Here is a 51,791-nt window from a genome sequence, read left to right as displayed (position 1 = left end):
GGTCCGACAACCGCTCACTCGCAGGCGACTTGACCTGCCCCACTCTCGCCACACCACAACCAACGAGACAGGCACCCCAAAGTCACTGGCATTGCGGCTAACCCCTCCGCGCCAGGGCGGCCGTCAGCTCCGCCGTCGAGGGCGGGTTGGCGCCGGGGCGGGAGACCGTCAGCGCAGCGGCCGTCACCGCCTGGGTGAGGCAGCCGGCGAGGTCGGCGCCGGCGGCGCGGGCGTGCAGGAAAGCCGCCGTGAAGGAGTCCCCGGCGCCGACGGTGTCGGCGACCGGCACCGGAACGGCCGCGGCCCGCGCATGGCCGCCCTCGGCGGTGTGCGCGAACGCGCCGTCGGCGCCCAGGGTCACCGCGACCACGGCCGGGCCGAGGGCGAGCCAGCGGCGCGCGACCGCCTCCGCGTCCTCGCCGGGGTAGAGCCAGGCCAGGTCCTCGTCGCTCGCCTTGACCACGTCGCTCAGCGCCACGCAGCGCTCGACCCGCCGCACGGCCTGCGCCCGCTCGCCCATCAGCGCGGGGCGCACGTTCGGGTCGTAACTGATCTGCGCCCGGCCGCGCCACCGCTCGACCAGCGCCAGCACCGCCGCCGCGCCCGGGTCGGTGACCGCCCCGATCGAGCCGAGGTGGATCGCGCCCGGCGCTTCGGCGAGTTCCATCGGCGGCAACGTCCAGCCGATGTCGAAGGTGTAGCGCGCCCGCCCCTGCCCGTCGAGTCGCACCACGGCCGAGGGGGTCCGCGCCACCCCGGCGGCCCGGACCACCACCCCCGCCGACTCCAGGTGCGCCCGGATCAGCCGGCCGTTGGCGTCGTCCCCGAGCTGGGTGAGCAGGGTGGCCGGCCGGCCCAACCGGGCCAGGCCGTAGGCGACGTTCGCGGGGCTGCCGCCGGGGTGGACGGTGTCCGGGGCGCCATCCGTGCGGACGATGTCGGCGACGCACTCGCCGATCACCAGAACGTGCGAATCGGGGCTGGTCACGGCGGCTCCTGGCATCCGGTACGCGGGCGTCGTCTCGGCCGCCAGCCTACGGGGTGCACCCGGGCATGAAGGACGGCCGCCGGACCTGGCCAGGTTCTCCGACGGCCGTGGCCTCGTCCGTCAGGGGGCGAAGCACTTCGAACGTTAGTCAGCGCGTGGCGGCCCCGCCATCGCTGTAGGCCGTCCGGGGGATGGCCTCGTGTCGAGAGCCGTCCGGGCGGCGGCGGGCGAGCGCCCCGGTCCGCTAGGGTCCGTGCCCGGTGCGTCGCGCACGGACCGCCGCCCGGCCCCCGCTCCTCACCGGGGCTCCCGAAGCCACGACTCCCGAAGTGCGGTGATCGCCTTGCCCAGGCCCCGTGTCGGTCTCGTCCTCCCACTCGTGCTCAGTGCGGCGCTGCTGTCCGCCGGCACCCCCCGGGCCGCCGCCGCGGACGGCCTCGGCGACCCGGTCTTCCCCTCGCTCGGCAACAGCGGGTACGACGCGCTCGCCTACGACCTGTCGTTCGACTACCGGGCCGCCAGCCGCACCGTCGACGCGACAGCGGTGATCACCGCCCGGCCGTCCCGCACCCTGGCGCGCCTGGAGCTGGACGCGCTGGGCCTGACCGTGCGCGCCGTCCGGGTCGACGGGCGCCCGGCGGGGTTCGCCGCCCACGACGAGAAGCTGACGATCACCCCGGCGCGGGCCCTGCACCGCGGCACCACCGCGCGGTTGACCGTCGAGTACACCGCCGACCCGCGCGCCAGGCTCCCGCACACCGGCTGGGTCCCGACCCCGGACGGCTTCGCGGTGGCCGGCCAGCCGGACAGCGCGCACACCGTCTTCCCGTGCAACGACCACCCCAGCGACAAGGCCAGGTTCGCCATCGCCGTCACCGCGCCCGACGGCCTGCTGGGCGTCGCCAACGGGGAGTTGGCGCAGACCGAACGGCTCGGCGACGGCCGGACCACCCGGCGCTACGTCTCCCGCGAGCCGATGGCCACCGAGCTGGTGCAGGTCTCCGTCGGGAACTACACCGTCCGCGAGCGCACCGGCCCGCACGGCCTGCCGCTGCGCGACGTCGTCCCGACCGCCCGGGCCGCCGACCTCGAACCCGCCCTGGCGCTCACCGCCGACCAGCTGACCTGGGCCGAGCAGCACCTCGGGCCGTTCCCCTTCGAGACCTACGGCCTCCTGCCGGCCGACACCGACGACCCGGCCGCGTTCGGCTTCACCGGCCTGGAGACCCAGACCCTCACCCTGTACAAGCCGAACTTCCTGCGCCAGCCCGAGTCCGCGATCGGCTCGCACCAGATGCACGAGCTGGTGCACTCCTGGTTCGGCGACAGCGTCTCCCCCGCCAGCTGGGCGGACCTGTGGCTCAACGAGGGACACGCCGACTACTACGCCCTGGTCTACCGCTACGAGCGCGGCTGGCCGGACGCCTGGGGCCACACCACCCTGGTCGACCGGATGCGGGCCCTCTACGGCCTCGGCGACCAGTGGCGGCACGACTCCGGACCGGTCGCCGCTCCCAGCGCCGCCAAGCTCTTCGACAGCCAGCGCTACACCGGCGGCGCGCTGGTGCTGTTCGCGCTGCGCGAGCGGGTCGGCGCCGAGACCTTCGACCGGATCGAGCGCACCTTCCTGCGCGAACACCGGTACGGCACCGCCACCACCCGGGACTACCTGCGCACCGCCTCCGCGGCCTCCGGCCAGGACCTCTCCGGCTTCCTCACCGACTGGCTGTACGGGCTGCGCACCCCGCCGATGCCCGGCCACCCCGACTGGACGGTCACCCCGGTGACCTCGGACCCGGCGGCAGCCGCCCGCGGTGTCCCCACCGAGGCGCCGCGCGGTTCCGGAACGCTCTGACCCGCCGTCACCCGGTCGGCCCGATCCGTGGTCCGCCGCCCCCTGCGTCCCACCCGTACGCCCCTGGCGCGCCGCGTCGTGCGCCCGGACGCCCCGTGAGCGCCTCTGGCCGGACGGGCCCGACACGGCCATCGTGGTGCCCACGGCCCGCCCGCCGCCCGGCCGAGTCCCGGCCGGCTCGCGGGCCGTCCAACCTCCCCGCGCCGGCCGGCCGAAAATCCCCGCGCCCGGAAGACAACCCGAAACACCGTCCGGCACGTTCATCAGCTGTGAGTAGGACACCACGATCGCGGCCCAGCAGGCCGCCACGGCTGACAGGGACGGCACGGACACCATGGCGGGGACGGCGGGATGAGGGATGGCACACCGGACTTCGAGGAGTTCGTCTCCGCCTGCGGCCCGAAGATGTTGCGGGTGGCCTGGCTGTTGACCGGCGACCCGCACCAGGCGGAGGATCTGCTGCAGACCGCGCTCGCCAAGGTCTGGCCCAAATGGGACCGGATCTCCATCGACCGGCCCGAGGCCTACCTGCGGAAGGTACTGGTCAACTGCAACGTCTCCTGGTGGCGCCGCCGCTGGACCGGCGAACTGCCGCACGGCGAACTGCCGGAGCCGCCGCCGGCGAGCGCGGACCCGTACGAAGGGGTGGTGCTCGGAGAGGTGGTCGCCCAGGCCGTCCGCGCCCTGCCGCCGCGCCAACGGGCCGTGGTGGTGCTGCGCTTCTTCGAGGACCTCAGCGTCGAGGAGACCGCCGAGGTCCTGGGCTGCAGCACCGGCACGGTCAAGAGCCAGACGCACCGCGCGCTCGCCGCGCTGCGCGGCCGGCTGCCGGCCCGGGAACTGCTGCTGGCGGGGGGACCTCGTGATCGGTACTGACCTGCTGGACCCGGACGACCCGAGGCCGGACGGCGGTGAGGGCGAGGAATTGCGGATCCTGCTCCACCAGGCCGTACCGGAGCTCGCCACGCCCGAGGACCGGATGGAACGGGTGCGCGCCCGCGCCATCGGCACCCGGCGCCGACGGCGGGCCGCCGGGCTCGGGGCCGGACTGACCGCCGGGCTGGTCGCCGCGGCGCTCGCCGCCGCGCCCGCGATCGCGCCCACGCCGGAGCACGGGGTGGCGGCGGGGCCGGGGACGGCTGCGGGACCGGGGGTGACCGGACCTGCCGAAACAGTGCCGGGCGGGGAACCGCCCGCTCCGACTGCCGGCGCCAGCCCGGCACCGACCACGGTGCCGATGCCCGGATCGCAGGTCCACTTCTCGTCGTACCCGAGCCTGGTGCTCGACCTGCCGAGGGGCTGGTACAGCCAGAGCATCTTCAACGGCGACCCCCGGAACGGCATCGGCTACCTGGCCACCGGGCCGATCAGTCCCGCGCCCCCCTGCCGGACGGCGGGCATCGCCTGCCCGTCGGACAGTCTGCTGCCCGTCGGCGGCGCCCTCCTCACCCTCCGGCTGGTGGACCAACCGGACCTGGTCGGGAAGTTCACCACCGAATCAGCCCTGACCTCCGACGTCACGCTCGACAAGGAATGCCTCACGCTCGGCGGCACCCGCGAGCTCATCGGCCATCGGGCCGTCGCCCGGACCGGCACGCTGGTGCTGATCCAGCTGACGGCCTGCCTGCGGGAGCCGTCGTACCTGACGATCCAGCAGGTACAGCAGGTGCTGGACTCGATCCGGACCGCCGAGGGGAGCACTCCCTCGGCGGCCACGACCCGCTGAGGACCGCCCGGGCCGAGACACGGCGGTGCGGGCCCGGCGACCGTGCCGGGCCCGCACCGGGTGGGTCAGTACCGCAGGACGGCCGCGATGTGGCCGCGGGCGCCGAGTTCGCCGGTGGGGACGAACTGCACCTTGGCGCCGGTGTCGAGGGCGCGCTCCACGATCTCGTCGACCATGTCCTCGCGGACGTCGGGCTCACCGGCCGCCGCCGGGACGAGGTGGTTGTCGGTCACCCGGACGGGCTGCCAGTAGTCCTCCTCCACCGCGACCACCGCGGCCCGGCCCTCGGCGACGGTCTGCCAGACCTCGTCGATCCCGGCGGCCAGGCCCTTCACGCCCTGGGCCTGGTCGAGGCGCTCGTGCAACTCGGTGACGGCCTTGCTGCCCTGCTCGGCGACCGTGGACCGGACGGCCTCGGCCACCGCGGCGGCGGCGGCGTGGCCGAGGCCGCCGTGCGAGACCTGGGCGGTGGCCCGCTTGGCGGCGGTGCCGACCTCGTCGAGCAGGGAGATCGCGGCGGCCTCGCCGAGCACGTACAGCGGGCGGTTGTCGGCCTCCAGCACGGCGGCCAGTGCGGTGTCGGCCGAACGCAGGAAGCGGCGGGTCTCCTCGTCGCGGAAGGTGCTCGGTACGTCCCCGATCCGCTCCTTGCGCTCGACGTCCCAGTCCGGCGGGACCTGGTCGAGCGGGAAGGCGGCACCCGTGTGCTCGGCCAGGTGCGGCCCGCTGCCGCTGAACAGGGCGACCCGGTCGGCGGCGACGGTCAGCACCCAGTAGGGCGCACCGGCGGTGTAGGCGGAGACCAGGTTGCGGGTCAGGAAGGTTTCGGACAGCACGACCCGGGAGGGCACCGGGCGCGGCAGGGACCACACCTGGTGCTCGCCGGGGGCGGCGAAGATCACCAGACCGTCCTCGGCGTGCACGAGGTCGACCTCGGTGAGCGCGCGGTCCAGCTGCTCGACGACGTCCAGCCGGTCGGCCCGGCTGACCGCCTCGTCGGCGTGCAGCCGGTTCTTCGCCTCGGCGACGAGGTTGCGCAGGCGGACCGGGTCCTGGGTGTTGTCGGGCTCGCTGCGGTGGGTGGGCAGCAGAACGGAGACGGCCGGGTAGCGCCGGGGGCGGCGCAGCTCGGCGAGGACGGCTGGAGTGAGTTCGGCTGCGTGCATCGGGTGCCCTTCGTGTCGCGGTGGGGGGTCCTGGTCGATGAGACCGACGTCGATGAGACCGAAAGTGTGGTGATTCAACCGATTTGCCGGAATCATTCCCGACCCCTCCCCATCCCACCGCCGTCCCACGCCTCCCGCCACCGGAAAAGGCCCGGGGCCCGACCGCCCGTCCGACGCCCGCGGCCCCGGCCGCACGGCCACGGACGAGGGAATCCACCACCGTCCTCGTAACCCGCCCGGCGGATCGTCGTTGGACCCGCCATGAAGAAGCGCAGCATGCTCGCCGTCGCCTCGCTCGCCGTGGGTTTCGTGGCCTCGCTCACCGCGCCGAGTGCGCACGCCAGTGCCGTCGGGGGGCAGGACGGACTGTCCGGGTCGCTGACCAGTGCGCCGGACGCGTTGCCGGGGGAGGTCGGGGACGCGGGCGGCGTGCTCGGGGAGGCGACCGGGTACGTGACGGGCTCGGCCGACGGACTGGTCGGTGTCACCCCCGCGTAGCTCGCGGCAGCGCTGCGGTGCCGCGGTGCCGCGTCAGGACAGCGGGGCGCCGAGGTCCTGGGTCCAGTAGGTGCCGGCGGGGCCGGTGGCCAGGCCGACACCGACGTCCTTGAAACCGCAATCCAGCATGTTGGTCTGGTGGATGCCGCCGTCCATCCAGTGGGCGACCACCGCGGCGGGGGACGTCGGACCCCGGTCGAGGTTCTCGCCCCACTGGGACCAGCGGTAGCCGACGGCCGTCAGCCGGGCGTCGGTGCGGACGCCGTCCGGGTTGACGTGGTCGAAGAAGCCACGCGCGACCATGTCGTCGGCGTGCTTCTGGGCGGCCGCGTGCAGCCGGGGGTCGATCCGCAGGGGGGCGCAGCCCACCTTGCCGCGTTCGGCGTTGACGAGGTCGACGAGTTGGCGCTCCGAGGTGGGCGGCGGCGGGGCCACCGACCGGGTGGCGGTGGGTGACGGCGTGGCCGTCGGCGTGTCGCTGGGGGTCGGCGTGGGCGTGGCCGCCAGGGTGACCGGGGCGGCGGCCGGGGTCGCGGGGGGCACCGGGGCGGCGGGAGCGGCGGCCGGGGTGGTGGGTTCGGGGGTCGCCTCCCTCGGGGTGTCGGTGGGGTGCGACCAGACCAGGGCGAGGGTGGTGACGGTCACCACCGCCACCGCACCGCTCGCCAGGACGGCCTTGCGCGCGGCCGTCCCGGCCCAGCCCGCATGGGTGCTCGCGGCGGTCGGGGCGGCGGTGGCGGCGGTGGCCGCGGTGTGCTGGAAGTGCAGCAGCGCGGGCGAGCCGAGCGGGATCGGCACCAGGGCGAGGCCGGCCAGCAGTCCTTCGGCGGGGAAGAGGTCGCGGCCGAGGCGGTCGCAGGTGGCGCAGCCGCGGATGTGGCGGGCGATGCGCTTGCGCCACACGGAGTTGGGGGTGCCGTCGAAACCGGTGGTGACGTCGGCGAGTTCGGGGCAGCGGGGGTAGGCGCCGAGGGCGCGGACGACGATCCGGCCGGCTTCGAGCTGCTTCTTCATCCGCTGCACGCGGACGGCGGTGTGCTGCGGGGTCAGGTCGAGGGCGTCGGCCAGTTCGGCGCGGGTGAGTTCGCCGCTGGCCTCCAGCCACCAGAGGGCGAGGAGTTCGCGGTCGTCGGGGTCGAGCCAGCGGGTGGCCTCGGCGACTTCCCGGCGCTGGCCGGAGAGGCCGAGGCGCAGGACGGTGAGGTCGGTGAAGTCGGCCCTGGGGTCGGCGAGTTCCCAGGTCTCGTCGAGGCCGCCGACGGTGGGCTGCTGCTGGCCGGCGGCGTGGCGGCGACGGATCTGGTTCATCGTGATGGCGACCAGCCAGGAGCGGAAGGACTCCGGCTCGCGCAGCCCGTCCAGGCCGTCCAGGGCGCGGATCATGGTCTCCTGGGCGACGTCGTCGACGTCGGCGTGACCGTCCAGGGCGCGCCCGGCGACGTTGTAGACGAGCGGCAGCCAGGCGGCGACCAGCGCCTCCTGGGCCTGCCGGTCGCCCGCCTGGGCCGCGCGTACCAGGGTGGTCCCGGTCCTGTTCTGCACGTCAGCGTTCATGGTCCGCACTCCGTCTTGCCGTGTTCCGTTCGCCGCTGCCTCCTCGGAGACCTGTGGTGAGTGATCAGATAACAACAATTTGCGCGGAATCGGAAAACGGACCCTGCCGGAGGACCGGTCAGGCCGGGGCGGCGAAGACCTGGGTCCACCAGGGGCCGCCGGAACCGGTCCGCACACCGACCCCGAGCTGCTTGAACGCGCAGTTCAGGATGTTCGCACGGTGGCCGGGGCTGTTCATCCAGGAATCCATCACCGCGGCCGGGTCCTTCTGGCCGCGGGCGATGTTCTCGCCCCAGGTGCTCCAGCGGTAGCCGGTCACCTCGATGCGGTGGTCGGCGTGGTCGCCGTCGGGGCTGGCGTGGTCGAAGTAGTTGCGGTCCGCCATGTCGTCGCTGTGCGACTGGGCGGCGCCGGCCAGCCGGGGCTCGGCGCTGACCGGGCCGCAGCCGGCCTTGGCGCGTTCGACGTTGACCAGGTCGACGACCTGCTGGGCGGAGGAGGGCGCGGCGCCGCCGCCGACCGGGGTGGGCGCCGAGACGTTCGTGGGGGCGGGGGCGCCGGTGCGCTGCGCGGCGGCCGGGGTGCCGGTGGGCCTGGCGGGAGCGGGAGCGGTCACGGGCGTGCTCGGGCTCGGCTTCCCGGTGGCCGTCGGGGTCGGCGTCGGGGTCGCCGGGGTCGCCGGAGCCGTCGGGGACGCCGGGGCGGCGGGGGTGGTCGCGGCGGCAGTGGTCGGGGCCGGTGCCGGGTCGGTGGTGGCCGGGGTGGCCGGCGGCGCGGCGGCGTCGGGGGCCGCTCCCCCGGCGCCGGGGACCTGGATGCCGTCGTGGGTGCCGGCCTCGGCGGCTATCAGGGCGGCGTCCGCCGCCAGCGCCTGGCCGGTGGTGTCCCGGTCGGCCTGCTTGCCGCCGTAGGCCGCGTAGCCGGCGCCGACCAGGGCGGCGAGCAGTCCGGTGCCGGCCACGGCGGCGGCGACGGCGGCGACCGGGCCGACCGGACCGCGCCGGCGGCCCCGGCGGCCCCGGCCTCCGGGGCGTTCCGTGTGCCGCTGGGCGGCCCGGCGCGCGGCGCGGCCGCCGGGCCGGCCGGAGGCTCCGCTCCGTGCACCGCTCTCGGCACCGATCGCCGGGAGGATGGTCGTCCTGTCGTCGCTGTTCACGTGCCCACGCTTTCTGTCCGGGTCGGCGGGTCGGGTGCCGACACCTGGGAGACCGCCCGGCGGCGCGCCGATAACAGAAAGTCCGAACGAATGTCCGGCGGCAGGGTCGCGGGCCCGGCCGCGGCCGTACCCGGGGCCCGTACCCGGGGCCCGCCCTCAGGCCGCCCGAAGGCGGGTCACGGGGTGTCCGGGGCCATGTCGTAGGTGACGAACATGGTCCGGGTGGCGACCTGGTCGTACTTGCTGCGGGCGCGGTGGTTGTCGTCGGCGGTGATCCAGCGGACGGTGTTCCAGCCGCGCTCGGCGGCGATCGCCCGCAGCCGGGCCAGCAACTGGTCCACCGCGCCGCCGCCGCGCACCTCGGGCGCGACGAACAGGTCGTCGAGGAATCCTCCGACCGCGCCGTGCAAGGGGCGGGAGAACGGGCGGTAGTGGGCGAGTCCGACCGGCGTGCCGTCGCCGTCGCGGACCAGCAGGCACTCCAGTTCGTGGTCCGGGTCGTGGAGCCAGGACCAGACCAGTTCGGCCTTCTCCTCCGGCATCGGCAGCCGGTAGAACGCGCAGTAGCCGCGGAAGAGTTCGCGCCAGGCCGGGTAGTCGGCGCGCTCCGGCGCGCCGACGCTCCAGCGGGTCGTGCTGGTCAACTCGGTCTCCCTCGATCGGGCGGGCCCCGGGGTCGCCGGGCCGCGGTGTGGCGCCAGCATGACGGGCCGTCGGCTCCGCGCCGAGCTCCACCACGGCCAAGACCGGCCGCCCGCGCACTCCACTCCGGCGTGGTAGGGGCGCACCGCCCGCCGTGCGCCGGCCGGCCGGGTGGCCGATCCTGGACGCCCGGCCACGCATCACCCGAGGAGCGCCATGCGGCTGCGGCACCTGGCCCAGACGTCCCGCGCCGTCGCCGCCGAGCCCGGACGGCGGGCCAAGACGGCGCTGCTCGCGGACTGCCTGCGCGCACTGGGACCGGCCGAGGCCCCGGCGGCCGTGGGCCTGCTGTCGGGCGAGTCGCAGCGGCTGCGCACCGGCGTCGGCCCGGCGGGCCTGCGTGACCTGCCGCCGCCCGCCGCCGAGGCCTCGCTCGGCGTCCGGGAGACCGAACGGGAGCTGGAGCGGATCGCCGGGGTGCACGGGCCCGGCGCGCAGGCCGAGCGGCGGCGGCGGCTGGCCGGGCTGTTCGCCCGGGCGACCGAGGTCGAGCAGGCGTTCCTGCGCGCGGTGCTGGTCGGCGAGCTGCGCCAGGGCGCGCTGGACGCGCTGGTCGGCGACGCCGTCGCCCAGGCGGCCGGGGTGCCCGCGGCGGCGGTGCGCCGGGCGCTGATGTTCCGCGGCTCCGCCCGGGCGGTGGCGGAGGCGGCGCTGACCGACGGGGCGCCCGCGCTGGCCGCGTTCCGGCTGGAGGTGGGCCGGGCGGTGCGGCCGATGCTGGCCGCCTCCGCGCCCGACGTGGCCTCGGCGCTGGAACGCACCGGCCCGGCCGCGCTGGAGTGGAAGCTGGACGGCGTCCGGGTGCAGGTGCACCGGGACGGCGCGGAGGTCGCGGTGTTCACCCGCGGCCTGGACGACATCACCGCGCGCGTCCCCGAGGTGGCCGAGGCGGCGCTCGCGCTGCCGCTGCGCTCGGCGGTGCTGGACGGCGAGGCGATCGCGCTCGGGCCCGACGGGCGGCCGCGCCCGTTCCAGGAGACCGCCGCGCGCGCCGCCTCCCGGCGGGATCCGGAGCGGCTGCGCACCGAAGTCCCGCTCAGCGCCTTCTTCTTCGACCTGCTGCACCGGGACGGCGAGGACCTGGTGGACCACCCCGGCCGGGAACGGTGGGCGGCGCTGGACGAGGCGGTGCCGGAGGGCCTGCGGGTGCCCCGCACCGAGACCGGGGACGGCGAGCGGGCACTGGCGTTCTTCCGCGAGACCCTGGCCCGCGGTCACGAGGGCGTCCTGGTCAAGGACCCGGCGGTCGGGTACGCGGCCGGGCGGCGCGGCGCCGGCTGGATCAAGGTGAAGCCCCGGCACACCCTGGACCTGGTGGTGCTGGCCGCCGAGTGGGGCAGCGGCCGGCGGCGCGGGTTCCTCAGCAATCTGCACCTGGGCGCCCGGGCGGCGGGCGAGCCCGGGCTGGGCCCGTGGGTGATGCTCGGCAAGACCTTCAAGGGCCTCACCGACGAGACGCTCGCCTGGCAGACCGCCGAACTCCTCGCCCGCGAGAGCGGCCGGGACGACTGGACGGTGCGGGTCCGGCCGGAACTGGTCGTCGAGATCGCCTTCGACGGTCTCCAGCGCAGCCCCCGCTACCCGGCGGGGCTGGCCCTGCGGTTCGCCCGGGTGGTGCGCTACCGGCCGGACAAGGGCGCGGCCGAGGCCGACACCGTCGCCACCGTCCGGGAGATTGCCGCCGCCGAGGGGCTGTGAGCCGTCCTTTGGCGGAGTAACGTCAATTTCAAACCCCCTTCGCGGCGGCACTGGACCGGCTCCGAACCGAATCGGCCATTCTGGACGATCCCCGCATCGCCCCTCCGTGGACGCGAGGGTGGCGGTTAGGTTGGCAATGACAACGAGAGGCGGCCGCCGGACGCCCGGGGCCGCACTGGCGAGAGGTGCTCGACCATGAAGGTGAGCGTCGACCGGGACCGCTGCTGCAGCTCCGGGATGTGCGTCCTGAACGCTCCGGAGATCTTCGACCAGGACGAGCAGGACAGTCTGGTGGTCCTCCGTCAGACCGAGTTCAAGCCCCCGCAGTTCGCCGTGCTGAGGCTCGCGGCCGAGCTCTGCCCGGGCGGCGCGATCACCGTCACCGAGGAGGACTCCGCCGAGGACGTCGGCTGACGCCCCCACCGGCTCCCGGCGGTCCCCCGCCCGCCCCGACCCCGGCCACCGTGACGACCGCCGCTCCCGGCCGCCGTCGCGCGAACCGTCGGCCCCGGCGCCACCCCACCCACCCGAGGACATTGCGACGCAAGGAGACCCCACCTTGACGAGCACACCCACCGCCCGGACCTTCCCGATGCCCGCCCCGCGCGACGCGGGCTGTCCGTTCAGCCCGCCGCCCGCCTACACCGAGGCCGCCGCGACGGCGCCCATCACCCGCGCCGCCCTGCCCGGCGGCGAGTCCTGCTGGCTGGCCACCGGCTACGCCGAGGTCCGCACCATCCTGTCCGACCGCCGGTTCAGCGCGGACGCCCGCCACCCGGGGTTCCCGATGCTGGTGCCCGGCCGTCGGGAGGCCCTCCTCGCCAACCCGAGCTTCCTGCGGCTCGACGACCCCGAGCACGCCCGGCAGCGCCGGATGGTCACCGGCGACTTCCTGGTCAAGCGGGTCGAGGCGATGCGACCCGGCATCCAGCAGATCGTCGACGAGGCGCTCGACCGGATGACCGACGGCCGGACCGAGGCCGACCTGGTCGCCGACTTCGCGCTGCCCGTCCCCTCGCTGGTGATCTGCCTGCTGCTCGGCGTCCCGTACGAGGACCGGGACCGCTTCCAGGGCCTCAGCCGGACCCTGCTCAACAAGCACAGCTCGGCCGAGGAGGTCCAGGCCGCCTCGGACGAACTGCGCGAGTACCTGGGCGGCCTGGCCGCCCGCAAGCGGGAGGAGCCGGGCGACGACATACTCAGCCGGCTCGCCGTCCGGGACGACCTCACGCCGGACGAGGTCGCCACGACCGGCATCCTGCTGCTGATAGCCGGGCACGAGACGACCGCGAACATGATCTCGCTCTCCACCGCCCTGCTCCTCGACCAGCCCGAGCAGATCGCCAGGCTGGCCGACCCGGCCGCGCTGCCCGGCGCCGTCGAGGAACTGCTGCGCCACCTCACGATCGTGGACCACGGACTGCCCCGGGTCGCATTGGAGGACGTCGAACTGGGCGGCACCGTGATCAGGGCCGGGGAGGGCGTGATCGCGCTGATCTCCACCGCCAACCAGGACGAGGAGATGTTCGGCGGCGCCGACCTGCGGCCGACCGACCAGCTCGACCTCGGCCGGGACGCCCGGCGGCACATGGCCTTCGGCTTCGGCGTGCACCAGTGCCTCGGGCAGCCGCTCGCCCGCGCCGAGCTCCAGATCGCCCTGGCCACCCTGTTCCGGCGGCTGCCCGGCCTGCGGCCGGCGGCCACCGGGGAGGGCCGGAAGTTCCGCTCGGAGGCGTTCATCTACGGAATGCGGTCGCTGCCCGTCACCTGGTGACGGCCGTCGGACGGAGGGCGGGGCCGACCGGCGGCCGGACAGGGTCCAGGGCGTGTTTCATCATTCGCGTCGGATCAGCGCGCGGCGGTGGGCGCCCGGCTGGGCGTGCCGGCGGAGCGCCCTCGTACTGGGCCGTACTTGGGTGCTTCGCCGGTGCGTCCAGCCGGGATGCCCGGCGTCGCGCGCGCGGCGGGAATGATGAAACACGCCCTAGGCCGTTCGGCTGGCCCCGGGGCCGGGGCGGGGGCAGGCTGGGGGGTGAGAGACAGACCCGGCCCTGCCGCACCCCGGCTCGGAGCGCGCCCGGACCGGCCGAGGAGACGGAGCCCGCCATGACCGACATGAGCGAACGGGCCGAGATGAGCACGGACCGTGACGAGGACGTCCGCGCCGCGGATCCCGAAGAGGGCATCACCTCGATGCAGAACCTGCACGCGCAGGACACCTCCCAGGCGGAGGGCGAGCCCACCCTGGAGGAGTCCGGTCCGGACCGCTGAACAGCTGTGAGCACCCGACCGCCCGGTGGGACCGGGCGGTCTTCGCGACCGCAGGTGTCGCTGCCCCGACAGCGACTCACCGGCGGGGGAGGATAGGCGCATGACCGAACACGATCAAAACGGCAGGCAGGCCCGACCGCCCGTCGACCCGCGCACGTCGTGGGCGACCTGGACCACGCAGTCGATCATCAGTGGCCCCGGCGGGGTCACCACCACCGAGATCGGTCCCATCTCCGGGGACCTCACCGTGCACACCACCTGGGTGGACGGCGAGGCCCGGCTCACCGTCCAGTACACCGGCGCGCTGGACTGGTACACGGTGACCGGCAGCCCCGTCCCGGCGACCGACGAGACCACCGCCCGGGCGATACACCAGGCGATGGTGAACGGCGTCAAGGCCGGCCGGGGCGCGGCCGCCCCGGCTCCGCCGGACAGGGCCTAGAACATCAGTCCCCCGGGACGACCTCGCCCCGTACCGCCGGCGCCGCGGCGGCCCAGTAGGCGCGGTCGACCGGGGGACGCGCACGCAGGTCCGCGCGGACCTCGCCGGCCAGCCGGCGGGTGTCGCGCCGGTTGACGGTGGCACCGATGCCGGCGCCGACCAGCAGCGGGGTGAGCGACGGCAGGCGGCGCAGCGAGCTGCGGGTGAGCCGGCGGCTGAGCTGCTGGCGCACCTCCGCCCCGAGCGCCAGGGCGGCGAACCCGGCCGGCCGGGACAGCAGCCTCGCGTCGATGCCCCGGCGGTTGGCCCAGGCGGCCAGGTAGGCCCCGGCCCGCTGGGTGACACTGCCCGGCGCCCGGGCGCCGTAGACCTCGTGCAGTTCGGCGATCAGCTTGATCTCCACGGCCGCGACGGCGAGCGTCTCGGCCGCGATCTCCACCGGCATCGCGGGCGGCACCGGCAGCATCGCCGCCGCGCCCACGCCGGCGCCGAGCGCGCCGGAGGCCCGGGCCGCGCCGGTGACCAGCAGGTCGGCCAGCGCCTCGGGGTCGGCCGCACCGGGGTGCTGGGCGCGCAGCGTGGCGAGGTCGCGCACCGGGATCCGCGGCGCGGCCTGCACCAGCTGCTCGGTGAGGGCGCGACCGCCGAACGCGGCCCCCTTGGCGGCGACCCGGCCGCCCCGGCCGAGCAGGTGGGCCACGTTCGCCACCAAGGCCCGGCCGCGGCCGCGGCCGGCCCGGTACTCGGCGATCCGCCACTCGCCCTCGGGCTGCTCGGCCTGCTCGACCAGTTCGGCGAGCTCGCCGGCCAGGCCGGCGTCGGGCACGGGGGCGGGGGTGGGAGCGGGCTCGGGAACAGGCCTGGAACGTCCGGGTTTACGGAAGACTGCCATAGATGTCCGGTACCCCCTCCGCTCCCGGGGTACGCCCTACCCGGTGATCTCGACCCCGCGCCAGAACGCCACCCGGCCGCGGATCTCCTCGGCCTCCGGCTTCGGGTCGGCGTAGTACCAGGCCGCGTCGGGGTTGGTCCGCCCGTCCACTTCCAGCGTGTGGTAACCGGCGGTGCCCTTCCAGCCGCAGACGGTGGTGGTGTCGGACGGACGCAGGAACTCGGTCCGGACGGATTCGACCGGAAAGTAGTGGTTGCCCTCGACGACGACGGTCTCGTCGCTCTCGGCGACGACGGTGCCCTGCCAGCGCGCTGTGGTCATGCGGCCGATTCTGCCCCAGGGGCGGACGGCACCCGGGTGGTTCGCGGAAATCGTCGGTGGACGCCGGACGGTCAGGGCATCAGCCGGGGCGGCGGTCAGGGCAGCGGCTCGGCGTGGACCGGCAGGTGCGGGGACTGGTGGCCCCCGCTGGCGAGCATCCGGACCTCGCCGGCGTCGCTGATCTCGGCGCGGACGATGCCGCTGGCGTCCTCGTACACCGGGTGTCCGCCCGGGCCCGTCGCGCTGGTGCGGACGACCACGACGACGTCCTGCGGGGCCTGGGTGCCGGGGGTGCCGGGGAAGGTGAGCACGTAACGGTTCGCGGGGGTCATCTCCATCTCCTGTCCCGATTGTCCCGATCTCCTGGTCCCGATGCGCGGCCGCGGTCGGCGGACCCCGCCGGACGGCGGTCGGCCTACGCGGTGGCCTCGGCGGCCCGGGCGGGCGCGCCGCGGACCTCCAGCTCGGTGAGCAGCCGGGCGGTGGCCTCGGCGACCGCGTCCACGGCCCGGTCGAAGGCCTCGCGGTTGTGCGCCGCCGGGGCGCGGAACCCGGACACCTTGCGGACGTACTGGAGCGCGGCGGCGCGGAAGTCGTCCTCATCGGCGTCGAGCGTCACCGGCGGGCGCAACGTCTTGATGTTGCGGCACATGCACCCAGTCTCGCGCGTGGACGCCGTACTGGCGACCCCCTCCCGTCACACGCACCTCACGGCGGCGTCATCCGGCCGGATTAGGATGCCGGACGAACGAATCCCCCCGTCCCGCCGCGCTTCCCCGTCCGCGGGCGTCACCCCGGAGTCACCCCCTTGCCTCTCGCGCTGCTCGCGCTGGCCGTCACCGCGTTCGCCATCGGCACCACCGAATTCGCCGCCATGGGGCTGCTCCCCCAGGTCGCCGACGATCTGCACGTCTCCATCCCGCAGGCCGGCTGGCTGATCTCCGCGTACGCGCTGGGCGTGGTCATCGGCGCCCCGCTGCTCACCGCGCTGGCCTCCGGCCGGCCCCGCAAGGCGGTGCTGGTGGCGCTCGCCGGGCTGTTCGCCACCGGCAACCTGCTGTGCGCGCTGGCACCGGACTTCTGGACGCTGGCCGCCGCCCGGCTGATCACCGGACTGCCGCACGGCGCGTTCTTCGGGGCCGGCGCGGTGGCCGCGGCCGAACTGGTGGCCCCCCACCGCCGGGCCCGGGCGGTGGCCGTGATGTTCTCCGGGCTGACCATCGCCAACATCGTCGGCGTGCCGGCCGCCACACTGCTCGGCCAGCACCTGGGCTGGCGGGCGACCATGCTGGTGGTCGTCCTGATCGCCGCCGCCGGGACGCTCGCCATCGCCCGGCTGGTGCCGTCGCTGCCCTCCCCCGGGCAGGCCGGGCTCCGGCACGAGCTGCGGGCCTTCCGCGACGGGCAGCTGTGGCTGGCGCTGGCCACCGTGGTGTTCGGCTGCGGCGGCTTCTTCGCCTGCTACAGCTACATCGCGCCGCTGCTCACCGAGGTCTCCGGGTACGCCACCGGCTCGGTGACGCTGGTGCTGGCGCTGTTCGGGGTGGGGATGACGATCGGCAACGTGATCGGCGGGTTCGCGGCCGACCGGGCGCTGCGCCCGACGGTCTGCGCCGCCTTCGTGCTGCTGGCCGCCACCCTGGCGCTGTTCGCGGTGACCTCGCACGCACGCTGGTCGGCCGCCGTCACGGTGGTGCTGATCGGGCTGTTCGGCTTCGCGATCGTGCCGGCGGTGCAGACGCTGGTCCTGCAGAAGGCGCGCAGCGCGCCGACGCTGGCCTCGGCGACGGTGCAGGGCGCGTTCAACCTGGCCAATGCGCAGGGCGCCTACTTCGGCGGGCTGGCCCTGGACGCCGGGTTCGGCTGGACGGCGCCGACGCTGGTGGGCGCCGTCCTGGCCGCCTCGGGCGCGCTGATCGCGGTGCTCGCCTGGGCGGCCGACCGGCGCCGGCCCGTGCCCGCCGCACCGGAGCCGGCCGCGACGGCACCGGCCGCGGCGGCACCGGTCGGCGTCCAGGGTTAGGCCTGCGGCTGGGCGAGGGGTTCGAGCTCGCGGTGGGCGGCGGCCAGCAGCAGGTAGCCCTCCCCGTTGGCCTTGATGCCGGCCTTCTCGTCCTCGGTCAGCTCGCGGCGGACCTTGGCCGGGACCCCGGCGACCAGCGAGCCGGGCGGCACCCGCATGCCCTGCGGCACCACCGCGCCCGCCGCGACCAGCGAACCGGCGCCGATCCGGGCGCCGTTGAGCACGGTGGCGTTCATCCCGACCAGGGTGTCGTCCTCGACCACGCAGCCGTGCAGCACCGCGTTGTGCCCGACCGAGATCCGCTCGCCGACCACCAGCGGGAAGCCCGGGTCGGCGTGCAGGGTGCAGTTGTCCTGGATGTTGCTGTCCCGGCCCACGGTGATGGACTCGGCGTCGCCGCGCAGCACCGCCCCGTACCAGACGCCCGCGCCGGGACCGATCGTCACGTCCCCGACCACGACGGCGTTCGGCGCGAGGAAGGCGCCCGGGTCGACGGTGGGCGCCTTGCCCCCGACTGCGGCGATCAGCGGCTCTGCCATGTCTCGTCCTCCTGGTGACGGTCGGCCGTTCCTGTCGCCGGACAGCGTAGGGGGCCGTCCGATCCGCGGCACCCGCCCTACCCCTGCCCGCCGCACACGCCGGCGTTCACCGCCCGCTGCCAGGCGGCGAGGGCCGCGGCCGGATCCGGTGTGTCGTAGAAGGTCGTGCTGTTGGCGAACTGGCGCTTCCCGTCGAGCGAGCCGAGCATCATCGTGCTGTAGCCGGGGATCCCGCCGGCGTGGCCCCAGAACGCACCGCACGGGGTGTCCACCCGCTGGAGGCCGAGCCCGTACGCCTGGCCCCCGCCGTGGGCGGTGGTCTTCTGCATCTCGGCGAGTTCGGCGGGGCGCAGCAGCCGGCCGCCGAGCAGGGCGCGGATGAACGTCGTCAGGTCCGCGGTGGTGGAGATGCCCGCGCCGGAGGGGCCGGCCATGGAGGGGTTGAGCGCGGTGACGTCGGCCGGGCCGCTGTCGAGCTTGAGGTAGGCGTGGGCGTGCGGGCCGGGGATGTCCGGGGAGTAGAGCGGCATCGAGGTGCCCGTCAGGCCGAGCGGGCGGATGATCCGGCGTTCCACCTCCTCGTTCCAGCCATGGCCGGTGAGGCGTTCGATGATCAGCGCGACCAGGGCGTAGTTGGTGTTGGAGTACTGCCAGTCCTGGCCGGGGCGGAAGGCGGGCGGGTACTTGTCGGCGAGGTCCACCTGGTCCTGCGGGCTGTAGGACGTGTAGCGGCCGGTGTCGAGCCAGTTCTGGTCGTAGGAGTTGAAGGCCGGGTCCTGGGTGTAGTCGGCGACGCCGCTGGTGTGGTTGAGGAGTTCGCGGACGGTGATGTCCGCGCTGTTCGGCACCGCGCCGGGCAGCAGGCTCTCCAGGCGGTCGTCCAGTCCCAATCGTCCCTCGCCGACGAGTTGGAGCAGCACGGTGGCCACGAAGGTCTTGGTGGTGCTGCCGATCCGGAAGCGGCCCGCGGGGTCGGCGGGGGCGTCGGCACCGAGCCGGGCGACGCCGGCGGCGGAGCGGTGGACGAGCCGGCCGTTCTCCCGCACGGCGGCGAGGGAGGAGGTGGCGACGTTCCTCGCGGTCAGGTCGGCGAGAGCCGTGTCGAGGGCCGTCCAGTCGGCGCTGCGGTCGGTGGCGCTCACCGGGCGGGCCGCGTCCTGGGCGGCGGCGGCCGGGGCGAGCGCGGCGATCAGGCCCGCGCCCGCGAGGGCCGCGACGGCGGCGCGCAGGGCCGGCCCACGTCGGCGGCGCCGGGTGGTGGTGGCTGGGTCGGTGGTCATGACGTCCTCCGTGGTCCGGCTGGCAGGGCTGTCAACCTCCGCCGCTGCCCTGGTCTTTGACACCATGGCAGGACGGTTGCGGGACGGTCGTCAGCCTCCGGGGCGGAGCGTCTGCTACCTGGGGAGGGGCGTGACCCTGACGGGTTCCCGGAGCCGCGCCCCCGAGCCGGGTCGGGGGCGCGGCGGGCCGGGGCGGGTCAGGAGGCCGGCGCCTTGGTGCGCAGGATCTCGATGAACGCGCGCAGCCACGCCGGGTGGTCGGGCCAGGCGCGGGCCGAGACGACCACGCCGTCCACCACCGCCTCGCCGTCGACGAATTCGGCGCCCGCCGCCTTCACGTCCGGCGCCAGCGCCGGGTAGGCGGAGCTGCGGCGGCCGGACAGCACCCCGGCGGCGGCGGTGATCAGCGGGCCGTGGCAGATCTGCGCGACCGGCTTGTCGCCGGCGAAGAAGTGCTGGACGATCCGCTGCACCTCCGGGTCGTTGCGCAGGTACTCGGGGGCGCGGCCGCCGGGGATGACCAGCGCGACGTAGTCGGCCGGGTCGACGTCGGCGAAGGCGAGGTCGGCGGGCCAGGTGTAGCCGGGCTTCTCGGTGTAGGTGTCGTACCCGTCGACGAAGTCGTGGACGACGAACTGGAGCCGCTTCCTGGTCGGGGCGGCGATGTCGACCTGGTAGCCCTCCTCGCGCAGCCGCTGGTACGGGTAGAACACCTCCAGCGACTCGGCGGCGTCCCCGGTGACGAGCAGGATCTTCGATGTCATCGCCGACATCCCTCCACATGGTCGAGCGTCCGACACGGCGTGGGCCCCGGCCGGTGGCCACCGGCCGCGGGCCCGGACCAACCTCCCGCACCGGCCGTGCCGTTGGCAACAGGGCGCACCGGGCGTACTGCGGCGCGTCACCGGGCGTACGCGCCTGCTGAGGGTCGTGCGTGCCGGGTCACCGCCCGGCTGCGGGCCGCGGCTGCCCGCGTCCTAGACTCCTGCTGCCCGCCACGACCGCACACCGGAGGAGCCCATGCCGGACCGCATCACCCACCTCGTCCTGCCCGGCTACCAGAACTCGGGCCCGGAGCACTGGCAGACCCGCTGGGAGGCCGCCGAACCGGACGCCTTCCGCCGGGTCCAGCAAGCGGACTGGGACCACCCCGACCAGAACGACTGGATCGCCCGGGTGGACGCGGCGGTGGCCGAGGCCGCCGCCGACGGGCCGGTGGTGCTGGTCGCCCACAGCCTCGGCTGCGTCACGGTGGCCCGCTGGGTGGCCACCGCTCCCGCCGGGCGGACCGCCGCGGTGCGCGGCGCGCTGCTGGTCGCCCCCGCGGACATCGACACCGCCGAAGTCCCGCAGCTGACCGGCTTCCGCCCGGTGGCCCTGGCTCCGTTCCCGTTCCCGGCCGTGGTCGTCGCCAGCACCGACGACCCGTGGGCCAGCCCCGAGCGGGCCCGGCTGTTCGCCGACGCGTGGGGCGCCCGGTACGTCGAGCCGGGCGCGTACGGACACCTCAACTCGGACTCCGGGCTGGGCGACTGGCCGGAGGGCCGCAAGCTGCTCGCAGAGCTGTGACGCATCGGACGGGGGGACGATGAGGAACCGGATGCCGAAGGCCAGGCGCGTCCTGGTCCGGCTGCTGCTGGCGGGCGGGGCGGCGGCCGTGCTGCTCTACACCGAGGGGCAGTGGGAGAGCCGCTCGGGCGGGCTGATGCTGGTCGCCGACCTGCTCAACCGGCCCGAGTTGCTGCTCGGTGCGGCGCTGGCCGCGCTGATCGCCGCCGCCTGGCTGGGCGATCGGCGCACCGCCGTACGGACGGCCACCCGGGCGGTCACGGTGACGGCCGGAGTGGTGTTCCTGCTCGGCGTGCTGGCCGCGCACAAGGTCTCGGCGGCCGAGACGCGCAGCCGGGAGACCGCCCCGGCCCGCCCGGAGCTGGCCCTGGTCGTGGTGCACCGCTCGTACGCCACCGCGCCGAAGGACAACGACGACTGGCAGGTCCTGCTGGAGGTCGGTGCGGGCTGGTCCGGGCGGCGCTGGTCGCTGGCCCAGATCGGCCGGGCACCGGACGACGCCCGGCTGGTGGAGGCGAGTTGGACCGGCCGGGACCAGATCACCGTGGTGACCGACTCCTACCGGCGGGTCTTCAACCTGGACCAGGACACCGGCGAGCCGGTCGAGGCACGGTAGCGTCCGCGCCACGGCAGCCCCACCGCGTGGGCGAACCGCCTGAGTGCGGGTACTCGGGCGGGGCCGGGCGGCTCACTGGTCCTGGTTGTCGCCGGGGTCGGCCGGCGCGGAGGGGGCGAACGGGGTGGACTGCCCGGCCTGCCCGGCCTGCGGGGACGGCGCGGAGCGGCCGACCGGGCTGTTCGGGTTGAGCGGGCCGACCGGAGCGCCCGAGTTGCCCGCAGCGCCCGTACTGCCCGTGCTGCCCGGGGTGCTCAGGGTGCCGGGGCTGCTCGGGTTTCCGGGGCTGCTCGGGCGCTGCTTGCCCGAGCCGCTCCCGCAGGTGCCGGTCGGCGAGCCGCTGGGGGTGGCGCAGTTCGGGTCGCGCTTGGGCGGGTCCGGGATGTAGACCGTCGGGAATTCCTTCTCCGGCATGTTCCGGACGGCGTCGCTCATCGCCTGCTCCCAGATCGGGCCCGGGCCGGTCGCGCCGAAGACCTCCTGCTGGTAGTGGCCGCCGATCCGGATGTTCTTCATCGGCACCTTGGTGCCCGGGCTGCCCAGCCAGACCGAGCCGGCCAGGTTGCCGGTGTAGCCGGTGAACCAGGCCGACTTCTTCTCGTCCGTCGTCCCGGTCTTGGCCGCGATCTGCCGGCGGTCGTCCAGCCTGAGCTCCTTGGCGGTGCCCTTCTCCGTCACCCCGAGCAGCACGCTGTTGATCACGTCGGCGGTGTCCGTGGACATCGCCTCGGTGCACTTGGCCGGGCTCACCGGGACGTCCTTGCCGTCCACCGTGGAGATCTTGTTGATCGCCAGCGGCGCGCAGTAGGTGCCGCGGGCCGCGAAGCTCGCGTACACGTTCGCCATCGTCAACGGGCTCACCTCCTGGGTGCCGAGGCCGAGGGCGGGCAGTTCCTGCAGCGGGTCTCCGCCGGCCTTGCCGGTGACGCCCAGCTTGTTGGCCATCTGCTTGACCGCGCAGAGGCCGATCTCCTGCTCCATCTGCACGAAGTAGGTGTTCACCGAGAGGGCCATCGCCTCCTTGAGCTCGTACGGGCCGACCTCGCGCGCGCTCTCGTTCGGGATGCTGCCCTCCTTCTTGCCCTTGTTCAGGTTCTTCCAGGTGCCGTCGCAGGTCTTCATCGTCGGCCAGTCCATGCGGTTGGGCGAGTCGTACCGCTGGGTGGGCGGCAGGCCGGCCTCCAGGGCGGCGGCGGCCACGATCGGCTTGAAGTTGGAGCCGGGCTGGAAGCCGATGCCGCCGCCCATCGCCGCGTCCACGTTGTAGTTGACGACGGTCTGGTTCTTCTCCTTCGCCAGACCGTAGGGGCGGGTCTGCGCCATCGCCAGGATCTTGCCGGTGCCGGGCTCGACCATCGTCATCGCCGCCGAGACCGGGTCGGTGACGTACACCTGCTCGGAGACGGCCTTCTGGGCGGCGGCCTGCTTCTCCGGATCCAGCGTGGTGTAGATGTTGAGGCCGCCGGTGTCCCACAGCTTCTTGCGCTCGGCCGCGCTCTTGCCGAACACCGGGTCCTGCTTGACCACGTGGCGCACGTAGTCGCAGAAGAAGCCCATGCCGGCCTGGGCGGTGATGCAGCCGTTCTGCGGGTCCTGGTACTTCAGGCCCAACGGTGCGGCCTTGGCCTCCTTGGCCTGGTCCGCGGTGATGTGCTTGTTCTCGACCATCTTGTCGATCACGGTGTCCCGGCGCTTCTGCGCGGCCACCGGGTGCAGCTTCGGGTCGTACTGGGACGGGTTCTGCACCAGCCCGGCGAGCATGGCCGCCTCGGGGAGGGCGAGGTCCTTCGCGTCCTTGCCGAAGTAGCGCTGGGCGGCCGCCTGTATGCCGTACGCCTGATGGCCGTAGAAGGTGATGTTCAGGTAGTTGGTGAGGATCTGATCCTTCGTCAGATCCTCCTCCAGCTTGATGGCGTACCGGAGTTCCTGGATCTTGCGGCCGAGCGTCTTGCGCTGCGCCTCCAGGACGGCCACCGGGTCGTCGCCGGCCTTCTCCACGTTGACGTTCTTCACGTACTGCTGGGTCAGCGTCGACGCGCCCTGGACGGCGGCGCCGCTCTCCGCGTTCTTGGTGATCGCCCGCAGGATGCCCTTGAGGTCGACGGCGCCGTGCTCGTAGAAGCGGGCGTCCTCGATGTCCACCTGCGCCTGGCGCATCAGCGGTGACATCTGCTCGGCGGGTATCACCGTGCGGTCCCGCTCGTAGACCTTGGCGATCAGGCCGCCCTTGGCGTCGAAGACCTGGGTGGCCTGCGACAGTGCCGGCGCCTTGAAGTCGTCGGGGATGCTCTCGAAGCCCTCGGCGCTGCTCTTGGCCCCCAGCCCGACGGCGCCCGCCGCGGGAAGGATGAGGCCGGCCAGCAGGACACCGCCGAGAGTGCAGCAGCCGAGGAACGTGACCGTGTGACCCAGGAATCCGATCGGGGTCTCACGGCGCCGCGGGCGCGGCACCCAGGTGTCGCCCGCGTCCGGGGCAGGTATGCGGCTCTTCGGTGACATAACTGGAACACTACGGCCGCGAATACCGTGCCAGGGCAGGGTGTTGGCGAAGCTTTGTCACAAATCCGCCACAGATTCGGCTCATTCCAGCTGGTCGGACGGGTGCCCGGGTTCGGACAAGGACCGTTCGCCTACGGCCTGTTGCTCCCGCCCGGACGCCGCCCGGACGCCGCGCTCCGGCTACCGGAGGGTCAGGATGCGCGGGCCGTCCTCGGTGACGGCGACGGTGTGCTCGATGTGCGCGGCGCGGCTGCCGTCCGTGGTGCGCAGCGTCCAACCGTCCGGGTCCGTGCGGTAGTCGCCCCGGCCGCCCGCCGTCAGCATCGGCTCCAGCGCCAGCACCAGGCCGGGGCGCAGCGGGTAACCCCGGCCCGGGCGCCCCTCGTTGGGCACGTGCGGGTCCTCGTGCATGCTGCGCCCGATGCCGTGCCCGCCGAAGCCTTCGAGCAGACCGTAGCGCCCTGCGCGGGCGACCTTGCCGATGGCGTGCGCGATGTCGCCGATCCGGTTGCCGACCACGGCGGCGGCGATCCCGGCCTCCAGGGCGCGCCGGGTGGTGTCGATCAGTGCCGCGTCCTCGGGCCGGGCGGCGCCGACGGTGAAGCTGACGGCGGAGTCCCCGGCCCAGCCGTCCAGGAGGGCACCGCAGTCGATGCTCACCAGGTCGCCGTCGCGCAGCCGGTAGCCGCCCGGGATGCCGTGCACGACGGCGTCGTTCACCGAGGCGCAGATGACGGCCGGGAACGGCACGGGCGCGAAGGACGGCCGGTAGCCGAGGAACGGCGAGGTGGCCCCGGCCGCCCGCAGCACGTCGCGCGCCACCTCGTCCAGCTCCAGCAGGCTGACGCCCTCGGCCGCCGCGTCCTGTACGGCGGCCAGCGCGTCCGCCACCACCCGCCCGGCTTCGCGCATCGCGTCCAGGGCGGCGTCCGACTTGATTTCGACCATGGTGAGCCGTCTCCCCTCGATCCAATTCTTATACCGGTATTTGTATCACGGTCGGAGCGGGCGGCCGCGCGGCCGGACGGGAGCGCCGAGGCGGGGCACACGGCATGACCCCGGCGAGGAGGGCCTAGTATCGACAGCATGGTGAGGACTCCGCTGACCCCGTGGGAGCGCGAGCGCGGGGAGCGCTTCGGGGCGCTGCTGCGCGAGGCGCGCGGCGCACGCAGCATGGTCGAGGTGGCGGCGGTGGCCGGCGTCTCGGCGGAGACGCTGCGCAAGATCGAGACCGGACGGGCGCCGACGCCGTCGTTCTTCACCATCGCCGCGCTGGCGTTCGCACTGGATCTTTCGCTCGACGAGCTGGCGGCCGTGTGCGCGCTCCCGGAGGACGGCGAAGCCCTCTCGGCCTGACGCCTTAACGCTTTAACGGCTCGCCGCCTTAACGACTTAACGGCTTAACGACCTTTTGCCGGCGCCGGAATCGATCGTCACCAATCGATTACCCGGGGCTCCGGACACCGCCACAGGCGATCCTTGACGCGTTCAGACCACCGAGGGTAGCGTCCTTGATTGTCGGCCTTCAGTTGAGGGACAAACGGACCCGTCCCGACTGGCTTTCGCCGCCGGATCGTCCTCCGAAGCCGCCCATCGCGGCCCCTCGGCGCTATCGCCCCCCGGAATTCCCCTGTCCGCCGATGTGCGTTCCCGGATTCTCCCCGGGCACCTCCGCGCCCGCTCGCTGAACGATCCCCATTCGGTTTCTCTCCAGGAGTTGAACCCATGGCCGGTTCGCGCCCGATCCGCACTCCCAAGGAACTGCTCGCACAGCACCTGATCCAGGAGGATCAGGTCGCGGCGATCACCGATGTCGCCAAACGGTACGCGTTGAGCATCACACCGGCGATGCGCAGCCGCATCGTCGGGCTGGACGACCCGGTGGCCCGTCAGTTCGTGCCCACCGAGGACGAGTTGACCTCGCTGCCGGAGGAGCGGGAGGACCCCATCGGCGACGATCCCTTCACCCCGGTGAAGGGCGTCACCCACCGCTACCCGGACCGCGTGCTGCTCAAGCCCGTCCTGGTGTGCCCGGTGTACTGCCGGTTCTGCTTCCGCCGGGAAGTGGTCGGCCCCGGCGACTCGATGCTGAAGGAGTCCCAACTCGCCGCCGCGCTGGACTACATCCGCTCCCACCCGGAGATCTGGGAGGTGATCTTCACCGGCGGCGACCCGTTCATCATGTCGCCCGACCGCCTGCGGCCGATCCTCAGGGCCCTCGACGGGATCGACCACGTCAAGGTGATCCGCTTCCACACCCGCGTGCCCGTGGTGGACCCGGACCGGGTGACCGAGGACCTCGTCGAAGCCCTCACCATGGACACGCCGGTCTGGGTCGTCGTGCACACCAACCACAGCCAGGAGATCGGCGACGGCGCGCGGCGCGCGCTGCGGCTGCTGGCCGGCTCCGGCATCCCGCTGGTCAGCCAGACGGTGCTGCTCAAGGGGGTCAACGACACCCCCGAGGCGCTGGAGGACCTGTTCCGCACCCTGATCGTCAACCGGGTCAAGCCCTACTACCTCCACCACGGCGACCTCGCCGTGGGCACCAGCCACTTCCGCACCACCGTCAAGGAGGGACAGGCGCTCGCCCGCAGCCTGCGCGGCCGCGTGTCGGGCCTGTGCCAGCCCACCTACGTGCTCGACATCCCCGGCGGCCACGGCAAGGTGCCCATCGGCCCGACCTACCTGAACGGGAACGGGACCGTGACCGACCCGTGGGGCATCGCGCACACCTACCCGCCCAAGAGCACCGAGGACTGACCGCCCCCGCCGAAGGGAACCACCGGCCCATGGTCTCCGAGCCCACCCCACGCCAGCCGGACCCCACCCTGCCGCCCGCGCCCCGGGGCTCCGGCACCGGCGTGCTCGGCAACGCCGTCCGCCACCCGGGAGGGACGCTGACGCTGATCGGGGCCTCGGCGATCTGGGGCCTGTGGACCACCGCGGAGAAGTACTCCATCCAGGGACTTCCCGTCATGACGGTGCTCGCCGTCTCCCTCCTCACCGCCGCCGCCCTGCCGTGGGCCGTCCTGCTGTACCGGGGCGGCCACCGGCGCCCGTCGCGCGACCAGTTGAAGCGCCTCGCCCTCCTCGGGCTGTTCGAGCCGATGGTGGGGTACGGGGCCATCGGGCTGGGGATGGCGCGGATCGACGCCACCCAGGCGTCGATCCTCCGCGGCTCCGAGGCGTGCTTCGTCGTCGCGCTGGCCGCGGTGATCGGCCGCCGGGCACCCACGCCGCGCGGTGTCGGCGGCGTCGTGCTGGGCGCGGTCGGCGTCGCCGCGCTGGGCGGGAGCCACGCCCTGCTGGGGCTCGGTGTGGGGGATCTCCTGGTGCTGGCCGGGACGTTCGCCGCCGCGGCGGCCACCATCGTCACCGGACGCATCGTCAGGGAGACCGATCCGCTCGTCGCCACGGCCTACCAGTTCGGCTTCGGCCTGCTCTTCTCCCTGCCGCTGTTCGCGGGCCAGTGGGTCATCAGCGGCAGCCTCGTCACCGACGACGCCCGCCCGCTGCACTGGATCGTCGCGGCCGGCGTCTGCGGCGGCGGGCTGGCCGGCGCCTTCCTGATGTACAACTACGCCGTTACGCGGACCCCGGTCACCACGGCGGGCGTCCTGCTCAACATCATCCCGGTGTTCGGACTCGCCTTCGCCGTGGCGCTCCTGGGCGAGCGCATCGACGTCTGGCAGTACGTGGGGGCCGCGCTCATCCTGGCCGGGATCTTCCTCTTCTCGGAGATCCCGGGGGCGGACGCCGACGGCTGAGCCCTGACCGGCGCTCCCCGACGGCGCTCCCCGACGGCGGTCCCGGACAGCGGTCCCGGACGGCGGTCCCGGACGGCGACGGCCCGCCGGGCGCGTGCTGCGCCGGGCGGGCCGTCGTGGGGCGCGGAGGTGGTCAGCTCACGGAGCTGTTGTAGCTGTCGATGGCGGGCTGGAGCTCCTTGGCCGCGTCGGCCAGGGCCTGCTGGGCGGTCTTGGAGCCGGCGATGGTCTGCTCGATGGCGGTCTCGACGCCCTTGCGGGCCTGCGGCATCACGCCGAGCAGGCAGCCGGCGGTGGCCGGGGAGGGCTTGGTGGCCTTGAGCTGCTCGATGGCCGTCTGGAACTGCGGGTACTTGGCCACCCACTCCTTGTCCTTGGGGTCGTCCAGGGCCTTGCGGTTGACCGGGAAGTAGCCGGTGCCGGTGTGCCAGGCGGCCTGCTGCTCGGGGGCGGTGACGAACTTCTCGAACTCCCAGGCGGCGCGCTTCTCGGCGTCGGAGTGGCCGGGGCCGCTGATCCACAGCGAGGCGCCGCCGATGACCGGGCCGCCCTGGTCGGTGGCGGCGACCTTGGGGAACGCCGCGGTGCCGACGGCGAACTTGGCGGCCTCGGTGTAGCCGCGCAGCACGCCGGTGGACTCCAGGTGCATGGCGACGGTGCCGGCCTTGAACGCGGCCTGGGCGTCGTCGGTGTTGCGGCCGGTGTTGGCCGCGTAGCCGCCCTTGACGAGGTCGGCCCACCACTGGACGACCTGCGCGCCCTGGGCGGAGTCGAAGACGGCCTTGCCGGCCTTGTTGGTACGGCCGTTGTCCTGGTCGCAGTACATGGTGCCGGACTCGGCGAGCAGCTGCTCGACGAACCAGCCGTAGATGGCGGCGCCGAAGCCGTAGCGGACGGTCTTGCCGTCGGCGTCCTTCTTCGTCAGCTTCTTCGCCAGCTCGCCGAGTTCGGCGAGGTCCTTGGGCGGCTGCGCCGGGTCGAGACCGGCCTCCTTGAAGGCGTCGGCGTTGAGGTAGAGCAGCGGCATCGAGGAGTTGAACGGCATCGAGACGAGCTTGCCGCCGACGGAGTAGTAGTTGCGGATGTTCGGGTCGAGGTCGTCGAGGGCGAAGCCGTCCTTGTCGGCGAAGGCCTGGGCCGGGACGGTCTGCTTGGAGTCGATCATGAACCGGGTGCCGATGTCGTAGACCTGCACCAGGGCGGGGGTGCCCTTCTGCTGCACCGCGGCCTTGTACTTGGCGACCAGGTCGTCGTACTTGCCCTGGAACTGCGCCTTGACCTCGATCTTGCCCTGGTGGGCGGCGTTGAACTGGCTGACCAACCCGGTGAGGACCTCGGCGTTCTTCCCCGTCATCGAGTGCCAGAACTCGACGCCGGTGACACCCGAGGCCTGGTCGAGCGCCTGGGCGCCGGGGGCGGCGTCGGAGGAGCCGCCGGAGCCGGAGGTGGAGTCGCCGGAGCTGCAGGCGGTCAGGGACAGGCCGGCCACCAGCAGGGCCGCGAGCGCGCGGGCACTCTTCTTCACGGGAGGGTTCTCTCTCTGTCGGGAGGGACGTGCTCAAAGGAGCGGGAGGAAGCGGCGGAGCGGGTCAGCGGACGGCGCCCGCGGTGAGACCGCGGACGATGAAGCGCTGGCCGAAGACCACCAGGGCGAGCGTGGGCAGCAGGGAGAGCACGACGCCGGCCAGGATCAGGCCCGGGTCGGACATCTCGGAGTCGCGCAGCGAGGTGAGGCCGATCTGCAGGGTCTGCATGTTGGCCGTGCGGGTGATGATGAGCGGCCAGAAGTACTGGTTCCAGGCGGACAGGAAGACGTAGATCGACAGCGCCGCCAGGGCCGGCTTGTTGAGCGGGACGACGATCCGCCACAGGAACCGCCAGTGGCCCGCGCCGTCGATCCGCGCGGCGTCGCGCAGTTCACCGGGCAGCTGCCGGAAGGCCTGCCGCAGCATGAAGGTGCCGAAGCCGGAGGCGAGGAAGGGCAGCACCAGGCCGAAGTAGGTGTTCCCGAGCCCCCAGCCGGACAGCGTCAGGTAGTTGGGGATGATGATGGCCTCCCACGGGACCATCAGCGTCGCCAGGAACACCCCGAACATCACGGCCCGCGCCTTGAGCGGCAGGAACACGAAGGCGTACGCGGCGAGGACCGAGGTGAACAGCTGGGCGAGCGTGATGACGGTCGCCACGATCGCCGAGTTGGCGTACTGCCTCGCCAGCGGGACGGTGTCGACGGCGCCGGCGAAGTTCCGCCCGGTGACCGAGTGGGGCACCAGCGCCGGCGGGTAGGAGGAGAGTTCGGACGGGCTCATGAAGGCGCCGGCGATCGCGTAGTACACCGGGAAGGCCACGGTGACGAGGGCGACGGCGAGCAGCAGGTAGACGGCGGCGCGGCCGAGCAGGTCGCGCGGCGAGCGGCCGGCCAGCACCCGGGGGCGCGGGCGCGGCGCGGCGGCCCCGTCGTGGGCCCCGGGCCCGGCCTCGGTGGCGGTCACGGTCATGCGTAGTGCACCTTCCGCTCCAGGACGCCGAACTGGACGGCCGTGCAGGCGAGGACGACCACGAGCAGCACCACGGCCTGGGCACTCGCGGTGCCGAAGTCGCTGGAGCCGTAGGCGAAGGCCTTCTCGTAGACGGAGTAGACGAGGGTCCGGGTGGCGCCGTCGGGGCCGCCCTTGGTGAGGATGTGGATCTGGCCGAAACTCTGCAGCGAGTGGACGGTGGAGACCACGGTCAGGAAGAACAGGTTCGGGCCGAGCATCGGCACGGTGATCGAACGGGCCAGCCGCAGCCCCGAGGCGCCGTCGATCCGCGCGGCCTCCAGGATCTCGCCGGGGATCGAGCCGATGCCGGCGGACAGCACGAGCACGTTGTAGCCGAGGCTCATCCACACCGTGGTGACGGCCACCGAGACCAGCGCGTACCGGGAGTCGGTCAGCCAGCCGATCGGGCCCAGCCCGACGTGCGAGAGCAGGCCGTTGAGCACCCCGCTGGCGGGGTTGAAGAACACCGCGAAGACCACGGACGCGCTGGCCACCGAGAAGGCGAAGGGCAGCGCGAACGCGGAGCGCAGCAGCCGCACGCCCCGGATCCGGTTCTCCAGGAGCAGCACCAGCACCAGCGCGCCCAGCACGCCGGGCACCACGGTGAGCAGCGTGAACAGGGCGGTGGTGGCGAGCGTGCGCCGGAAGTCCGCCGAGGTCAGCAACTCGGTGTAGTGCTTCAGCCCGACGTAGCGCGAGGGCGCGCCGAACAGGTCGTTGGCGTGTCCGCTCAGGTAGATGGTCCGTCCCAGCGGGTAGCCGATGAAGAGGACGAAGACCACCAGGGAGGGCAGCAGGAAGGCCCAGGCGAGGCCGTGCTCACCCCAGCGGCTTCGGCGGCCCGGGTGGGGCTTGGTGTGTGGTGCGGTCGGCATGGGTTTGCGCGTCCCGCCTTTCGTTGTGTCGGTTCCGGCCGAAACCGTGTCCTGCCCACACGACGGGTCGGAAACCCCGGGGTGAGCAACGGGTGTCGGTGGGATTACGCGTTCGCGTCAGATTCGGCCGGTCGTGGGCGGACGGGCGTTGGGGCGCGTCCCCGGCCGGTCGTGGGCGGGCGGGATGCGCGGCGCGCCCCCGCCCGTTCCCGTACGCCCTCCGGTGGCCCCGGACTGTCGGTGGGGCGTCGTACGGTTCCCGGATGGACGACACCGAATTCGACATCCGGGCCGCGATGGCCGAATCCCTGCGGGATCGCGCGGGCGCCCGGGCGCTGGTCGAGGGCTTCGCCGCCTACTGGGGCGAGCCGCTGCGCCCCGGGGACGGCTTCGCGGACGCCGAACTCGACGCCGCCGAAGGGCGCCTGGGCCTGCGGCTGCCGGCCGCGCTGCGCGAGGCGTACCTGCTGTTCGGCCGCCGGGAGGACCTCACCGGCAACCACAACCGGCTGCTGCCACCGGAGGAACTGTTCGTCCTGGACGGCGCCCTGGTGTACCAGGAGGAGAACCAGGCGTGCGCGAACTGGGGCGTCCTGCTGGCCGACCTCGACCAGGACGATCCGCCGACGGTGGGCCGGCTCGACCTCGCGGACAAGTCGACGGAGCACTGGGAACCCTGGGAGGAGCGTTTCTCGACGGCCGCGGCGGCGATGGTGATGGTGGAGAAGCTGTTGCAGGACGACGAGTTGAGTGTGTTCGCCGAGTGCGGAGTGGAGGTGCCGGAGGGGCTGGCGGAGCTGCCCCGGCTCGGCCGCGGCTGCCGCTGGTTCACCGGGCCGGACGTGCTGGTCGTCGAGTTCGACGAGGACCTCGTGGTGGCCCGGGCCCGGACCGAGGAGGCCAGGGACGCACTGGCCGAGCGGTGACCTGATGGCCCAACGGCGGCACACAGCACGGCCGTTGGGCCATGGGTGGATCAGACGGTGGCCCAACGGCGGTGCGCCGCACTGCCGTTGGGCCACGGGTGGATCAGGCGGTGGCACCGCCGTCCAGGACCAGGTCGGCGCCGACGGTGAAGCCCGCCTCGGGCGAGGCCAGGTACAGCACCGCGGCGGCGACCTCCTCGACCGCACCCGCCCGGCCGACGGGGAGGCTGTCCTTCATCCGCGCGGCCTTGTCGTCGGCGTTCTCGCCGGGCCGGGTGGACATGCTGGTGTCCACCGGGCCGGGGCTCACCATGGTGATCCGGACGCCGTCCGCGATGTGGTCGAGGGCGGCGCTGCGGGTCAGCGCGGTGACGGCGGCCTTGCTGGCGGCGTAGGCGCCGAGGCCGGGCACCCGCATGTGGACGCCGAGGTTGGACGAGACGTTGACGATCGCGCCGCCGCCGTGGGCCCGCATGTGGCCGATCTGGTGCTTCATGGCGAGCCAGGTGCCGGTCAGGTTGACCGCGAACACCCGGTGCCACTCGTCCTCGTCGATGTCGGCGACCGGGCCGACGGCGCCGAACACCCCGGCGTTGTTGACGGCGACGTCCAGGCCGCCGAGGAGTTCGACGGTCTCCCGGACCAGCCGGGCGGCGTCCTGACCGTCTGCCACGTCACCCGTCAGCGCGACGGCCTCGCCGCCCGCCTGCTCGATCAGCTCGACCGTCTCGGCGAGCGGGCCCGCGCTGCGGCCCGCTACCGCGACCCGGGCGCCCTCCCGGGCGAAGGCGAGCGCCACGGCCCGTCCGATACCGCTGCCGCCGCCGGTGACCAGGACGGACTTGCCGATGAAACGCGTGGTCATGAGAGGTGCTCCTTGATCTGGATGGTGCGTTCTGGTGCGGTGTCGGTCCCTGCGGTGGCTTCGGGAGTCGCCCACGCCGGTATGGCGACGGCGAGGGCGGTCAGCGCCAGGGCGGCGCCCGCCGCCGCGAAGGCCGTGGCGCACTCACGGAAGCCCCCCTCTCCCTCATGACCGTTCGGTCCAGTATCGGGACGGCAAGAGGCGACCCCCATCGTCACCCCGCCATCGCCCCACGATCCGTCAGTCGAGCAGCACCAGCGCCTGCTCGGCGGCGTCCCGCACCCGGGACGCGCCGTCGGCGGTCCGGCCCAGCACCCGCACGCCCTGCAACAGCACCAGCAGCATCCGGGCCAGCGACCTCGGATCCCGCCCGGCGGGCAGTTCACCCTGCGCCTCGGCCCGGACCAGGGCGGCGGTCAGCACCGTCTCCAGGTGGCCGAGGCCGGCCTCCACCCGGCGGGCCGCCGAGGGGTCGTGCGCGGCGAGCTCGACGGCGGTGTTGGTGATGAAACACCCGCGCTTCAGCCCGTCCTCGGCGGACTCCGCCGCGAACCGGCGGACCAGCGCGCGGACGGCCGGCAGCACCGGGCCGGGCTGGGAGAGCTCGGCCAGCAGCACCGGGTCGGCCTGCTCGCCGTACCGCTCCAGCGCCCGCAGGAACAGTTCGTGCTTGCTGCCGAAGGTGGCGTAGATGCTCGCCCGGGCGATCCCGAGCTCCTCGACCAGGTCGGCCATCGAGGTCGCCTCGTAACCGCGCCGCCAGAACAGCTCAAGGGCCGACTGGAGCACGGCGTCCGGGTCGAATTCCTTCGTTCGCGCCATGGGTGGACGCTAGCCCTTTCCAGAACGGTCGGTCAAGATCCGCCGCGAAGGTCGCACACGTGGGATCTGACGGAGCATTGCCAAGTGGACTAGACCAAGGGTACCCTTACCGCCCCGTACCCCCTCCTCCCCCCACAGGAGGCGTTTCCCCATGCCCGCGAACCTTCCCACCTCTCCCCAGCAGGCGGCCGAGGCCGCCCGCCCGCTCGTCCTGACGGCCTTCCGGGTCGTCGTCGGGCTGCTCTTCGCCTGCCACGGCGCCGCCTCGCTCTTCGGCGTCCTCGGCGGCGCCAAGGGCGGCGGCACCGTCCCGCTCGGCCAGTGGCCCGGCTGGTGGGCCGCGCTGATCCAACTGGTCGGCGGCGCCCTGGTGCTGCTCGGCGTCGGCACCCGGACCGCCGCCCTGCTCTGCTCCGGCTCGATGGCGTACGCCTACTTCACCGTCCACCAGGAGCACTCCCTGCTGCCGCTGCAGAACGGTGGCGAACCCTCCGTCATGTTCTGCTGGGCCTTCCTCGCCATCGCGGTGCTCGGCTCCGGCCCCTACGCCCTGGACCGGCTGCTGGCCCGGCGCTCCACGGCCGAGCCGGCCGCCCAGCCCGCCCCGGCCGGGGCACACCAGGGCCAGACCGGCTGAGCACCCGCCCGACGGACGGCTGAGCACGACGGACGCCCGGACGGCACGACGGACTGACTGTGCGGGGTCAGTCCGTCGACGGGCCCGGACCGCGCCCGCCCGTCCTCACACCACGGTCGGCAGCGGCGGTTCGACCGCGAGCGGAGCAGTGGAGCGGGCCCGGTGCTGGGCGGCCCACGCGGTGAGGGCCACCGTGCAGGCGTGGTCCAGGTGGCGCAGCCCGGACCAGTCGAGTTCCACCGGCCGGTCGGCCGGCAGCCGTTCCAGGGCGTCCAGCAGCCGGGGCAGCCGCAGGAAGGTCGCGTTGCCGCTGAGCCGGACGCGCTGCAGGGCCTCGCCGGACGGCAGGACCAGTTCCTCCAGGCCGATCTGCAGGTGCGAGGTCTGCCAGGCGGACTTGGCCACGGCCAGGCCGATGCCGATCAGCACACCCTCGAACAGGTCGGTGGCGATGATGGCGCTCGCGGTCACCGCGAGCACCAGCGCCTCGCCCCGGTGGTCGCGGCAGAGCGCGGCGATCCGCCGCAGCGGGACGAGCTTGGCGCCGGCGTGGACCAGGACGGCGGCCAGCGCGGTGAGCGGGACGAGCCCGAGCACGCCGGGCAGCAGCGCGGTGAACAGCAGCAGCCAGAGCCCGTGCAGGGTGCGCGAGGCCTTGGTCCGCGCCCCCGCCTGGACGTTGGCCGCGCTGCGGACGATCACCGCGGTCATCGGAAGGGCGCCGAGCAGCCCGCAGACGGTGTTGCCGATGCCCTGGGAGGTCAGCTCGCGGTCGTAGTCGGTGCGCCGGCCGTGGTGCATCCGGTCGACGGCGGCGGCGCTGAACAGCGTCTCGGCGGAGGCGATCAGGGTGAAGGCGACGACCGTACCGAGACCGGCGGTGCCCGCCACCGCGCCGAGCGCGGCACGGTCGGGCAGGTGGACGACGTCGAGCAGGCCGGACACCCGGACCCTCGCCACCGGCAGGTCGGCGGCGGCCGTGACGGCGGCGGCCAGCCCGACCGCGGCCAGCGGCGCGGGGACGCCGCGGGCGACGGGCCCGGGCACGTACTTCCAGCCGACCAGCACGAGCAGGGTGGCCAGTCCCAGGGCGACCGCGCTCGGGGTGGCCACGCCGGTGACCACGTCCGCCAGCAGGTCGGGCAGTCCGGCGATCTTCTCCGGCCCGGTGGCCGGGGCGCGGCGGTCGGCGAGCGCATACAACTGGCCGAACAGCAGGGTCAGTCCGATGCCGGCCAGCATGCCGTGCACCACCGAGGCGGACATCGCGCGGAACCAGCGGCCGAGCCGGAGGGCTCCCATCGCGATCTGGAGCAGCCCGGTGCCGAGGACGAGCAGGCCGAGGGCGGTGACGCCGAAGCGCTGGACGGCGTCGTAGACCAGGACGGTCAGCCCGGCGGCCGGGCCGCTGACCTGGAGGCTGCTGCCGGGCAGGAGGCCGACGACCAGGCCGCCGACGATGCCGGTGACCAGGCCCAGTTCGGCGGGGACGCCGGAGGCGACCGCCACCCCGACGCACAGCGGCAGGGCGACCAGGAACACCACCAGTGAGGCGGGCAGGTCGTAGCGCCAGGGGACGGCGCGCAGCACGGCGAGCGGGGGCCGGCGGCGGCCCGGCGGGGCGGCCTTGCCGGGGTGGCCCGGCGGGGCCTTGCGGCGGCGGGGCGTTCGGCTCACCCGGTCACCACCGGGGGGCGGGCAGGGAGACAGCGCATGGCGGCGTTCCTTTCGCGCGCCCGCCGCTGCGGGCACGCCGTCACAGGGGGGCGAGGGGGGCACAGGGGGGTGAGGAGCGGGAAGGGAGGTGGACCGCACGGAGAAGGCGACAGCGGTACGGCCGCAGGTCCGGGCGGACCGGACGGCGGCGGCGGGTGTCGGGTCGGTGCGGCCAGGGGGTGCGTCCCTCGCTCGGGTGCGGCGGACCGGGCGCGCTGGTCCTGGACGGGACCGGCCGCCGGAGCTCCCCCGCTCCCGGACCGTCCCGAATCCCCCTTGCCGCGGCCTCAGTCGGACATCACGGGCCCGGCGTGCCACCGACGGTACCCAGGGGTGCGGGGTGGGCCGACCTCGGGCACCGTCCCTTCACCCGCACTGCACACCGGCAGCGCTTTCCGGCGCGGAACGGCCGGTTCCCCGGGCACACCAGCACGATCTGCGCCCACCTGTGCGAACCCGGCTCCGCCTCCCCGCCCCGGACGCCCGTGACGACCTGCGGTTTCACTCCCGGGGCCGACTTCCACATTCTGTTGAACCTCCCCTTGACGCCCCGCGAGCCCAGTCGTACCGTATTTCCGCATACAGAAACCATTCTTCCGTATGGTGGAATTCTGGAGATGAGCCCTCCGACCCACTGCGGGCCGACGCAGGAGAGACCCGATGCCTCGTATGACAGCCGCCCGCGCGGCCGTGGAGATCCTCAAGCTCGAAGGCGTTGACGTCGCGTTCGGCGTGCCGGGCGCGGCCATCAACCCGTTCTACGCCGCGCTCAAGGCCTCCGGCGGGATCAGGCACACGCTCGCCCGGCACGTCGAGGGCGCCTCCCACATGGCCGAGGGCTACACCCGCGCCAAGGCCGGCAACATCGGCGTCTGCATCGGCACCTCGGGCCCGGCCGGCACCGACATGATCACCGGCCTGTACTCGGCGATCGCCGACTCCGTGCCGATCCTGTGCATCACCGGCCAGGCCCCCGTCGCCCGCCTGCACAAGGAGGACTTCCAGGCCGTCGACATCGCCTCGATCGCCAAGCCCGTCACCAAGGCCGCCACCACCGTGCTGGAGGCCGCGCAGGTCCCCGGCGTGTTCCAGCAGGCCTTCCACCTGATGCGCTCCGGCCGTCCCGGCCCCGTCCTGATCGACCTGCCGATCGACGTCCAGCTGACCGAGATCGACTTCGACCCCGAGGACTACCAGCCGCTCCCCGTCTACAAGCCGGCCGCCAACCGGATCCAGATCGAGAAGGCCCTCGCCCTGCTCCAGGAATCGGAGCGCCCGCTGATCGTCGCCGGCGGCGGCGTCATCAACGCCGACGCCGCCGAACTGCTGCGGGAGTTCGCCGAGCTGACCGGCGTCCCCGTGGTCCCGACCCTGATGGGCTGGGGCATCGTCCCCGACGACCACGAGCTGAACGCCGGCATGGTCGGCCTCCAGACCTCGCACCGCTACGGGAACGAGAACTTCCTCGCCTCCGACTTCGTCCTGGGCATCGGCAACCGCTGGGCCAACCGCCACACCGGCGGCCTGGACGTCTACACCGCGGGCCGCACGTTCGTCCACGTCGACGTCGAGCCCACCCAGATCGGCAGGATCTTCGCCCCCGACCTCGGCATCGCCTCCGACGCCAAGGCCGCGCTGGAGCTCTTCCTCCAGGTCGCCCAGGAGCTCAAGGCCGCCGGGCGGCTCAAGGACCGCAGCGAGTGGGCCGCCACCACCCAGGACCGCAAGGCCCGGCTCCAGCGCCGCACCCACTTCGACGACGTGCCGCTCAAGCCGCAGCGCGTCTACGAGGAGATGAACAGGGCGTTCGGCCCGGACACCCGCTACGTCACCACCATCGGCCTCTCCCAGATCGCCGGCGCGCAGCTGCTGCACGTCTACCGGCCGCGGCACTGGATCAACTGCGGTCAGGCCGGCCCCCTCGGCTGGACCATCCCGGCCGCGCTCGGCGTCGCCACCGCCGACCCCGAGGGCCAGGTCGTCGCGCTCTCCGGCGACTACGACTTCCAGTTCATGGTCGAGGAGCTGGCCGTCGGCGCCCAGCACCGCATCCCGTACGTCCACGTGCTCGTGAACAACGCGTACCTGGGCCTGATCCGCCAGGCGCAGCGCAACTTCGACATCGACTTCCAGGTCAAGCTGGAGTTCGAGAACATCAACGCGCCGGAGCTGGGCGTCTACGGCGTGGACCACGTCCGGGTCGCGGAGGGCCTGGGCTGCAAGGCGATCCGGGTCACCGAGCCCGAGGGCCTGCTGCCGGCCTTCGAGGAGGCCAAGAAGCTCGCCGCCGAGTTCCGCGTCCCGGTCGTCGTCGAGGCGATCCTGGAGCGGGTCACCAACATCTCGATGGCCGCCGCCGACATCGACAAGGTCAACGAGTGGGAGGAGATCGCCACCCTCCCCGAGCACGCGCCGACCGCCGTCAAGCCGCTCGCGCTCTGACCCCGCCGTGGGCCGCTCGGGGCGGACGCAGGACCCCCCGAGTGGCCCGCGAACCCGCCGGGTACCAACCGGGTGACGCCCGCACGCAACCGCCCAGCCGCGACCGCCGCGCGCGGGCCCGGAGCCCCGGGAGAGACACCATGCCCTTCACCATGAGCAAGGCCGAGCGCGAGCGGTTCCTCGCCGCACCGCACGTCGGCGTGCTGGCCGTCGACTCCGGCACCGGACCGGACCGGGGCCCGCTGGCCGTACCGGTCTGGTACTCCTACGTCCCCGGCGGCCTGCTCACCGTCATCACCGGCCGCGACTCCGTCAAGGCCCGACGGATCCGGACCGCCGGGCGGTTCACCCTCTGCGCCCAGCACGAGCAGCACCCGGCCGCGTACGTGAGCGTCGAAGGCCCGGTGGTGGCGGTCGAGGAGCGGCTCGACCCGGACGAGTGGGCCGCCCTCGCGAACCGCTACCTGTCACCCGGGGCCGCGCGCGACTACCTGGCCTCCGCCCGGGAACAGTTGGCCGCCGACATCACGCTCCGGATGCGCCCCGAGCACTGGTCGAGCGCCGACTTCTCCACCTTCGGGGCCGATCTGCCGCAAGACCGGTAGGTCGGGCCCGGTCCAGGTGGTCGCGGCCACTACGGTGGCTCGGCGACACCCTGTTCCGCACACCTGCCGAAAGGACCACCCCCGTGAGCCTGTACGACATCCCGCTGCGCACCCTCACCGGCGAGCCCACCTCGCTGGCCGAGTACAAGGGCAAGGCGCTGCTGATCGTCAACGTCGCCTCCAAGTGCGGCCTGACCCCGCAGTACACCGGCCTGGAGCAGCTCCAGCAGCGGTACGCCGCACGCGGGTTCACCGTGCTGGGCTTCCCCTGCAACCAGTTCGCCGGGCAGGAGCCGGGCAGCGCCGAGGAGATCCAGACCTTCTGCTCCACCACCTACGGCGTCACCTTCCCGCTGTTCGAGAAGATCGACGTCAACGGCGACGACCGGCACCCGCTGTACCGGCAGCTGACCCAGGTCGCCGATGCCGAGGGCGAGACCGGGGACGTCAGCTGGAACTTCGAGAAGTTCCTGGTCTCCCCCGACGGCACCGTGGCCGCCCGCCTGCGGCCGCGGGTCGAGCCGGAGTCGGACGAGCTGACCGCCGCGATCGAGGCCGTCCTGCCGGCCTGATCCGCCCGTCGACGGGGAGGGTCGCATCCGACGCCCTCCCCGTCACAGCAACAGGCGTGTCCCCGGCGGGAGTTCGCCGGACCCGGCGGCCTCGCGCAGATGCGCCAGCAGGGTCGTGCGCAGGGCCTCGGCGGCCCGGGTGAGCGGCACCTCGTGGCCGTGTGCGACGGCGATGGTGCGGCCCAGGCCCGGCCCGGCGAAGGGCGTCACCGCGAGGCCCGAGCGGGCCGCGACCATCCCGGGGACGACCGCGGGCCCGAGCCCGGCCCGGACGAAGCCGAGGACCGCGTCCATCTCGCCGCCCTCCACCGCGAACTCCGGCTCGAAGCCGGCCGCCCGGCAGGCCGCCAACGTCGCCTCCCGGACGTCGTATCCCTCCCGGAACATCACCAGCGGCCGCCCCCGCAGCTCCGCCACCCGCGCCTTGCGCCGGGTCTGCCGCTCGGCGGAGACCAGCACCAGTTCCTCGTGCAGCAGCTCGGTGACGGCCAGCGCCAGCGCGGCCTCCCCGCTCGGCGGGGTGATGATCAGCGCGAGGTCCAGCTCCCCCGCCGCCAGCGAGCGGACCAGGTCGCGCGAGCCGCCCTCGCGGACCGCCAGTGCCACCCCCGGGTGGCGGTCCCGGAACGCCCGCAGCACGTCCGGCACCAGGCTGGTGCACAGGCTCGGCGGCGCACCCAGCCGGACCCGGCCGCGGCGCAGCTGGACCGTCTCCTGGACGGCCAGCCGGGCGCTCTCGGTGTCCGCGAGGATGCGCCGGGCCAGTGGCAGCAGCGCCTCCCCGGCGTCGGTCAGGGCAATGTTTCCCCGGGTGCGGTGGAACAGCTCGGCACCCAACTCCCTCTCCAGCGAACGGATCTGCTGGGAGAGCGAGGGTTGGGCGACGTGCGCCGCCTCGGCGGCCCGGGTGAAGTGGCGGGTATCGGCGACGGCCAGGAAGTAGCGGAGCTGCTGGAACTGCACACGGCCAGGATAGGCCGCATCGATAGTCGGCGCCTATCGTGACGAGCCGCAGCATGTCTTGGACGTACCCTGGTGGCCGTCCCTACCGTTGCAGCCATGACAACCGCGACTCGGACGGCCCGGCATCCGTCCACCCTGGCGACGCTCTGGCGGTCGACCGTCGGCAAGAAGGCGGTCATGGCCGTCACCGGACTGGCCATGCTGCTCTACCTGGTCGCGCACATGCTGGGCAACCTCAAGGTGTTCGCCGGCCCGGACGACATCAACGGCTACGCGGCCTGGCTGCGCACCATCGGCCAGCCGTTCCTGGGACACGAGTGGTTCCTGTGGATCGCCCGCTTCGGCCTGCTGGCCGCCGTCGTGCTGCACGGCGTCTCGGCCTACCAGCTCAGCCGCCGCGACCTCGCCGCCCGGCCGAGCAAGTACGTCCACAAGCGCCGCCGGGCGAGCTACGCGACCCGGACCATGCGCTGGGGCGGGGTGATCCTGGCGCTGTTCATCGTCTGGCACATCCTCGACCTGACCACGCTGACCGTGAACCCCGCCGCCGAACACGGCCGCCCGTACCAGAACATCGTGGCCTCCTTCGGCCAGTGGTACAGCTGCCTGATCTACGTCGTCGCGATGCTCGCCGTCGGCCTGCACATCCGGCACGGCTTCTGGAGCGCCGCGCAGACCCTCGGTGCCAACAACGCCCGCCGGGACCGGATGCTCAAGCTGACCGCCAACGGCCTGGCGCTCGTGCTGACCGCCGGATTCCTGTCCGTCCCCGTGGCCGTGATGTTCGGAGTCGTCAAATGAGCTACCTGGACTACACCGTCGGCGAGCCCGTCGCCGACACCAAGGCCCCCGCCGGGCCGATCGAACAGCGCTGGGACCAGCGGCGGTTCGAGGCCAAGCTGGTCAACCCGGCCAACCGGCGCAAGCACACCGTGATCGTGGTCGGCACCGGCCTGGCCGGCGGCGCGGCCGGCGCCACCCTGGCCGAACAGGGCTACCACGTCGTCCAGTTCTGCTTCCAGGACTCCCCGAGGCGGGCTCACTCGATCGCCGCCCAGGGCGGCATCAACGCGGCCAAGAACTACCGCAACGACGGCGACTCGATCCGCCGGCTGTTCTACGACACCGTGAAGGGCGGCGACTTCCGCGCCCGCGAGTCCAACGTGCACCGGCTCGCCCAGGTGTCGGTCGAGATCATCGACCAGTGCGTCGCGCAGGGCGTCCCGTTCGCCCGCGAGTACGGCGGCCTGCTGGACACCCGTTCCTTCGGCGGCGTGCAGGTCTCCCGCACCTTCTACGCGCGCGGCCAGACCGGCCAGCAGTTGCTGCTCGGCGCGTACCAGGCGCTGTCCCGGCAGATCGCCGCCGGGAACGTGGAGATGCATCCGCGCACCGAGATGCTCGACCTGCTGGTCGTCGACGGCCGGGCGCGCGGCGTCGTCGCCCGCGACCTGGTCACCGGCGCGATCAGCACCCACACCGCCGACGCCGTGGTCCTCGCCAGCGGCGGCTACGGCAACGTCTTCTACCTCTCCACCAACGCCAAGAACTCCAACGCCACCGCGATCTGGCGGGCCCACCGGCGCGGCGCCCACTTCGCCAACCCGTGCTTCACCCAGATCCACCCCACCTGCATCCCGCGCTCCGGCGACCACCAGTCCAAGCTCACCCTGATGAGCGAGTCGCTGCGCAACGACGGCCGGATCTGGGTGCCCAGGGCGAAGGGCGACACCCGGCCGCCGGCCGAGATCCCCGAGGACGAGCGGGACTACTACCTGGAGCGGATCTACCCGGCCTTCGGCAACCTGGTGCCGCGCGACATCGCCTCCCGGGCCGCCAAGAACGTCTGCGACGAGGGCCGCGGCGTCGGCCCCGGCGGGCAGGGCGTCTACCTGGACTTCGCCGACGCCATCCGCCGGCTGGGCCGGGACGCCGTCGCCGCCAAGTACGGCAACCTGTTCGACATGTACGAGCGGATCACCGCCGAGGACCCGTACCGGGTGCCGATGCGGATCTACCCCGCGATCCACTACACGATGGGCGGACTCTGGGTCGACTACGACCTGCAGACCACCGTCCCCGGCCTGTTCGCCGTCGGGGAGGCCAACTTCTCCGACCACGGCGCCAACCGGCTCGGCGCCAGCGCGCTCATGCAGGGCCTCGCCGACGGCTACTTCGTCCTGCCGCCCACGCTGAACGACTACCTGGCCCGCAACCCGCTGCCCGCCGTCCCCGCCGACCACCCGGCGGTCACCGAGGCCGAGGCCGAGGTCGAGGACCGGCTGAACCTCATCCTCGCGGTGGACGGCGACCGCACCCCCGACTCCTTCCACCGCGAACTCGGCGAACTCCTCTGGGACGAGTGCGGGATGGCCCGCGACGAGGCCGGACTGCGCCGGGCCCTGGCGCGGATCCCGCAGCTGCGCGAGGAGTTCTGGCGCCGGATCAAGGTGCCCGGCACCGGGCAGGAGCTCAACCAGTCGCTGGAGAAGGCCAACCGGCTCGTCGACTACTTCGAGCTCGCCGAACTCATGTGCCTGGACGCCCTGCACCGCGCCGAGTCCTGCGGCGGCCACTTCCGCACCGAGAGCCAGACACCCGACGGCGAGGCCGCCCGGCGCGACGAGGAGTACGGCTACGCCGCCGCCTGGGAGTTCACCGGGACCGGCGCCGCCCCCGTCCTCCACCGCGAGGCCCTCGACTTCGCGTACGTCCACCCCACCCAGCGGAGCTACGCATGAACCTCACCCTGCGCATCTGGCGCCAGCCGGGCCCGGACGCCCCCGGGTCGATGACGACCTACCAGGTCGGCGGCATCAGCCCCGAGATGTCCTTCCTGGAGATGCTCGACAGCCTCAACGAGGAGCTGATCACCAGCGGCGACCAGCCCGTCGCCTTCGACCACGACTGCCGCGAGGGCATCTGCGGCGCCTGCGGCATGGTCATCAACGGCCAGGCCCACGGCCCCGAGCGGACCACCACCTGCCAGCTGCACATGCGGCACTTCCGGGACGGCGACACCATCGACGTCGAGCCGTGGCGGGCGGCGGCCTTCCCGGTGGTCAAGGACCTGGTGGTGGACCGCTCCGCCTTCGACCGGATCATCGGCTCCGGCGGCTACATCTCCGCCCCCACCGGCAGCGCCCCCGACGCGCACGCCACGCCCGTCCCCAAGGAGGCCGCCGACACCGCCTTCGAGCACGCCGAGTGCATCGGCTGCGGCGCCTGCGTGGCGGCCTGCCCGAACGGCTCGGCGATGCTGTTCACCTCCGCCAAGGTGGTCCACCTCAACGTGCTCCCCCAGGGCGCGCCGGAGCGCGCCTCCCGGGTGCGGGACATGGTCACGGCCATGGACGCCGAGGGCTTCGGCGGCTGCACCAACACCGGCGAGTGCGCCACCGCCTGCCCCAAGGGCATCCCGCTGCCCAGCATCGCCGCGATGAACCGCGAATTCCTGCGGGCCGCGCGCGGTTGACGGACCGCTCCGAACGGCCCCGTGCCCCCGGGCACGGGGCCGACGGCGTGCAGTACGGCGTGCGGGGCATTCGCACGCTCCCCCGAGGGGTGGTGGATCGTCAGGTCCGGCGCCCGCGCCCGGGAATTCGCGCTACCGTGGTCCTCCGCTACGGAAGGACGGCATATGCCCGAGGTTCAGTCCTGTTCCGGTTGCGGCGGGTCCGGGGGGACCCAGAAGACCGAAGCCACGGTCGAACGGGACGAGGAAGGGAGCATGGTGCCGAGGATCCACACCTTCTGGTCGCCCTGCGGTCGGTGCCACGGATCCGGGACGGTGATCGCCGGATGAGGCTGGTCTTCGAGTGTGTCGAGTGCGGCGCACATTACCTGCCGCCCGAGAGCATGGCATACCCGGACGGGCCCGCCTCCCCGGTCTGGTGCTCGCACTGCCAGGCGGCCAAACGGTCCGCCGGCGTCCAGGAGGACCCGCTGCTCACCCGCGTGGCCCTGGCCGCCGCCCGGGCCGCACTCGCCCGGCGCACCGGCGAGGGCGAGCCCGCCCCGCGCGCCGACGTCCGCCCGTCCCGGCCGCCGCTGTCCCGCCGGGCCCACTCCGGCCCGGGCGGAGTGCGCAGCAAGCTGGCCTGAGGCGGGTCCGACGCTGATGGTCGGACCCGCCCCCGCCGGACACCCGGCACGGGTCGGGTGTGGCGGTCCGGTCAGTACCGCGTCGTGACCGTGACGCCGCTGAACGCGGTGGCGCCGTACAGGCTGATGAAGCGGTAGCCGGCCGTCGTGTTCGTGACGGTCAGGCTCTGGGTGCTGCCGTCGACCGTCGAGGCGGCGGTGTAGGCGGTGTTCGTGGCCCAGGTGGCGGGGTTGTAGTACAGGTACGCGGTGCCGGTGCCGCCGGTGGTGCCGACGGTCAGGGTCGTGGTGCCGGCCGGCAGGTAGACGTAGAGGTAGTCCAGCTGTCCGGCGGGGGCCGACCGGTCGGTGCGGAAGCAGTTCCGGCCCATCTCCTGCCGGCTGCTTCCGGTGCAGGGCGCCGGGACGGGGACGCTGACGGTGACGTACCTCTTCGCGGTGGCGGTCTTTCCGGTGCTGCTGGTGACGGTCAGGCTGACGGTGTAGGTGCCGGCCTTGGCGTAGGTCTTCGACGGGGAGGCGTCCGTGGAGGTGGTGCCGTCGCCGAAGTCCCAGGTGCGGGCGCTGATGCTGCCGCTTCCGGTCTGCGTGGAGCGGTCGGTCAGTTGCGCCGTCAGGCCCGAGGCGGCCGCGTCGAAGGCCGCGGTCGGCGTGCCGTCGGCCTGGCAGTCGCCGGTGGCGCAGCGGTCGAGCCAGCTGTCGAAGCCGTCGTCGTAGAGGGTCCCGATGGAGTTGTAGTAGGCGTAACCGTTGGTGTAGTCACCGGTGCGGAAGTAGGAGAGCACGATCTGGACGGTGGCCGGGTACGTCTCGATCATGTAGCGGGTGGCGAGGTAGCCCCACGGGTAGGTGCGGGTGGTGTCGCTGTTGCTGTAGGTGCTCTGGAACAGGCTGCTGAGCGGGTAGCTGTGCTTGGCCGCCTCGCCGACCGCCTGGGTGTCGGTGACGCCGCGGTAGGTGTAGGAGACGTACTCGGCGAAGCCTTCGATCCACCACAGGTCGGGGACCCTGGTCTGCTGCGAGAACTTGCCCTTCATGTCGTAGCGGGCGTCCAGGACGTGGGCGTACTCGTGGTTGAGGTTCCAGATCCGGGCGGTGAAGCCGTTGTCGTTCGGGAACCGGTACATCAGCGTGACGGGCTGGTTGGCGGGGTCGCCGGGGTCGCCGGTCAGGGTGATGCCGCCGTTGGCGGTGGAGACCTTGTAGATCGGCCCGGCGTAGGTCTGGTAGTCCGCCCGGCTGGCGAAGACCACGATCTGCACGGACGATTCGTACTGGCCGGGTATCGGGCCGTTGTCCTTGACCAGCTTGTGGAAGAACGCGTCCTCGCCCTGGAGGTCGGCGCAGACGGCGGCGAGGTCGGCCTCGGTCAGGTCCTGGGCCAGGATGGTGCGGGTGGCGTCGCAGCTGTGGGTGATCGGGAGCGCGGCCTTGATCAACCGCTGGGGCAGGTCGCAGACGTCGTAGGAGGAGCACTGGGCCTGGTCGTAGGTACTGGCCAGGTTGGCGGCGCCGACCCAGAGCGGGGCGGTCGGGCCGGTGATCGACGAGACGTCGAGGAGGCCCTTGATCAGGGGACGGACCTTGGGCTGGAGCGCCGGGTACTTCACGAAGCGGGACATCTCCAGGCCCGCGTTGGACGCCAGGAAGGAGTTCTTGGTGCCCAGCAGGTCCCGGTGGTTCAGGGCGAAGGCGCTGAGCGTGTCGATGATGCCCGGGTCCGCGGTGACGGCGGTGACGAAGGCCGGGTTCTGATGACCGCGGTACAGCGGGGTGAAGACCGTGTTGACGAGGTCGGTCAGCGGCTGCGAGGCGTCGTACGAGCTGTTGTAGCCCTTCAGCACCTGCTGGTAGGTGGCGAGGTAGCGGGCCTGCAGATCGGCGCTGTCGGTGAGGATGACGACCTCGCCCGCGATCTGGGCGTTCGCGTCGGTGGCGTCCGTGAAGTGCGGGCTCGCGACGAACGCGTCGACTCCGCGGGCGACCGCGTCGGTCAGCGAGGAGGTGTAGCCCCCGACGGTCGCGGAGTTCAGGGACTGCACGTAGTAGCCCGCGCGCAGGAAGATGACGAGCTGCCAGACACCTGCGGAGTTGTCCCCGGGGTACGTGGCGGCGGTGGTCCGGAAGGCGTCGGCCACCGTCGCCATCTGGCTCTGGTTGAACGTCCAGTAGGCGTTCGAACCGGTGACGGCGAAGAGCGTGTTGAGGCAATCCGGCGTGGACGCCCTGACGAAGGCGACCAGGGCCGCACCCGAGCGGCTGCTGAAGTCACCCGGAGTGCACGACGCGGCGGCGGCCTTGGCGAGGCCGCGCGGCGCGGCCGGCGGCGGGGTGTTCTCGGACGGGGCCGGCGGGCTGAGCGGCGGAAGCTGGGCGGCCGTGAGCCGGTGGTCCAGCGGCGCGGCGGGGGTCGTGAGGTCCTGGGTGAGGGCGCCGGTCGGCGGCAGGTGGCCGCCAGGGGCCTGGTTCACGTGCGGAGCGGCCGTCGGGGTGGGGGTGGCCGCCAGGCTCGGCGTGGCGGACACGCCGAGCAGCGCGGTGCCGGCCGCGGCGACGGCGGCCAGCAGTCTGGGCAGGCGAGCAAGCTGACGCAATGTCGTTCCTTGGGTGGGGTGAGGGTGGGGGAAGACAGACGAACGCGCCGCAGGCGGGGGGGTGGAGGCATCCGAAGCGCGAGAGGCACCGTTTCACGCGAATGGCGATCCATCAATAGCGTGTGACATGTCACTGGTGTGGTTCCGGCCACAGCCCCAGGGAGTTGACGGCGGCCGGCGGCGCGCTGGGACGATGAAACGGCGCAGCGGGTGCGCCCGCACCCGCGTGGTGACCGGCGCCGCCGTACAACTCCGAGGAGCACGGCGCTAGAAGAGCGCCTCCTGGGTGTCCGGCTCCGGCGGGCGGACCCGCTCCTCCAGGGCCACCCCTGACGTCGGACGGCCGGAGACGGGCGCGAGCGTCCAGCCGGTGAGCAGCCGGGTGTCCAGCAGCAGCGGCCCCGAGCCGTCGGCCTGGTCCAGGAACAGGTGGCGGCCCACCGGCGGCCGCAGGGTGCCCGCGATCACCGCCCCGTCGGCCAGGCCACCGACCTGCCGGTACACCTCCGGGGCGCCGCCGGACAGCCCGAACCGCGCCACGTGGTCGACCACCGGGCGCTCGGCCAGCAGCTCCAGCGCGTGGCCGGCCAGCAGGCGGTGCGCCTGCGTCCGGGCCTCGGCCAGCACGGCCCGGCGGTACGGCTCGTCGCCGTGCGCCCACCAGTGCTCGGTCTTCAGCCTGGCCTTGAACCGCTCGCGCGCCAACCCGGAGGCGGCGACGGTGAGTTCGGCGCGCCGGATGGCCGGCAGCCCGCCCCGGGCGGTGAACGCGTAGGCCAGTGCGCCCTGTTCGAGCAGTCGGCTGTCGCCGCGCTGTTCGGCGGTCAGGCCGACCTTCAGCAGGCCGTCGCCGAACCAGGCGAGGTAGAGCAGGTACGTCCGGCCGTCGTCGAGGATCTGGTCCCGGGCGAGGGCCAGGCCGCGGTCGACGCTCTGGCAGGCCGGGCACTGCACCGCGGCGCCGTCCGGTGCGATCACCGCGTGGTGCGGGCACGGCGTGCGCTCCGTCGCCCCGGCCAGCCAGGCGCCGGTGCAGCGGCGCGGCCCGCCCAGCAGCCAGCCGACCTCCGTGCCGGGCGTGACGGCCCGCTCGTGCGCCTGGCCGCCGCGCACGGCGCCGAGCAGGGCGCGGCCCTCGTGCCAGCTCAGCCCGGTGGAGACCCAGCCGGCGGGCCGGTCCGGGTGGTGCTGCGGTGCGATCGTCACGGGCATCCCTCCCTCTCGAACCAGTGCAGAGTACCCGCCACCCCTGACAAGTGCGGCCCCTGACAGTGCCCCCTGCTAGCCTCCGCGACCATGACGCCCGAGCCCGCCACCCAGTCCCCCGTCACCGCCGACGACCTCGCGCTCGTCCTCCGGCTCGCCGCCGCCGCCCTGCGCGAGGCGCCCGCGGACGCCGACTGGTCCCGGCCCGCCGGGACGGTCGCCTGGGACTGCTGGACCACCGTCGAGCACCTCGCCGACGACCTGCTCGCCTACGCCGCCCAGCTCGGCCCGGCCGCCCCGCCGCGCGAGCGGTACGTCCCCTTCGCCACCGAGCGCCGTTTCCCCGGCGGGCCGAACAACTTCGTCCGCGCCGACCGCGCGAGCGGGCCCGACGGACTGGTCGAGGTGCTGGAGGCGAGCGGCGGGCTGATGGTCGCGGTCGCCCGCGCCGCCGCGCCCGAGGTCCGCGCCTACCACCCGTGGGGTGTCGCCGACCCGGCCGGGTTCGTCGCGATGAGCCTGGTCGAGATGCTGGTGCACCTGCACGACGTCGCCCAGGGCCTCGGCCTGCTCTGGGATCCCCCGGCCGACCTCTGCCACCGCGTCCTGGCCCGGCTGTTCCCCGACGTCCCCGTCACCCCCGCCGACGCCCCCTGGCCGACCCTCCTGTGGGCCACCGGCCGCACCCCGCTGCCCGGCCGCCCGCTGCGCACCGACTGGCGCTGGCACGCCCGGCCCGAGGACACGCCCCAGGTGCACTGACCGGTGCAGTGCGGCCGTGCTGCTCGCGGGGCTTGGCCCGCTGGGGTGTTCACGTTCTATTGTTGCGGGCGCGGTTGGCGGCGCGGCCGGGAGGCGGGCGGCGCGACCGGTCCGGCGTGCAATGAAGGGGTGGACGGTGGCGGGGCGGCGGAACGACGGAGTGCTGGCGATCTGGGCGGAGGCGCAGCGGCAGCAGCAGCGCCGGGAGGAGGCCCGCTGGCGTGCCGAGGCGGCGCAGCAGCGCCGGCTGGAGCGCGAGCAGCGGGATGAGCAGCGGGCGACGGCCCGCAACGAGCGGGAGGCGCAGCGGGCCTACCAGCAGTCCCGGGAGGCGGAGGCGGCCCGGCTGACGGCCGAACTGGACGCCCGGGTGGAGGAGTTGCGCGGGTTGCTGGCCGCCGGGCTGGCGGCGCCGGCGTTCGGCCCGCAGGCGCTGCTGGCCCCGCGCCCGGTGCCGCCGTTCGACCCGGGCCCGCTGGGCCGGCCGGTGGAGCTGCCCGATCAGGCCGGCCCGAAGTACCACGTGCCGCCGCCGGACCAGGTGCAGGCGCGCAATCCGGGGGTGCGGCGGCAGTACGAGCAGTACCTGGCGCAGGCCCGGGCCCGGTTCGAGCAGGACTGGTACGCCGCCCAGGCGCAGGAGGCCGACCGGCAGCGCCGGCTGGCCGCGTACCACCAGGAGTACCTGGCCTGGGCGGCGCAGTTCCGCCGCCAGGACGAGGACCGCGCCGCCCGTACCGAGGAGTTGCTGCGGCGGCTGCGCGCGGGCGAGCCGGAGGCGGTACAGGAGTACTTCACCGCCGGTCTGTACGCCTCGGCGGCCTGGCCGGAGGGCTTCCCGCACCGGCTGGTGGCGGCCTGGGAGGCGTCGACCCGGCAGCTGGTGGTGAACTGGGAGCTGCCCGGCCCTGACGTGGTGCCGGCCGCCGGCCGGGTGCGGTACGTGAAGACGGACGACCGCGAGGCGGAGGTGGCCCGCCCGGCGACGGAGCGCAAGGCGCTGTACCGGGAGGTGCTGGCGCAGTCGGCGCTGCGGCTGGCGGCGGAGCTGTTCCGGGCGGACCGGGACGGGATGCTGGACTCGGTGGTGCTGAACGGCTTCGTCCTGGGCATCGACCCGGCGACCGGCCGGGAGGCGGAGCGCTTCCTGTCCACCCTGACCGCCTCCCGGGCCGAGTTCGCCGGGCTGGCGCTGGACCGGGTGGCGCCGGTGGACTGCTTCCAGGGCCTGGGCGGCAAGCTGTCGGCGCGCCCGGAGCGGCTGGACGAGGTGCGGCCGGACCGGCTTCCGGAGACGGTCGGCGGGAGCCTGGCCGGGCACGGCGGCGACGGCGACCCGGACCTGTTCGAGATGGACCCGATCGAGTTCGAGGAGCTGATCGCCGAGCTGTTCCGGCTGCGCGGCTTCCGGGTGATGACCACGGCCCGCAGCGGCGACGTCGGGGTGGACGTGGTCGCCGAGGACCTGGACCCGGTCACCGGCGGCAAGATCGTGATCCAGGCCAAGCGCTACCGCAAGACGGTGCCCCCGACGGCCGTGCGCGACCTGGAGTCGACCGTCCGGCACCACGGGGCGAACAAGGGCATCCTGGTGACCACCGCCGGCTTCGGCCGCGGCTCGTACAGCTACATCGAGGGGAAGCCGCTGACGCTGGTCAGCGGGCCGGAGCTGGTGGAGCTGCTGGCCGAGCAGGGGCTGCGGGGGCGGCTCGGCGGCGGCTCCGCGGAGCAGGAGAAGCCCGCGCCGGAGGCCGCGCCGACGGACCGTCACAGCAGCCTGACGGTCAGCTGGCAGAGCCGGACGGCCGGCGGCGACGCGGTGGAGCTGGACGTCACCGCGTTCCTGTGCGCCGCCGGGCGGGTGCTGAGCGACGAGCACTTCGTGTTCTTCAACAACCCGCAGGACCCGGACGGCGCCGTGCGGCTGCACCCCACCCACTCGGTGCCGGGCGAGCCGGCCCGGGCGGTCCGGCTGACCCTGGACCTGGAGCGGCTGGCGGCCACGGTGGACGAGGTGGTGGTCGCCGTCTCCACCGAGGAGGAGGAGCCGCGGGCCCTGCCGCTCGGTTACGTGCACGGTGTCGCCCTGGCGGCGACGTACGGTCCGGGCGCGGCCGGTCCGGTGGAGTGGGCGGCCGGCACCGGCGGCGTGCCGGACAGCGCGATGCTCGTGGGTTCGTTCCAGCGCGCGGGCGGCGGCTGGCAGTTCAGCCCGTCGGGCCGCGCGGTGACGAACGGTCTGCTCGGGCTGGCGGGCGCGTTCGGCGTCGCGGTGGAGTAGCGCGGGACCATCGTCCGCAGCCCAGGGACCATGGTCCTCAGGGATCGGTGTCATACCTGAGGAGGAGAAGACCCCCGCCGAGCCGCCGAGACGGCGGGGGTCGCCCCTCCTCGGGACATACGCATCGCGCTCGAACGGATTGGGAGGATGGAACGGAACCCCGAATGTCCGTTCCCGCCCTCAGGAGCACTCCCGTGACGACCCCCGCAACCGCCGTCCGTACCGGCCTGGCGGCCGCCCGCGCCACCGGCCTCAACAAGGTCTACGGGGACGGGGAGACCCGCGTCGTGGCCCTCGACAACGTCAGCGTCGACTT

49 protein-coding genes are annotated in these 51,791 nt (G+C 73.6%); 26 read left to right on the top strand and 23 right to left on the bottom strand.

The window, feature by feature from the left end:
* Positions 1–97 precede the first annotated feature (97 nt).
* Positions 98–988 (bottom strand): carbohydrate kinase family protein, encoded by an 891-nt coding sequence (locus ABT015_RS33775; protein WP_350886042.1) that lies wholly within the window; start codon positions 986–988, stop codon positions 98–100.
* Between the two features lie 343 nt (positions 989–1,331).
* Here ABT015_RS33775 and ABT015_RS33770 point away from each other — a divergent pair, with 343 nt between their 5' ends.
* The 3 genes from ABT015_RS33770 to ABT015_RS33760 all read left to right on the top strand — a co-directional run bounded on the left by ABT015_RS33770 (position 1,332) and on the right by ABT015_RS33760 (position 4,569).
* Positions 1,332–2,843, top strand: a complete 1,512-nt coding sequence (locus tag ABT015_RS33770) for a M1 family metallopeptidase (protein ID WP_502897466.1) — start codon at positions 1,332–1,334, stop codon at positions 2,841–2,843.
* 351 nt (positions 2,844–3,194) lie between these two features.
* Complete coding sequence (locus tag ABT015_RS33765) at positions 3,195–3,719, top strand: SigE family RNA polymerase sigma factor (protein ID WP_063346063.1); 525 nt, start codon at positions 3,195–3,197, stop codon at positions 3,717–3,719.
* Positions 3,706–4,569 (top strand): hypothetical protein, encoded by an 864-nt coding sequence (locus ABT015_RS33760; protein WP_350886040.1) that lies wholly within the window; start codon positions 3,706–3,708, stop codon positions 4,567–4,569. Before ABT015_RS33765 ends, ABT015_RS33760 begins: the two co-directional genes overlap by 14 nt.
* 65 nt (positions 4,570–4,634) lie before the next feature.
* Here ABT015_RS33760 and ABT015_RS33755 read toward each other — a convergent pair whose 3' ends face one another.
* The gene (locus ABT015_RS33755; RefSeq protein WP_350886038.1) at positions 4,635–5,735 is read right to left on the bottom strand and encodes a baeRF3 domain-containing protein; all 1,101 of its coding nucleotides are present in this window, start codon (positions 5,733–5,735) and stop codon (positions 4,635–4,637) included.
* Between the two features lie 261 nt (positions 5,736–5,996).
* On the opposite strand from ABT015_RS33755, the gene ABT015_RS33750 reads away from it, so the two are divergent.
* Positions 5,997–6,233: a hypothetical protein gene (locus ABT015_RS33750; RefSeq protein ID WP_350886036.1), complete on the top strand. Its 237-nt coding sequence runs from the start codon at positions 5,997–5,999 to the stop codon at positions 6,231–6,233.
* Positions 6,234–6,266: 33 nt separating this feature from the next.
* On the opposite strand, the gene ABT015_RS33745 is transcribed toward ABT015_RS33750, so the two are convergent.
* The 3 genes from ABT015_RS33745 to ABT015_RS33735 all read right to left on the bottom strand — a co-directional run bounded on the left by ABT015_RS33745 (position 6,267) and on the right by ABT015_RS33735 (position 9,587).
* On the bottom strand, positions 6,267–7,787 hold the full coding sequence (locus ABT015_RS33745; protein WP_350886034.1) for a sigma-70 family RNA polymerase sigma factor: 1,521 nt from the start codon (positions 7,785–7,787) through the stop codon (positions 6,267–6,269).
* 118 nt (positions 7,788–7,905) lie between these two features.
* The gene (locus tag ABT015_RS33740) at positions 7,906–8,943 is read right to left on the bottom strand and encodes a CAP domain-containing protein (protein WP_350886032.1); all 1,038 of its coding nucleotides are present in this window, start codon (positions 8,941–8,943) and stop codon (positions 7,906–7,908) included.
* A gap of 176 nt (positions 8,944–9,119) precedes the next feature.
* Positions 9,120–9,587: a GNAT family N-acetyltransferase gene (locus ABT015_RS33735; protein WP_350886030.1), complete on the bottom strand. Its 468-nt coding sequence runs from the start codon at positions 9,585–9,587 to the stop codon at positions 9,120–9,122.
* Between the two features lie 214 nt (positions 9,588–9,801).
* Between ABT015_RS33735 and ABT015_RS33730 the strand changes: the two genes are divergently transcribed.
* The 5 genes from ABT015_RS33730 (at position 9,802) to ABT015_RS33710 (ending at position 14,056) form a co-directional block, all read left to right on the top strand.
* Complete coding sequence (locus ABT015_RS33730; protein WP_350886028.1) at positions 9,802–11,343, top strand: ATP-dependent DNA ligase; 1,542 nt, start codon at positions 9,802–9,804, stop codon at positions 11,341–11,343.
* 195 nt (positions 11,344–11,538) lie between these two features.
* A complete protein-coding gene (locus ABT015_RS33725; RefSeq protein WP_350886026.1) occupies positions 11,539–11,757 on the top strand; it encodes a ferredoxin in 219 nt (72 codons plus the stop codon).
* 145 nt (positions 11,758–11,902) lie between these two features.
* A complete protein-coding gene (locus ABT015_RS33720) occupies positions 11,903–13,117 on the top strand; it encodes a cytochrome P450 (protein ID WP_502897463.1) in 1,215 nt (404 codons plus the stop codon).
* Positions 13,118–13,449: 332 nt separating this feature from the next.
* Positions 13,450–13,614, top strand: coding sequence for a hypothetical protein (locus tag ABT015_RS33715; protein ID WP_159398310.1), 165 nt, complete (start codon positions 13,450–13,452; stop codon positions 13,612–13,614).
* Positions 13,615–13,714: 100 nt separating this feature from the next.
* Positions 13,715–14,056 carry a hypothetical protein gene (locus ABT015_RS33710; protein ID WP_350886024.1) on the top strand — a complete coding sequence of 114 codons (342 nt, stop codon included), beginning with the start codon at positions 13,715–13,717 and terminating at the stop codon, positions 14,054–14,056.
* A 4-nt stretch (positions 14,057–14,060) separates the two neighbouring features.
* Here ABT015_RS33710 and ABT015_RS33705 read toward each other — a convergent pair whose 3' ends face one another.
* The 4 genes from ABT015_RS33705 to ABT015_RS33690 all read right to left on the bottom strand — a co-directional run bounded on the left by ABT015_RS33705 (position 14,061) and on the right by ABT015_RS33690 (position 15,921).
* Positions 14,061–14,882 carry a hypothetical protein gene (locus ABT015_RS33705; protein ID WP_350886022.1) on the bottom strand — a complete coding sequence of 274 codons (822 nt, stop codon included), beginning with the start codon at positions 14,880–14,882 and terminating at the stop codon, positions 14,061–14,063.
* Between the two features lie 102 nt (positions 14,883–14,984).
* The gene (locus ABT015_RS33700) at positions 14,985–15,269 is read right to left on the bottom strand and encodes a DUF427 domain-containing protein (protein ID WP_350886020.1); all 285 of its coding nucleotides are present in this window, start codon (positions 15,267–15,269) and stop codon (positions 14,985–14,987) included.
* Positions 15,270–15,364: 95 nt separating this feature from the next.
* Entirely contained in the window at positions 15,365–15,601 is a 237-nt protein-coding gene (locus ABT015_RS33695) for a DUF6296 family protein (RefSeq protein WP_350886018.1), read from the bottom strand.
* Positions 15,602–15,684: 83 nt separating this feature from the next.
* Positions 15,685–15,921 carry a DUF2277 domain-containing protein gene (locus ABT015_RS33690; RefSeq protein ID WP_350886016.1) on the bottom strand — a complete coding sequence of 79 codons (237 nt, stop codon included), beginning with the start codon at positions 15,919–15,921 and terminating at the stop codon, positions 15,685–15,687.
* A 156-nt stretch (positions 15,922–16,077) separates the two neighbouring features.
* Here ABT015_RS33690 and ABT015_RS33685 point away from each other — a divergent pair, with 156 nt between their 5' ends.
* A complete protein-coding gene (locus ABT015_RS33685; protein ID WP_350886014.1) occupies positions 16,078–17,292 on the top strand; it encodes an MFS transporter in 1,215 nt (404 codons plus the stop codon).
* Here the strand turns inward: ABT015_RS33685 and ABT015_RS33680 are convergent.
* The 3 genes from ABT015_RS33680 to ABT015_RS33670 form a co-directional block, all read right to left on the bottom strand.
* Complete coding sequence (locus tag ABT015_RS33680) at positions 17,289–17,831, bottom strand: gamma carbonic anhydrase family protein (protein WP_350886013.1); 543 nt, start codon at positions 17,829–17,831, stop codon at positions 17,289–17,291. The genes ABT015_RS33685 and ABT015_RS33680 overlap by 4 nt on opposite strands.
* 77 nt (positions 17,832–17,908) lie before the next feature.
* Positions 17,909–19,111: a serine hydrolase domain-containing protein gene (locus ABT015_RS33675; RefSeq protein ID WP_350886011.1), complete on the bottom strand. Its 1,203-nt coding sequence runs from the start codon at positions 19,109–19,111 to the stop codon at positions 17,909–17,911.
* A 197-nt stretch (positions 19,112–19,308) separates the two neighbouring features.
* A complete protein-coding gene (locus ABT015_RS33670) occupies positions 19,309–19,875 on the bottom strand; it encodes a DJ-1/PfpI family protein (RefSeq protein WP_350886009.1) in 567 nt (188 codons plus the stop codon).
* A 256-nt stretch (positions 19,876–20,131) separates the two neighbouring features.
* On the opposite strand from ABT015_RS33670, the gene ABT015_RS33665 reads away from it, so the two are divergent.
* Both ABT015_RS33665 and ABT015_RS33660 read left to right on the top strand, forming a co-directional pair.
* Complete coding sequence (locus tag ABT015_RS33665) at positions 20,132–20,680, top strand: RBBP9/YdeN family alpha/beta hydrolase (RefSeq protein WP_350886007.1); 549 nt, start codon at positions 20,132–20,134, stop codon at positions 20,678–20,680.
* A gap of 31 nt (positions 20,681–20,711) precedes the next feature.
* Positions 20,712–21,296 carry a hypothetical protein gene (locus ABT015_RS33660; protein WP_350886005.1) on the top strand — a complete coding sequence of 195 codons (585 nt, stop codon included), beginning with the start codon at positions 20,712–20,714 and terminating at the stop codon, positions 21,294–21,296.
* Between the two features lie 72 nt (positions 21,297–21,368).
* Here the strand turns inward: ABT015_RS33660 and ABT015_RS33655 are convergent, their stop codons facing one another.
* Complete coding sequence (locus ABT015_RS33655; RefSeq protein ID WP_350886003.1) at positions 21,369–23,795, bottom strand: transglycosylase domain-containing protein; 2,427 nt, start codon at positions 23,793–23,795, stop codon at positions 21,369–21,371.
* 180 nt (positions 23,796–23,975) lie between these two features.
* On the bottom strand, positions 23,976–24,743 hold the full coding sequence (gene map / locus ABT015_RS33650) for a type I methionyl aminopeptidase (RefSeq protein ID WP_350886001.1): 768 nt from the start codon (positions 24,741–24,743) through the stop codon (positions 23,976–23,978).
* A gap of 138 nt (positions 24,744–24,881) precedes the next feature.
* On the opposite strand from map, the gene ABT015_RS33645 reads away from it, so the two are divergent.
* From ABT015_RS33645 to ABT015_RS33635, 3 genes are all read left to right on the top strand, one after another.
* Positions 24,882–25,151 (top strand): helix-turn-helix domain-containing protein, encoded by a 270-nt coding sequence (locus tag ABT015_RS33645; protein ID WP_063346085.1) that lies wholly within the window; start codon positions 24,882–24,884, stop codon positions 25,149–25,151.
* A gap of 369 nt (positions 25,152–25,520) precedes the next feature.
* Positions 25,521–26,558, top strand: a complete 1,038-nt coding sequence (locus ABT015_RS33640) for a lysine-2,3-aminomutase-like protein (protein ID WP_350885999.1) — start codon at positions 25,521–25,523, stop codon at positions 26,556–26,558.
* Between the two features lie 29 nt (positions 26,559–26,587).
* Positions 26,588–27,565, top strand: a complete 978-nt coding sequence (locus ABT015_RS33635; RefSeq protein ID WP_350885997.1) for a DMT family transporter — start codon at positions 26,588–26,590, stop codon at positions 27,563–27,565.
* A gap of 133 nt (positions 27,566–27,698) precedes the next feature.
* On the opposite strand, the gene ABT015_RS33630 is transcribed toward ABT015_RS33635, so the two are convergent.
* The 3 genes from ABT015_RS33630 to ABT015_RS33620 form a co-directional block, all read right to left on the bottom strand.
* Positions 27,699–29,090 (bottom strand): ABC transporter substrate-binding protein, encoded by a 1,392-nt coding sequence (locus ABT015_RS33630; protein WP_350885995.1) that lies wholly within the window; start codon positions 29,088–29,090, stop codon positions 27,699–27,701.
* Between the two features lie 64 nt (positions 29,091–29,154).
* Positions 29,155–30,063 carry a carbohydrate ABC transporter permease gene (locus ABT015_RS33625; RefSeq protein ID WP_350885993.1) on the bottom strand — a complete coding sequence of 303 codons (909 nt, stop codon included), beginning with the start codon at positions 30,061–30,063 and terminating at the stop codon, positions 29,155–29,157.
* Positions 30,060–30,980 carry a carbohydrate ABC transporter permease gene (locus ABT015_RS33620; RefSeq protein WP_350885991.1) on the bottom strand — a complete coding sequence of 307 codons (921 nt, stop codon included), beginning with the start codon at positions 30,978–30,980 and terminating at the stop codon, positions 30,060–30,062. Before ABT015_RS33620 ends, ABT015_RS33625 begins: the two co-directional genes overlap by 4 nt.
* A 263-nt stretch (positions 30,981–31,243) precedes the next feature.
* On the opposite strand from ABT015_RS33620, the gene ABT015_RS33615 reads away from it, so the two are divergent.
* On the top strand, positions 31,244–31,906 hold the full coding sequence (locus ABT015_RS33615; protein WP_350885989.1) for an SMI1/KNR4 family protein: 663 nt from the start codon (positions 31,244–31,246) through the stop codon (positions 31,904–31,906).
* 103 nt (positions 31,907–32,009) lie between these two features.
* On the opposite strand, the gene ABT015_RS33610 is transcribed toward ABT015_RS33615, so the two are convergent.
* Together ABT015_RS33610 and ABT015_RS33605 are read right to left on the bottom strand one after the other, a co-directional pair.
* Complete coding sequence (locus ABT015_RS33610; protein WP_350885987.1) at positions 32,010–32,771, bottom strand: SDR family NAD(P)-dependent oxidoreductase; 762 nt, start codon at positions 32,769–32,771, stop codon at positions 32,010–32,012.
* 240 nt (positions 32,772–33,011) lie between these two features.
* Positions 33,012–33,593, bottom strand: a complete 582-nt coding sequence (locus tag ABT015_RS33605; RefSeq protein WP_350885985.1) for a TetR/AcrR family transcriptional regulator — start codon at positions 33,591–33,593, stop codon at positions 33,012–33,014.
* A 151-nt stretch (positions 33,594–33,744) separates the two neighbouring features.
* Here ABT015_RS33605 and ABT015_RS33600 point away from each other — a divergent pair, with 151 nt between their 5' ends.
* Positions 33,745–34,230 carry a DoxX family protein gene (locus ABT015_RS33600; RefSeq protein ID WP_350885983.1) on the top strand — a complete coding sequence of 162 codons (486 nt, stop codon included), beginning with the start codon at positions 33,745–33,747 and terminating at the stop codon, positions 34,228–34,230.
* 105 nt (positions 34,231–34,335) lie between these two features.
* Here ABT015_RS33600 and ABT015_RS33595 read toward each other — a convergent pair whose 3' ends face one another.
* Positions 34,336–35,820 (bottom strand): SulP family inorganic anion transporter, encoded by a 1,485-nt coding sequence (locus ABT015_RS33595; RefSeq protein ID WP_350886044.1) that lies wholly within the window; start codon positions 35,818–35,820, stop codon positions 34,336–34,338.
* Between the two features lie 786 nt (positions 35,821–36,606).
* On the opposite strand from ABT015_RS33595, the gene gcl reads away from it, so the two are divergent.
* The 3 genes from gcl (at position 36,607) to ABT015_RS33580 (ending at position 39,565) form a co-directional block, all read left to right on the top strand.
* On the top strand, positions 36,607–38,388 hold the full coding sequence (gene gcl / locus ABT015_RS33590) for a glyoxylate carboligase (protein WP_350885981.1): 1,782 nt from the start codon (positions 36,607–36,609) through the stop codon (positions 38,386–38,388).
* Positions 38,389–38,528: 140 nt separating this feature from the next.
* The gene (locus tag ABT015_RS33585; RefSeq protein WP_350885979.1) at positions 38,529–38,993 is read left to right on the top strand and encodes a pyridoxamine 5'-phosphate oxidase family protein; all 465 of its coding nucleotides are present in this window, start codon (positions 38,529–38,531) and stop codon (positions 38,991–38,993) included.
* Positions 38,994–39,076: 83 nt separating this feature from the next.
* Positions 39,077–39,565, top strand: a complete 489-nt coding sequence (locus ABT015_RS33580) for a glutathione peroxidase (RefSeq protein WP_350885977.1) — start codon at positions 39,077–39,079, stop codon at positions 39,563–39,565.
* A gap of 42 nt (positions 39,566–39,607) precedes the next feature.
* Here the strand turns inward: ABT015_RS33580 and ABT015_RS33575 are convergent, their stop codons facing one another.
* Positions 39,608–40,528, bottom strand: a complete 921-nt coding sequence (locus ABT015_RS33575; RefSeq protein ID WP_350885975.1) for a LysR family transcriptional regulator — start codon at positions 40,526–40,528, stop codon at positions 39,608–39,610.
* Between the two features lie 96 nt (positions 40,529–40,624).
* On the opposite strand from ABT015_RS33575, the gene ABT015_RS33570 reads away from it, so the two are divergent.
* From ABT015_RS33570 to ABT015_RS33555, 4 genes are all read left to right on the top strand, one after another.
* Positions 40,625–41,329 (top strand): succinate dehydrogenase cytochrome b subunit, encoded by a 705-nt coding sequence (locus ABT015_RS33570; RefSeq protein ID WP_350885973.1) that lies wholly within the window; start codon positions 40,625–40,627, stop codon positions 41,327–41,329.
* The gene (locus tag ABT015_RS33565; protein ID WP_350885971.1) at positions 41,326–43,269 is read left to right on the top strand and encodes a fumarate reductase/succinate dehydrogenase flavoprotein subunit; all 1,944 of its coding nucleotides are present in this window, start codon (positions 41,326–41,328) and stop codon (positions 43,267–43,269) included. The genes ABT015_RS33570 and ABT015_RS33565 overlap by 4 nt, the downstream gene beginning before the upstream one ends.
* Positions 43,266–44,003: a succinate dehydrogenase/fumarate reductase iron-sulfur subunit gene (locus tag ABT015_RS33560; RefSeq protein WP_350885969.1), complete on the top strand. Its 738-nt coding sequence runs from the start codon at positions 43,266–43,268 to the stop codon at positions 44,001–44,003. Before ABT015_RS33565 ends, ABT015_RS33560 begins: the two co-directional genes overlap by 4 nt.
* 326 nt (positions 44,004–44,329) lie before the next feature.
* Positions 44,330–44,632, top strand: coding sequence for a hypothetical protein (locus tag ABT015_RS33555; RefSeq protein ID WP_350885967.1), 303 nt, complete (start codon positions 44,330–44,332; stop codon positions 44,630–44,632).
* A gap of 71 nt (positions 44,633–44,703) precedes the next feature.
* On the opposite strand, the gene ABT015_RS33550 is transcribed toward ABT015_RS33555, so the two are convergent.
* Both ABT015_RS33550 and ABT015_RS33545 read right to left on the bottom strand, forming a co-directional pair.
* A complete protein-coding gene (locus tag ABT015_RS33550; protein ID WP_350885965.1) occupies positions 44,704–47,226 on the bottom strand; it encodes a collagenase in 2,523 nt (840 codons plus the stop codon).
* A gap of 267 nt (positions 47,227–47,493) precedes the next feature.
* Positions 47,494–48,432: a DUF2797 domain-containing protein gene (locus ABT015_RS33545; RefSeq protein WP_350885963.1), complete on the bottom strand. Its 939-nt coding sequence runs from the start codon at positions 48,430–48,432 to the stop codon at positions 47,494–47,496.
* A 90-nt stretch (positions 48,433–48,522) separates the two neighbouring features.
* Between ABT015_RS33545 and ABT015_RS33540 the strand changes: the two genes are divergently transcribed.
* Both ABT015_RS33540 and ABT015_RS33535 read left to right on the top strand, forming a co-directional pair.
* Positions 48,523–49,194 carry a maleylpyruvate isomerase N-terminal domain-containing protein gene (locus ABT015_RS33540; protein ID WP_350885961.1) on the top strand — a complete coding sequence of 224 codons (672 nt, stop codon included), beginning with the start codon at positions 48,523–48,525 and terminating at the stop codon, positions 49,192–49,194.
* A gap of 136 nt (positions 49,195–49,330) precedes the next feature.
* Positions 49,331–51,475 (top strand): restriction endonuclease, encoded by a 2,145-nt coding sequence (locus tag ABT015_RS33535; RefSeq protein WP_350885959.1) that lies wholly within the window; start codon positions 49,331–49,333, stop codon positions 51,473–51,475.
* Positions 51,476–51,791: the final 316 nt, after the last annotated feature.

It is taken from the genome of Kitasatospora sp. NPDC094016 (assembly GCF_040304045.1).
Lineage (GTDB): Bacteria > Actinomycetota > Actinomycetes > Streptomycetales > Streptomycetaceae > Kitasatospora.
The sequence above is the reverse complement of the archived record's forward strand: the minus strand, read 5'-3'. Positions and strand labels throughout refer to the sequence as shown.

Excerpts from the sequence above, each read along its gene's own strand:
- ABT015_RS33765 (WP_063346063.1), top strand. The coding sequence starts at position 3,195 with ATGAGGGATGGCACACCGGACTTCGAGGAGTTCGTCTCCGCCTGCGGC.
- ABT015_RS33755 (WP_350886038.1), bottom strand. The coding sequence starts at position 5,735 with ATGCACGCAGCCGAACTCACTCCAGCCGTCCTCGCCGAGCTGCGCCGC.
- ABT015_RS33750 (WP_350886036.1), top strand. The coding sequence starts at position 5,997 with ATGAAGAAGCGCAGCATGCTCGCCGTCGCCTCGCTCGCCGTGGGTTTC.
- ABT015_RS33745 (WP_350886034.1), bottom strand. The coding sequence starts at position 7,787 with ATGAACGCTGACGTGCAGAACAGGACCGGGACCACCCTGGTACGCGCG.
- ABT015_RS33730 (WP_350886028.1), top strand. The coding sequence starts at position 9,802 with ATGCGGCTGCGGCACCTGGCCCAGACGTCCCGCGCCGTCGCCGCCGAG.
- ABT015_RS33725 (WP_350886026.1), top strand. The coding sequence starts at position 11,539 with ATGAAGGTGAGCGTCGACCGGGACCGCTGCTGCAGCTCCGGGATGTGC.
- ABT015_RS33715 (WP_159398310.1), top strand. The coding sequence starts at position 13,450 with ATGACCGACATGAGCGAACGGGCCGAGATGAGCACGGACCGTGACGAG.
- ABT015_RS33710 (WP_350886024.1), top strand. The coding sequence starts at position 13,715 with ATGACCGAACACGATCAAAACGGCAGGCAGGCCCGACCGCCCGTCGAC.
- ABT015_RS33700 (WP_350886020.1), bottom strand. The coding sequence starts at position 15,269 with ATGACCACAGCGCGCTGGCAGGGCACCGTCGTCGCCGAGAGCGACGAG.
- ABT015_RS33695 (WP_350886018.1), bottom strand. The coding sequence starts at position 15,601 with ATGACCCCCGCGAACCGTTACGTGCTCACCTTCCCCGGCACCCCCGGC.
- ABT015_RS33690 (WP_350886016.1), bottom strand. The coding sequence starts at position 15,921 with ATGTGCCGCAACATCAAGACGTTGCGCCCGCCGGTGACGCTCGACGCC.
- ABT015_RS33680 (WP_350886013.1), bottom strand. The coding sequence starts at position 17,831 with ATGGCAGAGCCGCTGATCGCCGCAGTCGGGGGCAAGGCGCCCACCGTC.
- ABT015_RS33675 (WP_350886011.1), bottom strand. The coding sequence starts at position 19,111 with ATGACCACCGACCCAGCCACCACCACCCGGCGCCGCCGACGTGGGCCG.
- ABT015_RS33670 (WP_350886009.1), bottom strand. The coding sequence starts at position 19,875 with ATGACATCGAAGATCCTGCTCGTCACCGGGGACGCCGCCGAGTCGCTG.
- ABT015_RS33665 (WP_350886007.1), top strand. The coding sequence starts at position 20,132 with ATGCCGGACCGCATCACCCACCTCGTCCTGCCCGGCTACCAGAACTCG.
- ABT015_RS33660 (WP_350886005.1), top strand. The coding sequence starts at position 20,712 with ATGCCGAAGGCCAGGCGCGTCCTGGTCCGGCTGCTGCTGGCGGGCGGG.
- ABT015_RS33655 (WP_350886003.1), bottom strand. The coding sequence starts at position 23,795 with ATGTCACCGAAGAGCCGCATACCTGCCCCGGACGCGGGCGACACCTGG.
- map (WP_350886001.1), bottom strand. The coding sequence starts at position 24,743 with ATGGTCGAAATCAAGTCGGACGCCGCCCTGGACGCGATGCGCGAAGCC.
- ABT015_RS33645 (WP_063346085.1), top strand. The coding sequence starts at position 24,882 with ATGGTGAGGACTCCGCTGACCCCGTGGGAGCGCGAGCGCGGGGAGCGC.
- ABT015_RS33640 (WP_350885999.1), top strand. The coding sequence starts at position 25,521 with ATGGCCGGTTCGCGCCCGATCCGCACTCCCAAGGAACTGCTCGCACAG.
- ABT015_RS33635 (WP_350885997.1), top strand. The coding sequence starts at position 26,588 with ATGGTCTCCGAGCCCACCCCACGCCAGCCGGACCCCACCCTGCCGCCC.
- ABT015_RS33625 (WP_350885993.1), bottom strand. The coding sequence starts at position 30,063 with ATGACCGTGACCGCCACCGAGGCCGGGCCCGGGGCCCACGACGGGGCC.
- ABT015_RS33620 (WP_350885991.1), bottom strand. The coding sequence starts at position 30,980 with ATGCCGACCGCACCACACACCAAGCCCCACCCGGGCCGCCGAAGCCGC.
- ABT015_RS33615 (WP_350885989.1), top strand. The coding sequence starts at position 31,244 with ATGGACGACACCGAATTCGACATCCGGGCCGCGATGGCCGAATCCCTG.
- ABT015_RS33610 (WP_350885987.1), bottom strand. The coding sequence starts at position 32,771 with ATGACCACGCGTTTCATCGGCAAGTCCGTCCTGGTCACCGGCGGCGGC.
- ABT015_RS33605 (WP_350885985.1), bottom strand. The coding sequence starts at position 33,593 with ATGGCGCGAACGAAGGAATTCGACCCGGACGCCGTGCTCCAGTCGGCC.
- ABT015_RS33600 (WP_350885983.1), top strand. The coding sequence starts at position 33,745 with ATGCCCGCGAACCTTCCCACCTCTCCCCAGCAGGCGGCCGAGGCCGCC.
- gcl (WP_350885981.1), top strand. The coding sequence starts at position 36,607 with ATGCCTCGTATGACAGCCGCCCGCGCGGCCGTGGAGATCCTCAAGCTC.
- ABT015_RS33585 (WP_350885979.1), top strand. The coding sequence starts at position 38,529 with ATGCCCTTCACCATGAGCAAGGCCGAGCGCGAGCGGTTCCTCGCCGCA.
- ABT015_RS33570 (WP_350885973.1), top strand. The coding sequence starts at position 40,625 with ATGACAACCGCGACTCGGACGGCCCGGCATCCGTCCACCCTGGCGACG.
- ABT015_RS33565 (WP_350885971.1), top strand. The coding sequence starts at position 41,326 with ATGAGCTACCTGGACTACACCGTCGGCGAGCCCGTCGCCGACACCAAG.
- ABT015_RS33560 (WP_350885969.1), top strand. The coding sequence starts at position 43,266 with ATGAACCTCACCCTGCGCATCTGGCGCCAGCCGGGCCCGGACGCCCCC.
- ABT015_RS33555 (WP_350885967.1), top strand. The coding sequence starts at position 44,330 with ATGAGGCTGGTCTTCGAGTGTGTCGAGTGCGGCGCACATTACCTGCCG.
- ABT015_RS33540 (WP_350885961.1), top strand. The coding sequence starts at position 48,523 with ATGACGCCCGAGCCCGCCACCCAGTCCCCCGTCACCGCCGACGACCTC.